Origin of the sequence: Methanosarcina sp. DH2, from assembly GCF_020804225.1 — an archaeon.
In the GTDB taxonomy this organism is placed as follows: domain Archaea; phylum Halobacteriota; class Methanosarcinia; order Methanosarcinales; family Methanosarcinaceae; genus Methanosarcina.
In genome coordinates this window covers 19375-59770 of sequence record NZ_WJBI01000012.1, presented here as the reverse complement: position 1 = coordinate 59770, position 40396 = coordinate 19375, and the positions used below count along the sequence as shown (strand labels likewise).

Genomic DNA, 40396 nt, shown 5'->3' with positions numbered 1-40396 from the left:
AAACCAAGCTGAGGGAGTTGGATAACAGGGTATCGTATACCTGAAGGGATTGGGAACATTAAGCCGGAGAAAACCGGAAGCTCTAAGCATCTCAAGTAATCTCACGATTATATATTCTATTTCACCTGTGGTACGCGGGGTAGAGCCTGTATGACTAGTCCTCAGTAGAGGGAAGGATGACTCAGGAAGCCGGTGAATCTTTAGTTTAGCGATAGTTCACTATAAGAACCAAACCATTGGGTAGTCCAGCAATACGTGGTTTTATTTTCTTTAGAACAATAATACGCTAATCAGACAGACAATACCAGAAGCTATTTCAAAACCAGGCGTTTTTTACTTTCTTTTTCAGAAGCGTTTAGGTTTTGATTTTGCTCAGATATTTGTTCAACATTTATTGCCATATTTCAACTGGTAGATTCATTTTGAGTATTATCCATGGCTAAATGCGTTTTGTTCTCAGTCGAAGGCTGTGTTTCAGTCCCATTTACTGTCTTACCCGTTATTACAAAAGGAGGAAAATCCTGGGTTTTTGCTGTGAAATACATGTACTTGTTATCTTCCCCTAATTGGGTGGTTGAAACTGATCCCATTTTTTTGTCACTGAACTGTCACTGAACCTGATTAGAACGATTGAAGACTCATTGATCTTTTTATCCTGTATCCAGCTCTTTTAACCTTGAAGTATACAACCGGGTTTTCGACATTATTTGGAGTTGCAAAACCACTGTTTCCAGCCCAAAGATTGAAGTACTTGTGGACCTCAGTCGAATTCAGCTCTGAAACCAGAGTTGATTTTCCATTGAGCTGTTCTGCAATGGTTATGGTCTTGTCTACGGTCTTCTTTGCATCGAAAGTCACATAAACAACGCAGGTGGCATTCTTTTACGAATTTTGTTATTTCATTGGCTGCGGTTTCACAACTGACAAAAAAAGGTTTTTGCATAATTTTGACGGTAATAACTGATTTCCCATCCCAATATTCTTAATATTTTTAAGACTTTACTCTGAAAAGATTAGTTTTTTAAATAGAAGAATAATTTCAACTTGCTTGGAAAATACTAATGAATTTAGTACAGTTTTTGGAAATAAAGGTGAATATAATAGTGTTGAGATTCAAAGGACTAATAAATCTATTCAATTCTTTGAATAACTTAAAAAATTCACTCACCTTAAATATCTAAATTTTCTTATAATTTCTGAAATTGTTTACTGAAAGCATAAGATGATTGTGTATACGGAGCAAATTGTTATGGGTGTTCTCACCTGAATAATTAATGTGCAGGTTATAATACACTTGAACAGGATGTTCTGAAAAGATTAAAGTGTGAACTTTGTATTGAAGAAATGGATTTTGATAAATTTAGAATAATATCAATCGACTACTGTGGACTATCACTGTGGTAGCTAGGAAATAATTTGAATTATGGTTTATTTTTGTCACGTGCATAATCCTCAAACAGTAGACTAAATATGTCCTTCAATATGCAAGGATTGTCCAGCCAGGTCAAAGGCAATCGACTGAGGATACATTTAAGAAGGTATCCGTGGGTTCGAATCTCAACCCTGGCATTAAACTTAGAGATATAGGTAACTCAAAAAAAGTGTGCGCTTTTGTAGAGATAATGCACAACTTTTTTTCCGAAGTTGCCATAACAAAAAGCCTGATTATTTTTTACAAAGTTTGTTTGATAAAAAGTCTAATATTTATGGGGACAATTTCTTGTAAAGTTTAATTTTTGGAGATGAGTTTTGATTCAAACTAAACGTTAACTTTTATTTTTACACATGGGTAGTATCTTTAAACCATATAGTGAACTCTGTTCCATTGTCCCTTTTAAGCTCAATACACCCATCTATCTGTTCAACAAGAATGGTTACAATCTGAAGTCCAAGGGAATCTGCTTTTTTGAAGTCAATTTCATCTGGCAAGCCGATTCCATTGTCTTTTATAACAAGAACGAACTGTAGATCTTCCATACCTTGACATTGAGAATCTGCCCTGAAACCCCCTGAATTTTCTATATAATGTTTGTAATTCTCTTTTTTGCAAAGAAGAATGCTGACTTCTCCTTTACTTTTGCTCGGGAATGCATACTTCAGGGCATTAGAAATAAGTTCAGTGGCAATATTTCCAAGAGGGATTGCAGTATCCATGCCCAAGTTAATCTGGTCAAATTTTAACTTCAAGGAAATGGCATCATTTTTCACATTGTATGAGTCAAAAATGTATGCCGTCAGATTCTTTAAGTATGCCGAAAAATCAAGACCGACATATCCTGTGCTTGTAGAGCTATAAAGTTCTTCATGAATCAAAGCCATCGAAGCTATACGGTTCTGGCTATCCTTAAAGGCTTCAAGAACTTTTGGAGTGTCACATACATTACTGCCAGCTAACGTTTGAGCTTGCAAATCGAGAAGCGATGAAATTATTTGCAGGTTATTTTTTACTCTGTGGTGAATTTCTCTTTTTTGAGCTTCTTCAATCTTCATCCTTCTTTCTTCAGCTTGTTTCTGTTCATTGATGTCATAGATGAAACTTCGGAAGGCAGCTTGATATTCCTTGTTTTCAGGAAGAACATGTATAATCTCCCTGAGCCATCTAATTTCTCCATCTTTCATTCGTATCCTATATTCAAGTTCTGCATAAGTGTTAGGATTCGACTTTACCCACTCTATGTGTTTAAGAACCAAAAACTGATCCTCAGGTATAACCAGTTCAATCCACTTAAGATTTATAGAGCGAAAATCTTCCCTATCATAACCAGTAATTTCTTTAACAGATCCATCTATAAAGGTTGGAACAAGATTTTCATCAAGCCAGAGCCCTATGGATTTTCTTACATCTTGCAAGAACAGGCGATAACTTTCTGAGTTCTTCTGTAGATCTTCTTTCGAAATTTCGCTTCTACCAGGGTCATTCTCCAGTAATTCTTTTGAAGATACGTCTGGGTTTACTCCAACCTTCCCATATATGTGTCCCTTTTCATCTCTAAGAAAAAGGGAAGTCAATGTTGAAGCATTACCCCCCCCCCTCTTCAGAAATTTTATTACTCTGTTTATCGATATTTGGTTTAATATTTGGTTTATCTTGTTCTTCCTTTATCCTCGATAGGTTGTCATATATTCTTAACGCATCTTTAGCGATCCCCTCAAAACCCATTTTCAACAACTTATCATGTAGTTCTAAGACATCATCAAGAGTTTCATCAACCTCTCTATGTTCTTCGGAAACATCCCCTTTTTTCTTTTCTATATTCACAAATTACTACCCCAAAAACAATTTGAATACAATACTAAATAATATAACAATGAATGAGTTTGAAATATAAATCAATAACTGACTAGCAATACAATTTATATCTATTTGGTTTTAAGATTTTTTACAGCATTTCCTTAAGCTGTTTTACTATTTTACTTATAAAATTTACATTTTATATTTTACAGTAAAATTTACATTTTTACATTTTACAGTAAAAGTATACATATTTTTACTTTTGGCTTAAAACCAGAGCTTCCCACTTATTCACACTTTCCAGAACATGGCTGTTAAGAGTAAACGGTTTATCTGACTTTGCGTTTTGTTTCATGTAATACAAAGTCCCCTTCGAAAACTCTAATTTTCTCCAATCAGACCAAGAAAATACTTAGAATCTTTTGCCTTATTTCATGGGAATCAACCCTGAAAACCTCAATTTACTTGTTACTTCTCGCCGGGCACAGGGTATGGTCAGTAAACCAGAGATAATTCTTACATGCGGAGCACCTGTTTAAAGGCTCGCTGTTCACCACATGATTGGCAAACTCAGGGTCAGCTAACATGCCCCTGCCAATGGCAACAAAATCCGCATAATCGTTTTCAATTAAAAATCGAACCTGTTCTTCCGTGCGGATTTCATTGACCTCAATAACGGGAATGTTTACTTCTTTTTTAATCTTACATCCGCTATAGGTAATAGGGCTGCATATGAAACCTTCCGGAACCGGGTGTGTTGGAGGCTGCATGCCAGATGAAATGTGCAGTAAATCAATGCCGGCTTTTTCAAAGGTTTTAGCCACTTCAACGCCAGCCTTGCTTTCTGGAAGATATTCACCCATGCGCACGCCGAAAATGAAATTTTCATGAGTATTGTTCCGAACCTCTGGCAGAATTTCTGTTAGAATTCTTGTCCTGTTTATAGCAATTCCCACGAATTACCAGTTCGTCTGTTACCTTAGCCATTTTATTCCCTCGCTAACTTCCTTTTGCAGGGTTGATGAATTTTCTTGAATTTCTCCTATATTGGTTTTTGCCGCAAAAATTCGGATAATGAAAAAAAAGGTCGCATTTTTGCTGAATTCCCGATTTATATATCTACCGATCTCGATTAGAGGTATTGATGCCAGGAACAAAACGTACCGGAGACGAATTCAAAGATGAATTCATTAAGAAAAAAAGGTCTCCTACGGAGTAATACGAATGTCAGGAACAGAACTTACTGAAAATGAACTTATCGAAGAAAGAATCGACCTATCACGGGCTACATGCCCAAACAGAGAACAGAGGGCAAACGGTATAAATGTCTGGTATGGAAAGGCAAGCGACCTTGCAAAAGAAGCCCGTTCAGGCTGCCTGAGACAGAGAGAAAGGAATTTCCAGCAGTCAAGTGGTTGTGTTCTGAACTTCTATCTTTCAGTAAGGATCGGAACAATCCGTGACGCTGTAGCCATATATCACGCACCTGTAGGCTGCTCGTCTGCAGCACTCGGCTATCGTGAACTCTATCGGCATGTGCCTGTTGAACTTGGCCGTCCTGCTAATTATGACCTGCACTGGGTTACAACAAACATGGGAGAAAAAGATGTGGTCTACGGTGCAGGCGAGAAGCTTGGTGCAGCAATACTGGAAGTTCAGAAGCGGTACAATCCGAAAGCGATCTTTATACTTACATCCTGTACTTCGGGAATCATTGGAGAGGACATAGAAGGGGTTGTTGCGGAATATCAGCCGCAGGTAAAAGCAACAATAGTCCCTGTCCATTGTGAAGGCTCACGCTCAAAGCTTGTCCAGACAGGCTATGATGCATTCTGGCATGCGGTCTTAAAGTACCTTGTTAAAAAGCCGGAAAAGAAGCAGAAAGATCTCGTAAATGTAGCAAGTATGCTCTCGTACACCTGGCAGGACAGACTGGAGATAAAACGCCTGCTGGAAAAGGTTGGGCTGAGAGTTAATTTCGTGCCTGAATTTGCATCTGTGGAGCAGTTTGAACAGCTCTCCGAAGCTGCAGTGACTGCTCCTCTCTGCCCGACTTACACGGACTATCTCGCACGTGGGCTTGAGCAGGAATATGGAGTTCCTTAATTCCTCTATCCATCTCCAATGGGAATCGCCAATACGGATGAGTGGCTTAGGCAAATCGGGAAATTTACTGAAAGGAACAGGAAGTAGAAGCCCTGATTGAAGAAGAGCACAAAAAGTGGCTTCCAAAACTGAAAGCGATTAGACATGAATTTGAAAATTTCAAAGGCAACGGAGAAAAAGTAGAAGTGCTTGGCGCACTCGGGCAGGGAAGGCTTCTGGCTCAGGTCCCGTACTTTGATGAACTCGGCCTTAAATCTTCAGCTGCAATGTGCCAGGACTTTGACAATCTCATACTCAAGGATCTGGAGAAATTGCTCGCCCAGACCGGGGATTTTGACATTCTCGTAAATACGTTCCAGGCTGCAGAACAGACGCATATTACCAACAGGAGAAATCCAGATATCGCAATGACCTGCCCTTTCCAGGGAGGTGCATTCAAGCGAGACAAAGGGGTCACAAGGGTGCATGCATTAAGGTCCGACCCGCACCCCTGGAGTGCCCAGAGCGGCTATACGGGAGCTATTGCATTTGGAAATTTCCTTTTGCAGTCATTAAAAAGCCATTCATATCAAAGAACCATGCTCCAAAAGACCAGGAGCACATACAAAGACTGGTGGTACAAACAGCCGAATTCGCTATATTATCTTGAATCAGAGGACTAAGGAATAAACAGAGGATTGAATCAGGTATAGAATTAGGTATAGAATCAGGTATAGAATCAGGTATAGAATTAGGTATAGAATCAGGTATAGAATCAGGTATAGAATCAGGTATAGAATCAGGTATAGAATCAGGTGTAATCATGGTAATTGATGAATCTTTACAGACAACTAATATTATTTCAGGCGCCATTGAAGCGCCGCGCTACTCCTGTGCACTCGGAGGAGCGTATTCAACTGCAGTTGGCATATTTGGAGTAGTTCCCATACTTCATTCCGGGGCAGGGTGTGGAATCGGACAGCTTTTCGGCCAATTTTACGCAGGCGGCCAGAATGCCGGAGGCCCTTACGGAGGGACAAGCACACCCTGCTCCTCTTTAGTTGAAGAGCACGTGATTTTCGGCGGCGAAAGGAAGCTCGAAAAGCTTATCGAATCAACGGCAGAACTTGTAAATGGGGAACTATTAGCAGTCATCTCTGGCTGTGTCCCTTCCCTTATAGGAGACGATGTTGGATCGGTTATCAGAGCATTTAAGGAAAAGCACCCCGAAGTCCCGATCATACATGTGAATACCTCAGGGTTTGCAGGAACCTCATACGACGGTTATGAGTATTTCTTTGATGCCGTAATTGACCAGCTGCTCGAACCGACTCCGAAAGAAAAAGGGCTGGTAAATGTATTCGGGATAGTTCCTTCCCAGCATATATTCTGGAAAGGGGAAGCAAGAGAGATAAAAGAGCTTCTTGAAAGCATAGGCTTGAGACCGAATCTGATAGTAGGAGAGTTTGACTCCCTTGAAAACCTGAAAAAAATCCCGGCTGCTGAATATAATATTGTCCTCTCAAGCTGGATCGGGCATAAAACTGCAGAGAAGCTGGAAGAAAAGTTCGATACTCCCCACATCTCCTTCCCCGGGGTACCTATAGGGCCAAAGCAAACCTCAGAGTTTTTGAGAGTTATCGGAGAAAGGTTAGGAGTTTCAGCAGACCTTATTGAAAATCTGATTGCCAGAGAGGAAAGGCGGGCGTACAGATTTGCAGAGTATATTGGTGACATACTTTTGATCGCCAGACCGCATCCTTATTTTGCGGTGGTTGCTGACAGCAATTCGGCTGTAAGCATTACAAAATACCTTGCAAATGAAATGGGTTATCTGCCTGATATTGTCCAGATAACTGATAATCCTCCTGAGGAAGCCCGCGAATTAATAAACGAAGAACTGACAGCAGGTCTTGAGACTCCTGCCTGGCCGGAAATAATCTATGAAGTAGATGCGTACAGGATTAGAGAGAATTTGAAAGACAGAAGTTTCATGTTCTTGCTTGCAAGTTCCCTTGAAACTTTTATAGCCAGTTCTCAATTCAATGCCATACATCTGACGGTTTCATTTCCGTCATACGACCGCGTAATACTCGAGCACAATTACGCAGGGTTTAGTGGAGGGCTTACTTTAATGGAAGACGTTATGAGTAAGTATGCAGGGCCTCTGTGATTGTACCTGAATGAGTGATTACCTATGTAAGTGATTACATGAGTGATTACCTATGTAAGTGATTACCTATGTAAGTGGTTACCTATGTAAGTGGTTACCTATGTAAGTGGTTACCTATGTGAGTGTACTTTGCCTCAATTTTTTCACTCACTTTCAAATTCGGGAATTTTATCCTTCGCCCATTCCCTTTATCCTTTACTTTTTAAAGCTGGAAAGAACTGGAATTAGAATTGGGAAAAATAAGCCAGCGGAAATTTTGCAGGCAAAATTTATGGAGCACTGATGGAGGAGCACTGAATATGAAAATCAGAGAAAGCGGTATGCCGCCTGAAAGCCTGTGGAAAGACTTTTTTGAGCCGGAAAAGATCCTGGAGATCATGGGATTTGATAATAACATAGTAAATGCAGTTGACTTTGGATGTGGTTACGGAACTTTTACTATACCTGCGTCAAAAATGATAAAAGGAGAAATATACGCAATTGATATTGAAAAAGAAATGGTAAAAAGAGTAACCGAAAGAGCAAGTAATGAGAATTTAAAAAACATAAAAACAGCACTCTGTGACGTTATCCATAAAGGTTCCGGGCTAAAAGATCAGAGTATGGACTATGTAATGCTTTTTAATATCCTGCATGCAGAAAAACCGGAAGAACTTCTTAAAGAAGCTTGCCGTATCCTGGCTCCAGAAGGCAAATTAGGCATTATGCACTGGAACTACGATCCGGAAACTCCGCGAGGTCCGCCAATGGCTATAAGGCCAGAACCCGAACAGTGCATCAAATGGGCTACTGATCTGGGATTTAAGTTGGAAAACAGGCATGACCTGAAGCCATATCATTATGGACTTGTCTTTTCAAAGCCTGAAAAGGAATGAACCGAAGGGAATGAACTGAGTACTTCGATGTGATAAAAATGAAATTGTTAATGTTTGACACAGACGATTTCTGGTATAAAACATTCAGCAAAACCGTGGACTCTGCTGAAACATATGATGTAGAAAAAGCCACAGCAGACTCCCTGGTCATTTTCATTAACGTTGAGAAAGAAGATGAGGACCAGAAGGACAGGGTTGTTAAAAAGGCTGTAAATAATATCAGCTGGCTGGCTAAAAAAACAGGTAGAAACAAGGTAGTCCTGCATTCTTTCGGACACCTATCTGAAAGTAAGTCGAGTATTGAATTTGCAGAAGATGCGATTAAAACAATCAGGGACAAACTAACTGCAAAGGGATTTGAAACTTCGATGACGCCTTTTGGATATTTATTCGAATTTAAAATTCATGTGAAGGGAGAATCACTGGCTAAAGTATGGAAATCAATATGATTCTTAATTAAGAATTGTTGAACAAATAGCCTGTTTATTCCAGTAATGATGCTTTTTCTTTGCAGCTCTATACAGGGTGGATAAAATAATGTTAGGAGTCTTGCAATAATATTTCGAGCTTCTGAATTCTGTCAAGTTGCTTGAACAGGTAACGATTATAATCCATGTCTGAGTCTATTTTTACTTTGACTTCTTCCCTTGAAGGGTGCATGATCCAGTTCCTGAATTTATCAAGGCCTCCAAATTGTTCAACATCTCTTATTGACAAACCGTGTTTTTGCTTAAAAACATCATAATTTTTCAGGGCTACAAGGTAATCGTAAAAGCTACACTCTTCAAAAACAGAGAGTTCATACATCTTTTCTTGTAACCTGCATTTTGGTTTTGCAAGCTCTATAAATTTAGTTTCGGACATTCTTTCCTTGAAATACATTTTCATCTGATTCTCCAGCCTGTAAAGTAGTAAATAGAAGAACATCCTCACAGCCCCTTTTCTTAAATCTGCAACAGTAACTATTCCTACAATCTCAGCATGGATCACAAAGAAAAAGGAGTTTTTATCCAGCATTTTGATTAAAGACATTATATCCAGGCTTTTTGAAACCATCTTATCCGGCAATATATAGTGTTCTCTGGAACCCTTACTATCAAAATACTTAATGATTGACCCGTCTTCATTTTCAATAGGAAAAACAGTTATTTCTTTATGAAATTTTGAATCTTGAGGATGAAAATAAAACTCTTCTTTTGGGGTCATTATTTGTTCCACGGTCAAACTTTTGTGGATTTGTTCAAAAATTTCATCATTCAATTAAATCACCCAATAACTTAATGGCAAGGGTTTTGAACTCGCTTCCATATCCCATTTTCTTATCCTTGTCTCTAGATATTCTCATCTTTATCTTTCGATTCTCATACTCTCCATTTTTTCATCCTTATCTCTCAATATGGCTACCGTCACAGAAAGGCTTGTTCTTCGATTTTCCGCACCTGCAAAGAGTGACCCGATTCCTGATTTCGTACTTTTTACCATCTGCGGATTCTATGGGGATGCCACCGCGTACCCAGAGCGGACCGTGTTCGTCGCGAGGGGGATATTCAACAACAACTATGGACTTCTCGAGTTCAGGCTCAATCGCCTTTTCGGTGGCATTATCCAGGATTACCAGCCTGCCGGAAGGGCAGTTGCATGCTTCTTCAATGGCTGTATCCCTGGCCTCAGGGTCATAGGACTGTCTCACAAGCTTCCATATTCCACCTGCTCGTAAGCAGAATTCAGCATGGACACATAGATGTTTATTGTCGGTTAGAGTTAGCACAGGGCCGGAAATAATGTTCACGCCTTCAGTATAGGGCTTATAGTCTCCGGTCTCGGTTCCGTCAAAGTGAACCTTTGTATGTGTCCCGTCACAGAAAGGTTTGTTCTCTGAATGACCGCAACGGCATAGAGCATACCGTTCCTTCAAAGGGTATCTTTTGACTTCCCGCCAGTCTCTGCAGTAGCCCTCTTCGTCATTGCAAATCTCCGAGACAATAAGTGGAACTTTACCGGTCACGATATACGGGCCATTCCTGCTCACAGTGATCTTCATAGAGTTTTCCGGAATTTTTGATTTTTTTTTCAGTTCCTTTCTTCATAGTTATATTACATTCTCTTTTGTGGGACTATATCTTTGTGGGATTATAATGTAAGGAACTATGTTTGGATTTCTACAATTATCCACCTGGCAAGCAACCTTACTTTCAAAAATTGATAAAGAATCTTTCTAGCTTATGTTATCCTCTTTGCTTAAAAACTTAAAAATCAAAAAGAGCCGGGATGAGCTATTGCTCATCAAAAAATAAAAAAGGTTTGCGTTTCTTATGTTGTGCTGTCTGGATTTGTACAGATTCTGTACAGATGTGTGCAGTTATACTTTTTCAAGAGCCTGCTCGAGGTCTGAGATTATATCCTCTATATCTTCAATGCCCACGGATAGGCGGATGTAATCCGGCGTGACGCCTGTAGCTTCCTGCTCGGCAGGGGTTAGCTGCTGGTGAGTGGTGGTTGCGGGATGGATGACAAGGCTCTTGGAATCGCCTATATTCGCAACATGTGAAAACAGTTTTAGAGAATTAATAAACTGTTTTCCTGCTTCTGCACCACCTTTTACGCCAAAACCCAGAAGTGCACCATAACCGCCTTTGAGATACCTGGTTGCAAGCTCGTGGCTTGGATGGTCCGGTAAGCCGGGGTAATTGACCCATGAGACTTTCGGGTGCTCTGACAGGTATTTTGCCACCTTAAGGGCATTTTCGGCGTGCCTCTCTATCCTCAGGTGCAGGGTCTCAAGTCCCTGAAGCAGCAGGAATGAGTTGAAAGGCGAAATAGCAGCACCTGTGTCCCTGAGAAGCTGCAACCTTACTTTAAAGACAAATGCAACATTACCAAGCTCAGGGAAGTCTGAAAAAGTGTCCCAGTATTTCAGGCCGTGGTAGCTAGGGTCAGGATCTGTGAATTCCGAGAATTTGCCGTTGTTCCATGCGAACTTTCCGGAATCGACTATTGAGCCGCCGATCGAATTCCCATGCCCGCCTATGAATTTGGTTGCGGAATGCACGACTATATCGGCTCCGTAGTCAATGGGGCGGACAAGCCCTACAGCACTTGTATTGTCGACAACAAGCGGGACTCCTGCTTCATGGGCAATTTTTGCAATCGCCTCAAAATCCGGAACGTCAAGCTTCGGGTTGCCTACCGATTCGATATAAACAGCCCGGGTCTTTTCCGTGATAGCCTGGCGATATGCTTCTAGATCGGCTGAATCTACGAATGTAACTTTCCTTCCCAGTTTGGGGAAAGTATAGTTAAAAAGTTCATAGGTCCCGCCATACAGGTTATTGCCGGATACGATTTCATCCCCTATGCGGGTAATCGCTAACAGGGCATAAGTTATTGCTGCCGAACCGGATGCAACTCCAAGGGCTCCGGTCCCTCCCTCAATGGCAGCTATGCGTTGCTCGAACACATCAGTGGTAGGGTTCATCAGACGGGTATAGATATTGCCAAGCTCTTTGAGGCCAAATAGGTTGGCTGCATGCTCCGTGTCGCGGAAAACGTATGATGTTGTCTGGTATATCGGTACTGTACGTGATCCTGTAGTCGGATCAGGGCTCTGTCCAGCATGAAGGGCAAGTGTTCCTAATTTGTAATTATTTGCCGCCATCAATATGATTCTCCTTTTTTCCTGATGATTTTTTACCTGTGATTCATTTTTATCGACGTTTTTTTATTGTCCCACCTGCCTTTTCTACAGCCAGGAACTATGTATAACGAGCTAGAAATGAAACTATTGCGAAATCTCCTTTATTCATAGGAGTAGACACCGTTGCCTGAATATCGCACCTTGTACCTCACCGGGCACTGCGCGAGCAACACCCATGTTAACGAAGTTGAGAAGTTGTTCCTGAAACGGGGCAATAAGTAGACTGTCTATTTTATCAGTCTGAAAGGTTTGTGGCAGGTATCAGAGGTTGAATAGCTGCCCCCATATGTTTTCTCTGCATTATGTCAACAAATTACCCCTAAGCTGAGACCCGGAATCGAACCGGGGTATAATGGATTTGCAGTCCATCGCGTAGCCATTCTGCCATCTCAGCACTCGCAGTGTTCACAATTGTGAACTGGCAACAGATCATACCTCTTGTTAATATTTAAACCTATATTTTAAGGCAAAAAATACCTGAAAATAGATCAATTACTGAAAAATAAGTATAAAAAAGAAAAAAAGAAAAGAAGAAAAAAAGAAAAGAAGAAAAAAAGAAAAATAGGATTAAGTCACGATTTTGTGCAAAATCTTCAGGGCTGAATACTTTTTATTCTCTAAAGTTACACTGTAGTAAGGTACCAGTTTAGGGGAAAAAGCCATAATAAAGTCTGCAAATCTGGGAACATTTCCTGCCATAACGTTCATGTATTCAAAATCTCTGGACTGCAGGTCAAGAAACTCATTATAATAAAGAAGAGCATTCGTTCCCCTCAGGTTAAAAGACGGGTCTCGGGCAGAAGACCAGGAAATCGTACTTTTCTTTCCGTAAAGGGTTAAATGTGCTGCGACTGCTTCTCCTTCTGGAGTTTCGGAAACAAGCATGTAACCAATGTCTTTTTTCCTGATCAGGTCAAAGACCTTTTCGAAAAAATCCCTGGGTAATGGTATTTTCAGGTTCTGTCTCTCGTATACTTTGGAAAGCAGGCCATAATATGTTTCAGGATCGCTCCATCTCCTTGTCTCGAGTCCTGCCTCAGATGCGGATTTAAGGTCTTTCCGGATCGTCCTTGAAATATTATTATCCACATTTTCTTTCAGGTCAAGGTGATGGGTATAGTGAACCTTTGAGTCCCATCCGTTCCAGGTGAATGGTCTGATATCCTCAAATCCCGGGGAGAACTTAAGGTGAATACTGTCAAAGCCCTGCATGCAGAGGAACTCCCTGAGGGAGTTAAGAATTGCGTGGCTTTCCTGTACTTTTTTACTTGCTTTGGAGCTTGAGCTCTCACTTATAAGGGGTCCGCAGTAATCAGTCATACTGCATATCGAAGACGCCACTTTGAGGATTCCTTTGATATTTTTAACAAAAAGGGGGCATCCTCCAACGAGGTCATCGTTTCTAAAACAGCCATAAATCCTGATGTCTCTTAATAGGACATCCCTGTAGATTTCCAGCCAATCGCTTGTGTGAAATGGTGTACCGGGTTGGGTTTTTTCTACAAGCTGATCCCATTCTTCAAACTCGGATGGCATTAATTCTCTAACTTCAATTTCATTCATTTTAAGCCCAGCATAAATAAATGGTTGTTCGTACATGCAATGAGTCAGGACTTACGCAGTTGAGCTGAAAATCAATAGCAATAAACTTTCGACTACCCTGTTTTGTCTTTGGGCAGTAAGTCTATTGCGTTTGATTAATCCGTTTCGCGTGATTATGATTCAACTGCCTAAGGCTTAATATGGAAATTTCGTTTCCCTTAACGGCTCTTAATTAATCTCCACGGTTTTTTCGTGGGCAATTACCACATCATCGAGTTTCATGACAATATTCCCGTCCGAAACCGTGTAAGGGATACTTTCCTTAGGGAATGACACACATCCTCCTCCAATGCCTGCTCCTGTTGCAGTATCAAAGACAGTGCCGCAGGAATCACACACAAGAGTGTCTTTCTCAAGGGTAAACCCTATTGAATTGCATGGAGGGCATACATTGGACCTGACAAAAATCTCATCATTAAACTTGTATGCCATGACCGCAATTTCCCCGCTGTCGGAGTTTACTTTAAAGTGAACATTTGTGTTCTCTTCTACGGAACTGAGTGGAATGGATACCTGATCTGCACTGACTTCAGCATTAATCCAGGTAGCTTTTACAGAGCTTGCATTAGCTTTACCCGAGGACCCGATATCCGTACATCCCGCTACCATAAGGGATACTGCAATTGCTAACAAAACCATACCGATTAATTTTATGTTCATTTTTTTCACTCCGCTACATTTCCATCTTTTAAGTATACAATGCGGTCCGAATATTCTGCAAGCTCACTGTTGTGAGTGACCATTATGACAGTCATATCTCCTGCCAGTGATTTTAGTAAAGAGATTATCATGGAACCTGTAGTTGCATCAAGAGCCCCTGTGGGCTCATCTGCAAGCAAAATTTTCGGTTTCATAACAACAGCCCTGGCAATTGCAACTCTCTGCTGTTCTCCCCCGCTAAGCTCTACCGGCTTATGGTGCATCCTGTGAGCCAGCCCGACTCTTTCAAGAGCACTTTCAACTGCACTATTATCCTTGTCCCCGGAAAATACAAGGGGCAGAGCGACGTTTTCATAGGCTGTTAGAGAGGGGATGAGATGGAACTGCTGGAACACAAACCCAACAGTCCTTCGCCTGAAATCGACAAGTTCTTTCTGGGATTTTTTCGTGATATCGATATCTTTGATAAGGATGCTTCCTTCAGTCGGTCTGTCCAGCATCCCGATAATGTTCATTAAAGTGGTTTTTCCGGAACCCGATTGACCCATTATGGATACGAATTCTCCGGCTTTGACTTCCAAATTAATACCATGCAGGACTTCTACCTCGTTATTACCAAGCCTGTACTTTTTTGTCACGTCTTTGACCTGAATCAGGTTTGCAAGCAGGTTTTCTGAAAGGTTCTCAGGATTATTGGATGTTTCAAGAGTTTCAAGATAATCAGACACTTCTTAGCACCTCCGCAGGGTCAACTCCGAGAGCTCTTTTTGCAGGGATAATAGAAGCTACCATTCCGGTAACTATGCAAATTCCGACAACAGCGGGCAGGATCTCCCACATTGGCGAAGGCGACACCGAGACCAGCATAGGCGCAGCAATCGACGAGGCTGCTGTTCCGATGGCAAAACCGATACCTCCGCCGATTATTCCGATAATTGCTCCTTCAAAGAACAGCATGGAAACGACCTGCCTGTTACTTGCTCCGACTGCGCGCATAATTCCTATTTCTTTTAGCTTTTCATTTACGGATGCGAGCATTGTGGATGCAACTGTTAATGTGCTTACGAGGAGGGTAATTATTGATACTGCCATTGCCGAAGACTCGGTATGTTCCACAACTGCCATTTCGGTTTCTACAATCTGGCTCATGGATCTGGCTTCAAGTCCTGGGAACACTTCTTCTATTTGCCTGCTTATTTCTTCGACAGGACAGTCATTACACAGTGCCCGGACTTCTAAACTGCTGACTTTCCCTTCTTTGGAAAGCAGGTACTGGGATGTCGCAAGAGGAAGAATCACATACCCATCTTCATTGCCGCCTGTGCTCTCTATTACGCCGGCAACCTGAGCATCAATTGAAATATTCCCCTGGCTGAGGGTTATTGGAGATCCTTCTTTGAGCCCAAGGGGACCGGCTATATCCGAGCCGACCATTACTTCGGTTTTCTCAGGGGTTTTTGCAGCCATCCAGTGCCCCTGGATTTTCCACCAGGGCTTGAGGGTTTTTTCCTTTTCAGGGTCCACACCCATTATAACGACAGAAGAATCATCAAGTTCTGCAACCCCGTACAATCTGGGAGCTACAACTGCCAGGTTACTGTTATTCTGGATAGTATGAATTCTGGGAATTTCCGATTCCTCAATGTAGTTCTCTCCCGTAGACAAAGAACCAATAGAGGTTGAACCCGCAACGAGCGGAATGGTTGTTACTTCGGGTCTGACGATGATGTTTGCTCCGAATTTATTTGATTCTTCATAGAGACCGTCAGTTGCTGCGGAAAATGTGGTGACTACAGCTACTATTGCTGCAGCAGCTATTACCACACTCAACACTGCCAGCCCGAGTTTTGTTTTCCTGCGGGATATGTCTTTTAAGACTAACGAATGTAAACGCATTTTTAATCCTCAATATATGTTACCGATTCACCTTTCAATGGCTTACCTTTCAATTTTTACATTGGATCAAATATCAAATAAAATCGGATACAACTGAATCGAATATTACATTGAATAGAATTTACTATACATCTGATGTAAATGCCTGACTTTACGTTGAGTGTAAACGTACTTTAACTTTACGCCAGATGTAAACTGCCTGAGACAAAAAGGATAAACTAGCCGAGGTTAAACATGTCAGGACTGAAAAACAGTGACCTTAGAACTCATCACAAGGCTTATATTTGTTTACAGCAGTTGTAAAGCCATGGTTAAGTTAGACCGAATAAATCTTTCCAATGAGGGTTTAACCAAATTTTTCAGTCCCATTGAAGCCCAGATTATGCATGTTTTGTGGACAAACCAGGAGTCAACAACGCCGGAAATTACCGAAAAAACAGGTATCCCTTTATCCAGCGTAGCAGGGACACTTGACAGACTTGTAAAAGCCGGTTATGCAAAAAGAACTATAGATAAAAGCGGCCACAGAGTCCGGTATCTGTACTCTGCAACCGAGTCTATGGACAATACAGCAAACACCATCACAAAGAAAGTACTGGACAGTCTTGTAGATACCTTCGGCAAGGTAGCTATTGAAAACTTTCATACTTACAAAAATAATAAGTAAATCCTTGAAACAAGTATATTCCGGTTGATTTTGAGTAGTAGACATGTTCTCCATAACACAGGAAATTGACTGTTATATTACATGCATCACCGGCTCCGACCTTTTGCCATTAATAGGGATACAGGCATTCCTGGCTTTTCTGCTTTTCACGTTTTATCTTAGAGCCAGAAAACCGGTTCTCAGGATTTCTTCGTTCATTGCTGCACAGCTATTCATGGTCTCTGTTATAGGCACGATTGTTTCCGCTATGCAGTGCAGTCAAATGCTGACAATTAAAATCTATACCGCCTACGTCATTCTTTCAACTGTAATTATTATACTCCTGCCAAGAGTTTATTACAAAATCCTGATCCGAAGATATGGCGCCCAGCCAATTACAGATATCATGGACTGGCCTCAGGCATTTGTGAATAGTCTAACTGACAGAGCAAAGGTGTATTATTATGATTCAGCAGTACCCGGGGCATTTGCTTCGGGAAAAAGCATTTTCTTATCAATGGGAATGCTTGAACTGATGGACGACTCGGAATTAAAAGCCGTAATTGCTCACGAAGTATGGCACATTCGCCATAATAACAAAACTCCTGTATTGAGGCAGCTGTCGCTCATGACTTTCACAAAAAACCATTCTGAGGACGAACTTGAGCTTCTTGCTGACGTTTTTGCCGGAAAAGTTGTTAGTGAAAGTTCAGTAGAGTCCGCAAGGGCAAAACTGAAATGAAACCCGAGTTGCGCTTCGGGATCACAGGAAATCAGATATTTTCTGGGAGTTGCACTGCAAGTGCAACAGCACGCGGTCCTTTTCGCTCCACTTCGTTTCGCTCAAGAGGACTAATTTATGGTTTATAGTGAGCTTTACTTAAGAGGGCTGAATTAAAAATATCCATAACCGGTACAACCTTTTTCGTTATACCGGGTCGTTTCTGTCACGTTCGACACAGGAGAGCGGTTTTTCCCAAAAGCCAAAAGAGAAAAAAGAAGAGAAAAAAGCAACAAATAGAAACGACTGAGGAACCAGTAAAAAAACCTGAAAATAAAGTAAAGTAAAGAGTTTGTGGGAATGCGGTCAAAACAGAATGTTAAGTTGTACCTGAAAAATACTCTTTTTACATTTGCTTTATTGATTTTTATTACTTTTTGATCGTCCACGGTCAAGAAGTTGATATTTTGACACTATATTTTTCCCAGTGCAGTTGAAGATTGACCTTAATTTGATTAAAGTCGATCGACCATGCCGCGCACGATGTCGTAAAGAAAGGTTGAAAGATGCCATTAAGAAAGATGCCATTAAGGCTGCCCTGTAGTAATATCAACCGATTAACTATGGACCACCTGCTTCAAACATTTTATCCTTCCTTCTTTTATCTTTTTCCTGCATTTGTCTTTTTTGAAAGAACCGCCAGCTTGCCTGGCTGAGGTGCTTATATTTATTTGTGAATTGAAATCCGCCTTTCAGGGTCAAAGGAAGTATTTCTCAGGCAAGGAACGTATTTCTGTATTCAGATTCTCTGAGTAATGCAAATTTACCTGTAATTATTTCCTGGTGTGACTGGCAAATGGCTTCAGCCCTGCAAGGTTTAGAAGAAAAAGAAATTATCAAAAAAGAAGTCTAAAAAATTATCAAGGAGTTATTAAACTCCTGGTTAATGGAAAGGATAACTTTTAGAAAACTACTAATAATTTAAAGAAGCTTAAAAAAAAGGAGCTTTAAATATGCCTTTTCATGTGATGCTAATCCCTACCCTGGGCTGTCCTGCTAACTGCAATTATTGCTGGAGTTCTGAGGAAAAATCCCCGATAATGAGCATTGAAACCATAAAAGAAGTGGTTGAATGGCTGAAAATCTTCAGGCAGGACTCGGTTACTTTTACTTTCCATGGTGGAGAACCTCTCCTTGCAGGGGAAGAATTTTACAGAGAAGCCTTACCCCTGCTGGTTGAGGGTTTGAGTTCCAGAAAAATTGCTTTTGCCATACAGACAAACCTCTGGAAACTTACTCCGGAAATAGCCGAGATTTTTGCCAGATACAATATTCCGATCGGCTCCAGCCTGGACGGTCCGCAGGAGCTTAATGACCTGCAGAGGGGAAAGGGATACTATGAAAAGACAATGAGAGGCTACGAGATTGCAAAAGCCCATGGGCTGAATGTGAGGTTCATTACTACTTTTACTTCCCACTCTGTGAAGTTCAAAGAGGATATTTTTAATTTTTACCTGGAAAAAGGCCTGACACTTAAACTGCATCCCTGCCTGCCGTCTTTGAAGGGTGACAACCCCGAGAAATGGGCACTTGACCCTGAAGAGTACGGAGAACTCTTAATTTACCTTCTTGACAAATATCTCGAAAACATGGGCAGAATTGAGGTTATGAATATTGACCACCTGTGCAAATGTGTGTTCACAGGCAGGGGCACTGTCTGCACCTTCGTGGACTGCATGGGAGATACCTTTGCAGTTGGTCCGGACGGAGGAATATATCCCTGCTACCGCTTCGTAGGGATGCCTGAATATGTAATGGGAAACGTCTATGACCGCCCGACAATGGCAGACCTCGCTCAATCCGATGCCTGGAAGCTCATGCACAAATTTAAGGAGTTTGTAGACACTGCATGCGGCAAATGCGCCCATATCAAGTACTGCAGAGGCGGATGCCCTTACAATGCTTTAGTACCCACTGAGGGGGAAGTAAAAGCTGTCGACCCGCATTGCGTCGCCTATAAGATGATATTCGATGAAATAACCAGCCGGGTCAACGAGGAAATGTTCGGATCCTCTGGCATGATGGATATGTTCCAGCCTCAATCTATGAAGCCTTCCAGGTCGGGCATAATGTCCCTTATGCTTAAAAAGATCTGAAAACAATGCTTTGTAGAAGATTATTTAAATTGTCTGCAAAAGGCCAAAAAATAGACATATAAAAAACATATCAGGCCATTCAGTTGAAATTGAAAAATTTATTTAGAAAACTTATGATCCCATAAGTTTTCTACAAAAGCGGAGTTCACTAAATTAAAACCTGCAATTTATTTTAAAGACGGGTTCGTTTATGTTTATGATCTCATTCCAAAACCTATTTTATTCTCAAATCAGTAAAGTTTGAGAACTATTTTTCATGATTATAACCTCAATTGATCATTCAGAATATGAGATCCGGAGGGGCAATTTTGAGTTTTGGGACCAGCTCGTTAATTATTACTCAAAAAATCCATGAAATTTTCTCCAGGCACATGTAATTTTAACTACTTATGTAGTAGTCTATTTATACGTTTTAACTACATGAACAGTAATATGAAGCAATACAAAACTATCAGACTTTCTAAAAGTGTATTATCAGACCTGAAAGCTTTGCAGAAAGCTGGTGAATCGATTCCGGATACCGTCAGAAGACTGAATAATGATTACTCGGATTGTGCTGAAGAAATTCAGTACAGATATTCAAGGGATATAATGACTGACGGGTCATTTACTCAGTACATTTCTATCACTGCGCGTAATAATAGCAGGTATGGTTTACGATATACTGAAAATTTCATGACGATAGGAGAAGATCTGAACGACATTGTCAGGTTTCCAAAAGACGTTCTCGATGAAATCAGCTGGATGCCACAACACCCGGACGAGATATTCAATACTACTATGTTCACTTTAATATCCATTGAAAAGGCTTTAATGGAATGGAATAGAGAAGACAAAAAATAAAACTAATATAAAAAATAAAACTAATATAAAAAATAAAACTAATATTCCACTTCTCTTTGTTAAAATTCCTATAACCGTTTTGTTTACTGACTCACAACCCAACCCACTATTCTATTTTCTAATCCTTCAATGTAGTAGCCAGGAAATAATTTGAATCTTGGCTTTTTTTAAGAGCCTGTCTTAAAATTCAAACAATTTCTACAGTCGGATAATGGGTGACGTTAACTTAAAATTCAGAAAGAAAATTCTTCCGAAATTTAGTTACACATTGACCTAAGGATAGTACTTTGTCCCGTAGGACTTACTTACTTGAGATCCAAAATCAAGCATAATAGATACCGTGGTTTAAGTATACATTTATAGACATTTAACGATTCTATTTTTTAAACTGGATAACTAATCTTCTGAATATGTAATGCAATAAGAAGCCCAGATACGGGTTTTCTTTAAGCTTGAAGCCTTTGTAATCAAATTTCTCGAGTCTCGTTCTATAGGGGGCTTGTAGTAGGGGTTATGGTAGGTTTTGTTTGACAGGACTTCGAATGGATATAAAGACCATGAAGCCTTGGACAAGCGCATGATGTCTGTATTTTGCCAGCACTTCCAACAATACCCTCCTTTTTTCAATTACTTATTCCAAAATCTCTCTGAAATCCTCATGATTCTTGAATTCAATATATACCAAGATTAAATTATATTTTTATTATCTATATATCATAGAAAATATTATATAGAAAGGAAAGCATCTAATATCTAAAATCTTTGTTACCGATTAAAAGACATTATTTGAGATATTTTAGAGTGTGGGATTCTAGCAAAGATTTTTTGAATCTATTGTGGGGGAGGAGTCAATATTCAGAGAAGAAGCAGGACTGATATTGCAGTAGATATTTTAAAAATTGCAAATAATGGAGCAAAGAAAACCCATATTGTTTATGAGGTAAATCTTAACTTCAACATCGCTCGGAAATATCTGGAAATGTTAAAAGAAAAAGAGCTTATCAGGCATGAAAACGGGCTTTTCATCACTACAGATAAAGGAAAGATTTTCCAAGAACTGGCTACGAAAATCAAGCTTTAAACTGCTTTCCATTTGCTTTTTTAATTTTTTATTAAATTTTTTCTTTTTTCTAGTTTACTGGTTTTAGATCATGGTAGGTCTTGTCTGATAGATTTACAGATAGTTATGTGAATGCAACAAGCAGGTTGGTTAATTATGTTTATTTTTTGTTCTAATATGAATGGTATCACGTTCCTGAGAACTATCTGCGGTAAGAGAATCAACATTCCTTTCATTCTATTTACGGGAGTCGGAGAAGAACTTATGCACTAGGCAATAGAAAATGGTGCAAATCCTTTCATTCTGAAAACGAGTGATCCAAAAACTCAGAATTCAGAGTTATCAAAACGAATCTTGCAGATTATAAACAGCAGTGCAGACCTTAATCGGGTTCCTGGTAACCTTTTTCTTAACTTTTCTATCCACATGTTTTTAGAATTAACACTCCTCTCTTTTTACTGCCTCATGCAAGTGGGAAGGAGTTATTCTGGATATCAAAGGACGAAATGAGACCATCTTAAGACATTTCAAGCTTTTGACAACAAGTACTTAGCTTTCTATCAATGTAGCTTCACATCTCTAAAAGCACACTAATTTGTCTTATTGATCTTATTGATCTTATTGATCTTATTGATCTTATTGATCTTATTGATCTTATTGGTAGGTCCAATAGATAAAGGTTCAACTGATAAGGGTCGACTGATAAGAATTAAACTTATACGGGACTTGAAGTGAAGAAAATCTGTATCTTTTCACACTCTTTCTTTTTTAGATAGCTTATTTAACATGATTAAGAAACTGGATACGAATATTATAGTTATCAATATCATATTTATGGGGCTGCTTATACCTGTACTGACAAAAGGGCTGGTAATAGAATAAGCCGCGTTGCGCAGCCCGTAGTAAGCCGATTCCAGAATCAATGCTAAAAGAGATATCAAACCAGCTATCAGAAAACTGCGTATTATAGTGTCAAGTTTCATTGTCTATCATCTTTTAGAACATTCTGGAATATAAATAAGTTTATTTCGATTGGGTGTTCGTAAATTTTCCTCGATAGATGAAAACACCCGTGAACCGCAGCACGATCATACGATATTTCTCGTCTCGTGTTTGTGAGTGGGTCGGCACATCTCATGGGAAATAAAGGTGTAAAGATTGGACGCCTTTATAATTGATTTTTGAGCATAAAGGAAAACTGATTGGCTCTATATGCAGAATCCTGAACTTTGAACTATGTACCGTTATTAGCTATATGAAACCCTTCCTGTCACGCTCGACGCAGTAGAGCGGCTTACCCAAAAAAGAAGAGAAAGCTGATAAAATCAACATAAAAAATTACTGAAAAAGTCAAAAATGAAAAAAACCAAAATCCCATCAAGGAGCAAATAAAAAGCTAAAACTATCTGAAAAATACCTCTTTCCAACATTTATTTTTCAGTTTCAATTTTCTTTCTTTTTTAAGGACCGCCAGACGAGCTGGCGGAGGCGTTTATATCTAGCTGTAAATTAAAATGCTGTTTCCGGGCTCGAGAGATATATTTCTCGGACTAGGTAGTGAGTTTCTTTACAGTTTTTCTATAGGATTCTCTAGCATTCTCGTAAACAGCATCAACCGACTAATCAAGAATCACCCATTTTTCCATGTTACAGATGAATAGAAAACTCTAAACGTTCATGTCTCAAAGTTAAACTGATTATCTATGAAAATCCACGTTCTCCAGCACTCCGCTCTTAACACCCTTGGTACAATTGAAGAATACGCCAGAACTAAAAACCACCTCCTTGATTCAACCCGTTTTTACAAAATTACAAATCCACCTTCGTTTGACTCTTTTGACCTTCTAATTATTATGGGCGGTCCTATGGGAATTTACGATTATGACGAAAATCCCTGGTTGAGAGACGAAAAAGCCTTTATCAAACAGGCAATCGAAGCAGGAAAACCAGTTCTTGGGATCTGCCTCGGCGCTCAGTTGCTTGCCGATGTGCTCGGCGCCCGCGTCTATGAAAACGGGCATAGGGAAATGGGCTGGTTCCCTATAAAGGCGGTAGCAGTAGAAAATAAACCTGAATTTGTCAAAGGGCTACCGGAAGAGATCACTGTTTTTCACTGGCATTCCAGGACCTTTGATCTGCCCGAGGGAGCTGTGCACCTTTATGAAAGTGAGGGATGCAGGCACCAGGCTTTCATATATGACAACCAAGTTTTGGCTCTGCAGTTCCATCCTGAAGTGCATGAAGGGAGGGTCAAGTCCATGATAGGGCGGTTCGGAAATGAGATGGGGAACGGGCCGTTTATTCAGAAAAAGGAAGAGATGGTGGGGAAGGAGAAACATCTGGCTGGAACGAAGGAATTTATGTTTATGGTGCTGGATAAGTTCGAAAAAATTACGCATTCTTAAAAGAGATCTTTCATCCCTGAGATCAGGGCTGCAATATCTTTCAGAGCAAGGCTCTTCTTAAACCCTGTAGGGAGAGCAATGTACTTCGGGCTCCAGATTGGATTGAATTTTTCTTTATATGCCCTCAGACCTTTATAGTTATAAATATAGTCGCCGTTGGCAAAGATTAAAGACCCGACTTTATGCCAGAGGGGGGCAAACTGCCTCTTTTCAAGGCCTGAAAGCGGAGCCATTCCTAGGGAGAAGCGTTTGTATCCGTTCTCTTTTCCCCAGAGTATGAGTTTGACAAAAAGGTAATCCATTGCCGGAGCACTGGATTTGTAACGCATCAGGTCAATACTGAATTCTTCTGCGCCTGCTCCTGTCCAGATATTTGTAAAGGCAACGATTTCTTCTTCGTTTCTGACAATCGCAAGAGGAAAATTACTTAGATATTTTTCGTCAAAAAATCCTACTGAGAATCCCTTTTCTTTTCCGGTTTTCATTTCCAGCCAGGCATCCGAGACCTGTTTAAGTTCAGGGATGAGGGCAATTACGTCTTCTGGCCGGATAATTTCAAACCAGTACCCTTTCTTTTCTACATTTTTCACTGCATAACGGAAATCTTTGCCTGCACTTCCTTCCAGTGTAAAGGACTCTAAGGGGACTTTTGCTTCTTCCCCTATTTTGATCAGGGTCAGGCCAAGGTCAAGGTAAATCGGGATATGTTTTTCACTTATTTCGTAAAAGACGGCTCTTCCCTGATGCAGCTTACTCATTTCATAAAAGTCCCAGATCAGCTCTTTTATTCTGTCGCTCTGCCCTACAGGGTCTCCCATAGCAATCCAGCTCTTTCCTGAGACTCCGTACATCAAAAAAGCCTTTTTTTTGTCATCAAAAAGCAGATATTTGTCACCTGTAAACGCCAGGTTCCCCAGGGGTTCCTTACTTTCCCTCACGATCGTTTTTGCGAGCTCCAGCTCTTCAGCTCCCGGGAGGTGGATATCCTTTGAAAAGGGGCTCAGCATTTTCATGACCCCGAGGACCAGTAAAAGGAAGAAGACTCCTACTACGGCTCTTAAAAAACTCGATGCCTGGGAATTTACCCCGAACTGCCACCAGAGTTCGTTTGAGTATTCCACATTCCGGTATGAAAAAAATCCGAGCCAGACAAAGCTTACAAGCACCAGAGTTATTGCAATTATATTTTCCCTGCTAAAAGACTGGTGCAAAAGTGAAGACTTCCTGTAAAAATGCTTCCTCGAGGGAAACAGGAGGACAGACATAGTAAAAAGCACTGCAGCTTCGTGATAATCAAAGTCCTTCAGAAGGGCAAAGCCACCTCCCAGTAAAAGGACTATAAGGGAGAGCACATAAGCCCCGTCGATCCTCTTCCATAGCCCGTTTGCCAGAAGTAAGAGTAATACACCTATTATACTTCCAAAGAGCCTGGAAGCTTCAATCAGAGGAAGAGGGACCATGTAAGTAATTTCATGCAGATACCTGGGGTTTGAAGGCAGGGCTCCAGAGAAGAGGAGGGAAATGCCCCCAAAAAAGATCACGATCGAAAAGACCTGGGGTGTTATTTCCGACAGGCTGGAATAGGTGAGCTTTCCGGCTTTTTTCAGAAACTCTTTTTTCTCTTCAAATTCGTGAAATATAAGAGCCAGAAAACCGAGCAGGAATGGGACAAAATAATAGATAAGCCTGAAGAGTACAAGAGGCCTCAGGATATCGACCGTGCCGAAATAAGGTTCCAGCATAAACAGCATGGCAGTCTCAAAAACAACGAGCCCACCAGGGACAGTGCTTATCAACCCTATCAGCTGCGCCAGCATGAAGAATACGAGCACATGTAGCAGAGTAAGCTGCGGGTTTGAGGGCAGGAGGAGATATATGATACTACCTGGAATCAGGTAGTCCCCGGAGGATAAGGCGAGCTGCAGGAGAGCAATTTTCGGCTCAGGGATCCTTATCTTATACCCCCTTACCTCAAGGTCCCGTCTTCGGAATGAGAGATAAAAATAAGCAGCAACAAGCAGCAGTAACAGGATTCCTACGACATTTAAAGGAATAGGGATCGCAGGTGTATAATTCGACAGTTTTACAGGATAAAATGTGAAAAGCAAGCCTGCAATAAAACAAAATCCGACCCAGAAGGTAGAGACACTAAAAACTATGATTTCCCATACCTGGCTCAAGCTCAACCCATATCCTGAGTATAGCCTGTAGCGGAGAGAACTTCCTGTCAGAAAATTAAAGCCCGCAGTGTGACTGATAGACTTGCTGATAAAAGAGGTCGTTGCAGCCTGTTTATAAGGCAGGGCCTGGTTGATATGGCGGGCTGCAAGATAATCGTAACCCGTCAACACGGCATAACTTAAAAAAGTTAAACCGATAGCGATCCCTATATGGCTTAGAGGAATACCGGCAATACTTTCCAGAACATAGCTCAGACGCAGATGGTGCATCTGTTTATCCAGAGTCCATAAAGCCAGGGCAAATATGATAGCCGGTAAGAGATAACTGACAAACCTTTTTACTTTAAGGGCTTTTTCCTGTGTACTATCGTTTTGTTTCATCAGGGTCGAGTATCCTTTTTGAATTATAGGCTCAGAATTTAGTATGAGAGTTAAAATCTGATTTGAGTCAAGGATCTGACTACAGTTAAGAATTGTATTATAATTAAGAATCGAAGCTCACAATTAAAAATTTATAATGTTGCACTTACTATGTTAAAGTAAATATATTTTTTGTAAGTTCTCAGCCGGAGGTTATTACAATTGAGACATCTGGAGTTCTTTTACTCAGGAATAAATGCGCCTAACTGTAAAATTTTTACTGGTAAGATATAATAAGGAACTGGAACTTTGAAGAACCGCTAGACAGGATGGCGGAGGTGCTTATATTTACCTGTAGATTAAAACCATTTTCGGAGTCAAGAGGAGTATTTCTTAGTACATGGGTACTTTTCAATATATTCAGGTTCCTTTTTAATTAAAGTTGAAAGAGTCCCCGAGGGCAATTAGGAAAACGAGTATTCCTGCTACTAGAAAAACTATCTCCTTAGCTGTGAGGGGTTTTTCTGAAAGTTCAGGAGATTTTTCATGCCAGTAAACATTCAGGGAATTTAAAACCGGAATGAATGACAGAAAAGAGAGATGAGCAAGCAGCCAAACTGGCTCTTTCCATATAGTTGTTGTGTTTATCCACATCCAGAAAAGTATGAGAAATGATGTTGGATAGTTGACATGATGACCTTCTTTTTTCAACATATCAGAAAACCTGTAGAATAATGAAGACATGAAAAAGGGCATCAAAAACGTTCTCCAGAAAGGAGAGACATTAAGGTTATCTTTTTCCTTGAAAAATTTCCATCCTTTATAATTCCAGTATATTTGATAAATCCCTAAAGATGCTACAGAGAAAAGTGCAAATTTCCAGACAGAAAGTACCCTGGAATATTCTATTGTTGCCTTGCAATAATTCTGTTCGTTATCAGGCATAGATAACCCTCATTTCATTTCCCTTATTGTATCCTGTCTTACTTATCGTATTCAGAAAAGGCCCTTAGCCCTTAGAAAGTTCGGACTCTTCTAACTCTGTAAATAATATGCTTCAGAGTATACAGAGGGCTCAGACTATATAAATTTTTGTTTTAAGTTATAAAAAAGACCTGTTTCCGCCACTTCATCGAATAAAATATGAAAAGCAAGTCTGCAGCGCAGCAAAAGTAAATCCAGGTAAAAAGTCCGGATAAAAAGTTCAGGTAAAAAAGTCTGGATAAAAAGTCCGGATAGAAAGATCAGTAAACTCCCGGTTTGCGTATAACCTACCGATTTAATTTATGGTGGGTAAGGGGCATTCTACCCCTTCTCAAAACCGCAACCATATGAAATAAAACATTAAGGGTTTGATTCACGAGGTTTCTGCATTTTCAGCATGTCTGAGAGTAATAAAACCTGTACTCTCCTCACTCCCTGCTTTTACACTGTTTCTGGAAACCGATGTTACATGTTTCGTCTCTGCTGGCTGCTGCTTGATCTCTGCATTTCCGTTGTTCCTGAGGAACCTGAATTCCTTTGCAAGCATAACTGTCACCACTGCCATCATAATATATTCCGTAGTCGGCGGTGCAGACCAGACTCCGTCCAGGCCGAAAAATTGAGGCAGAATGAACAGCAAGGGAAAGAGGAAAATAAAGATCTTTCCAAGATGGATGAAAAGTGCTGCCCTCACTCTGTTAATCGACTGATAATAAATGGCAGTAAGCAGCACGATGCCTTCAACGAGCAGAGAGAACATGAAAATGTTCATTCCTCTAAGTGTAACTTCCAGAAGTTCGAAGTCATTCTGGCTGAAGATCTGTACCAGGCTTTCCGGGAAGAGGTAGACCAGTGCAAATCCCAGAACTCCGATGAGGGTACACGAGAGCATTGTCAGTTTGAGAGTCTTTAAAACCCTTCCATAGTTGCCAGCTCCGTAATTAAAACCTATAATCGGCTGCACACCAAGGGCTATCCCTTCAAAGAGCATGTAGAAAACTGAAAATACATACCCTATAATGCCATAGGCTGAGACCGCAAGCTCGGAACCGTATCTGAGCAGCATGTAATTCTGCACAAAGAGTACGAGAGCAAACGACATCTGCATCACAAAAGATGGGACACCTGCTTTAAGGATCTGCACCGAGGTAGTGGTTTTAATTCTCATTGCTTTAAGCCTGAGTTTCAACTTAGCCTCGCTGCCGAAAAGGTAGCTCGTAAGCAGTACTGCCGGCAGGGCAAAGGAAATCATTGTTGCAGTGGCTGCACCTGACATGCCCATTCCCATGCGCATGACAAAAAGGTAGTCAAGTACGACGTTTGCGACCACGCCTGCAACCATGATGCTCATGCAGAGTTTCGGCTTCCCGTCATTCCTTACCAGGGGCTCGAGGGCAATAGTAAGAATCATAAAAACCGAACCCGCAAAAATTACCTGGAGGTATTCACGGGCAAAGGAGAGGGCAGGCCCGCTGGTCCCGAGTAAGTTAATAGAGGTTTCGCAAAAGATCAGCCCGCCTGCAGTAAGAATGGCTCCTGCAAGGAGACTTAAGGGAAAAGCATTGTTCACAATCTCCAGGGCTTCCCTGGTATTTCCCTCTCCGAGTTTCAGGGCTGTAAGACTGGAAGAGCCGATTCCGATAATTATACCTGCTCCGATTATAGCCAGATAAGGGGGATAAGCAAGGGTAATACCTGCAAGTCCCTGGCTTCCAACTGCGTTCCCTATAAAGAAACCGTCGATTATTCCCTGGATTCCGGCAATGACGACTCCCACAACTGCCGGGAAGGCAAATTTCCAGAACAAATTCAAAATATTCCCGGATCTCATTTCTTCATCGCTTATCATACCCTGGTCTCCTGGAGTTTCAAAGCTATGTTTTCTGGAGTTTGTAGCCTGATTTCCAGCCCTCTCAGATAGGGAAAGGCCAGGGCTTTTCTCACGAAGGACCTGTTCAAAGAGAGGTCAGTGACATTAGACTTTTTCGGGGTTTTGTATACTTTTAAAAAATTGAGACAACGTCGATCAACTTTTTTGAATTGTTGCTATAAAGACATTTTTCGTTCCGGATGAAGCTTCGGAAAATATGCTAATCAAAGGTGTGGTTGCTTTATCGCAGAATTAATTTTTCTGCATGTACTGAGCCAATAATTGCATATATTCTAAGGATATTATTCCTGGGCTGGTTATTTTCCGGATTGTTTTGCATTACATCTCTGCAATGCTCTTCAATTTTTTACAAAGCTTCATCATATTTTAACCGGTAAAAGCAGATTCAATCATAATAGTGAATTCTGAAGAAAGATTTCTAAATAGAAATTCCTGATAGGAAAATCCTGAGTAAAAATCCCTGATAAGAATTCTAAATAGAGTTTCTATGATATTATAAATAAAGCAAATTATCCAATACTCAGATTGTTCGTCTAATCAGCTAATATTTAATTACTAATAAATATCTATGCCATATTTATACATTCACAGTCTCTCCTGTTTTACCAGGTTACTTTCCTAAGACCAAAAACGCACGCATTGGCCTCGATCTGGAGACATCCTTCATGACGCGGAGGCATCTCCCATTAAGCTGAGCTTTAAGTTTGCTATCAAAAAGCCATACGAAACGATTTTCAGGCAAGGGGTAAAGAGGGTCAGCTTTTGCCTCTTGATTGTAATGTCCTGCCCGGGCATCATTAGTCTCGTATTTTATGAATTTCACGTACCTGCTACCATCCCTCCTAAAGGAATCTTTGCAGGAGCTGTTTCTAAACCTGATATGAATTTATTAGTTCAGGTTAATTTAATTGTCCCAAATATATATAAATTCTCTGTTATAAGTATTGAATATTCTTTGAAAGTCTGGAGATAAATTCATAAAACTCAAAAAACACTGTATTATGAACTCCAGTTTAGAAATTGGCAGTGATTTTCTAATAAGGAAAAAATTCAATGAGAGTTGAAAATTTATTACAGGTCCGGATTCTGGACAGGAGCTTTCTTTTCAGGATCAGGGTAGAATGAGGGACTGGCCTGATGATTGTTCAGGAAACACAAAGATAATTCTGATGTGAGATACTTCCTCGTTGTTTCCAAACTATCTCCAGATATGGAAATCGGAGCAGGAACATTTATGCTTAGAGGCTGCGTTTAACCAAAGGCAATGAGTCTTAAAAGCCTATTATCTTTGGAAAACTCGTTTATTCTGAAGAACCCACTTATTCTGAAGAACCCACTTATTCTGAAGAACCCACTTATTCTGAAAAACCCATTTATTCTGAAGAATTCGATCATTCTGAAGAATCCATTTACTCTGAAGAACTTGTTTGCTCTGAATACTCTGAAGAGTCCGTTTATCAGGAAGAACCCGTTTATCCTGACGAGCCTTCTCTTTCTGGTGTTATTTCTTATATTTATTGCAGGCTCAGGGTGTACAGGTGCTCAACAAAAAGACTCAGCTAAGCAATTAATGGCTTCAAACTTTTCCCTCGACTCTTCCCCTGTAAATTATGTTTCTGTTAACGGAGTCGAACTCGGATACCGTGAATTTGGGTCAGGAGAGCCACTTTTATTGATAATGGGATTTGGGGGAACCATGGATACATGGAACGAAACTTTTGTATGGGAGCTGGCTCAGGACTACCAGGTTATCACATTCGATAACAGAGGAGTAGGTTACTCTTCGGATAACGGGGAAAATTACTCCCTTGAACTGTTTGCCAGTGATACTGCAGGTCTGCTTGAAGCGCTTGAAATTCCGGAAACCAGTATATTCGGGACATCAATGGGTGCATCAATTGCCCAGGAGCTGGCTCTTAATTATCCTGAAAAAGTTGATAAGTTAATTTTCTCGTCTGCGGTTTACAGTGTTAATGCCCCTGAAGCCGGACTTCTCAAAAGTATGTTTCAATCCTTTGCAGACAATTCTGAAATAAGCCCGACAATCCGGAAACAGGCAGATGCAAACCTGGAATGGAACGGCACCTACGAACGCCTGCCTGAAATCAGGAGCAAAACCCTGCTTATTGTTGGTACGGAAGACGAGTACACGCCCCCCGGAATTACTCTAGCAATGGCAGAGAAGCTTCCGGAGGTACAGGTTATTATCTTTGAGAACACAAAGCACTCCGGAGAACGCTATTTCCCTGATAAATATTCAGAGGCAATTCTTGACTTCCTTAATAAAGAAGAGCCTGCAGATAATTAAATTTGCTTCTTTATTGAAATTTGTTCCTTTATTGAAACCTACTTCTTTATTGAAATCGCTCCTGCTTCTAATAGAATTAAGGTTTTGTTAAGGGCGTGTTAAGGATTTTTTAAGGGCTTGCTAAGGGTTTTTTAAGGGCTTGCTGAGAGTTTTTTAAGGGGTTTAGTAGTCTGCTTTTAAATTTTCCATCCTCAACCCCATGCAGGACGTTCAGAAGGATTTCCCTGTTTATGTTTCCTTTCTGCATAACACACGAAACATTTCTGTTGAGCAGCTCCTTTTCTTCAAAGCTAAGATCCTTGGCAGTACATACGATGATAGGGATGTCTATAGTCTCCGGATTTTCTTTAAGAGCCTTGATGACATCAAAACCCGTAAATTTCGGCATCATGAGGTCAAGGAGGATCGCATCAGGGTGACATGTTTTGGTTTTCTCGATTGCTTCCCTGCCGCTGTATGCGCAGACCGGTTCGTATCCTTCCTGCTCTATAATGGAACTGAGGAGTTCGATTATAGCCGGTTCATCGTCTACGATTAGAATCTGAGGAGATAAGTTTGCAGCTGTTCTTCCTTTTATTTTCTGCAGACTGGAAAGGAGATGTTCTTTTTCTACAGGCTTGATCAAATGGTCAAACGCACCCCATAGGATGCTGCAGTTTTTGTCATCATCCATGGAAATAACCAGGATAGGGATACCGGCTGTAGCAGAATCCTTTTTAAGATTTCTCAGAATATCCCAGCCGCTAACCCCTGGCAGCATAATGTCAAGAGTAATCACAGAAGGCTTCAATTTACGCGCCAGCAAAAGAGCTTCTTTCCCGCTGGAAACTGAAGCAACCCTGTATCCTGCCTCAGAAAGTGTGATAATTAGAAGTTCCCTTGCCATTTCATCGTCTTCAACAACAAGTACAAGGTTCTCATCCCCTGTGGTTCCGTAAGGCTCTATAATTACGGGGGTCATTACCTGAGTCCCGGTTTTATCATCTCTTTCTGGCTCTAAGGTTTCTTCTTTTTCTTCTTTTTCCTCCTTTTCTTCTTTTTCTTCCTTTTTGGCTATCAGCGGGACAGCTTTTTCGGAAATACCCGGACCGCTTACGTATTTTTCGGAAGGTTTCCTGTATTTCAAAGGCAATTCGAATGTAAAAATCGAACCTTTTCCAGTTTCGCTTTCGACCCAGACCCTGCCTCCGTGGAGGTCTACAAACTTCCTGACAAGAGCCAGCCCGAGGCCTGTACCTTCATACTGGCGATTAATACTGGAATCTATCTGCCTGAATGGCTGGAAAAGGAGTTTCTGGTTTTCCTCTGAGATTCCTATCCCTGTATCCGAAACACTGACCCTGACAGAGTCTCCTGCTTTTGTGGCTGAAACTGCTACTGACCCGCCTTTTGATGTGAATTTTATGGCATTACTTATAAGGTTGTAAATAATCTGCTTAAAACGCACCCTATCAGCATAGACCGAAAGCTCGGGCTCCACACTATATTTCATTGAGATATCTTTTTTCAGAGCAAGAGCTGAGGTTATAGCTCTGGTATCGTTAAATACCTCGGATACTGAACACGTTTCCGGCTCCAGTTCCATCTTGCCTGCTTCAATTTTGGAAAGGTCAAGAATATTATTTATTAGAGTGAGAAGATGTTTTCCGCTGTTAGCTATATTGTTGAGAAACTTTCTATTCTGCTCATTGAATTCTCCGCTCATTCCGCCAAGCATCACGTCCGAAAATCCGATGATTGCGGTAAGAGGGGTCCGAAGTTCATGGCTCATGTTTGTCAGGAACTCGCTCTTGGCCCTATTGGCACTTTCAGCAGCAAGCTTTGCCTGCAACAGCTCTTCTTCGGCTTTTTTGCGTTCTGAGAGGTCGATGAAGCTCTCTATCAGGTACTCTCTATCTCCTATTTTTACAGGCACCACACTTTTCAGGACAGGTAAATGTTCGTCTTTTCCATTTCTGAGTAGTATTCTTTCAGACCTGTCGACAGTCCTCCCCAGGTCAGTTATCGGACACCTGTTTCTCTCAGCAGGACAGATGAATTTATGGCAAACATGTCCGATTAGATTTTCCCTCGAAAGCCCTATTGCTTCTTCAGCTGCCTGATTTACTTCCACTATTTCGTGTGTAGTGGCATCTACCAGCAAAATACCGCAGAGAGCGTTGTCAATTAGCTTTTTCAACCTCTCATGGCTTTCCCTCTCGAGTTTTTCAGCTTTTTTACGTGACGTTATGTCTCTGACAACAAACTGGACTTCTCTGTTTTCAAGGCTCAAGAAAGAAGAGCTAACCTCCACATCAATAAGAGCCCCGTCATGTTTCTGAATTTTCATTTCAAAACGTGCATCCCCGTTTTCAAGGGTAGTTTTCAGGGCTTCCCTGACTGTTGGCAAATATTCTCCGGGCACCAGTGATTCCAATGAGACGTTCTCAAGCTCCCCATCGCCCAGCCCGAGGGCTACCCGGCCTTTTTTATTAAGATCCAGGACTTTTTCCTCGTTCAGAATCACGATTGCATCATTTGACTGTTCAAACAGAGCCCTGTATCTTTTATCTTTCTCCCTGAGGCTCTCTTCTGCCTGCTCCTGGAGTACCAGGACATTTTCAAGTTCCATCCAGCGCCTCAGAGAGAAAATTCCGAGAGCAAAGGTGAGATAGACAGAAAGAGTAAGCAGCCCTCCGAGCTTCCGGGAATTGTATTCTTCAACGAATAAAACAATGGATTCAAAAAGGCCAAAGTAGGAGGCAAAGAATGTAAAAAAAAGTCCTGCAACTAAAATAATCAATAACTCATCCGATTTTTTCCCAAATATATTTCTGAAAAAACCTGGCATTATATAGTTTCCATAAAACAAAAATAATACCCCTGCTCTCTGTTTTCACTTCATGCGATGAATTCTGCTATAATCGATTTGAATCTATGGATATCGATAGGCTTGGAAACATAACCGCTACATCCTGCTTTCAGAAACTTTTCCTCATCACCGCGCATAGCATGGGCTGTAAGGGCAATAACCGGGATCTCCCGTGTGGCAGGATCTTCTTTCAATATTTTTAATACTTCAGTCCCGTCAATCCCGGGCAACTGTATATCTAATAATATAAGGTTTAGTTTACTTTTTTTGCATAGTTCTATAGCTATAGATCCATCCACAGCCTCTATTGGCTCGTATCCAAATGAAACCAGTAGAGTCCTGACAAGTTCCATAATTAAAGGATTGTCTTCCACGACAAGTATACTTTTCATAGGCAACAACCACGAAATTACTTTATTCAATTTCATTTTTTTTCTTTAAATTCATAGCTTCATTTGAATGTGATAAGCATTCTCCAGAAATAAAGAATGTTCCAATAATACTAATGTTTGTTAGGATATTAGACTTATTTATTTAAATAAGTTTCAGTATATATCTAAATTAATAAATTAATAAAGTTCAGATGAACCTCAAAACCATCAAATCAAAGACACATCAATATAACAGGTTAAGGAGCAATAAGAGCGGTTAAGAGACAAAAAAGACAATAAAAAAGGTTAAAGAGCAATAAGGAAGGTTAAAAGACCAAAAATAATTTAAAATAATTTAAAGGGAATAAAAGCGGGTAAGAAATGCGGGTCTACTTTGTAGACATTCCGGACCTTACCATCCATTTTTTATGCGAGAAGCACCTTTACGTTTTAAACCGGCTCTAAAATGATTTGCATAAGCCCTTTTTCTTTACAGTTACCACAGCTTTTCAGCTACCGAAATTTTCCATTCACCAGAAGTTACAGTTATCTGAATAAAATATCCCCTGATCTGATATGTCTGACAAAAATTTTTCCTGCAATCCTCCTGAAATCCTTTCCCCGGTCGGCGATAACGAAGCCCTGCTCGGCGCAATCAAGGGAGGAGCCGATGCCGTCTACCTCGGGGTCGGCGAATTCAATGCCCGCCAGGGAGCCAAAAACTTCACAGCTGATGACCTGGAAGCTGCCGTTGACCTGGCTCACTCATACGGAGTCCTTGTTTACCTTGCCCTGAACATTCCTATCAAACAAAAAGAACTGCAGCAAGCCCTTGATATAGTGGACCGCGCATACGCAGCCGGAATCGATGCAATTATTCTGCAGGACCTCGGGCTTCTCAGGCTTTTAAAGGAGATCTATCCGGACCTGGACCTTCACGCAAGCACGCAGATGACTATCCACAATAAAGAGGGAGCGGATTTTGCAGCACGCCTGGGAGCAAAAAGGGTGATCGTTTCCAGGGAACTTACTACTGACGAAGTAAAGGATATTGTGGACCACTCTAACGTGGGTATTGAAGTCTTCGTTCATGGAGCCCTCTGCTATTCTTATTCAGGCAAATGCCTCTTCAGCAGTTTCCTGCACGACAGAAGCGCAAACAGGGGAGCCTGTGCCCAGCCCTGCAGGCGCAGATACAGTTTCCTTGTAAACGGCAGGGAAATTGATGAAAGGCATATAGGGGGCAGTTACCCCATAAGCTGTGCCGAGCTCTCAACTCTCACAGGGCTTGAGGAAATAGTAAAAACAGGGGTCGTAAGCCTTAAAATCGAAGGCAGGATGAAAAAGCCCGAATACGTGACTGCAAGTGCAGCTGCCTATAAAGCTGCAGTTGAAAGCATATGCAGTCCCGGAGAAAACCCGACCCGAGAGGAACTCGAAACAAGAGAAGCCGAGCTTGCAAAACTCTTTTACAGAGGCTTTACCAGGGGTTTCATACTCGGGGAAAAAGGTGTGTCCCACCCCAGATACAGCTCAAACTACGGTGCATTCCTCGGGAAAGTCCTGGACATCTCCCGTTCAAAAGGGAACACAAAACTTACAGTCCGGCTGGAAGAAGACATCCAGGTAAAAGACGGCATAAGCATCTTTACGCGGGAAAGGATGCTCGGCTCTGCAGTAACAGGCATTATTACAATTACTGGCGAGCGCGTAAAAAACGCAAAGAAAGGCGAAAAGGTAGGGCTTGAAATCAGCTCGAAAACAGGCAGAGCCGTCCAGAGGGGAGATGAAATTTACCTTACAACAGATACTCAGCTCCTTGATACCCTCCAGAAAACAAAACTGAAAGCTCTCCCCGTAAGCCTGAAGGCAATAGCCAGGAAAGGGGAGCGGTTTAAGGTTGAGATAAGAGAAGAAAACGTCAGAAAGGAATACAGCGGAAAGAGGGAAGAAAACGGAAGGGGCAGCAGAAAAGAAGAATCCGCGTATGCAGAGTTTGCGGATGACTATATCGTCCAGGAAGCCGAGAAAGTCCCAACAACTGAAGAGCAGATAAGAAAGGCAATGGAAAGCCTTGGGGACACTCCTTTTGAAGCCGCCTCTATTGAGATAGAAGCTGACGAAAATATCTTTATCCCGGTCGGCGTGCTTAAGAATACGAGGAGAAAAGCCGCAGAACTCCTTCTGGAAAAAACCCTTACGGCAAAGAAAAAAGAGCAAAAACACCCTGATCTGGCAGATTTCAACCGACTATGCACTGTAGAAGATGGTACAGAAAATCAAGACGAAGAAATTAAGAATGAAATCGGTAAAAATGAAGTCGGTAAGAATGAAATCGGTAAAAATGAAATCAGCATAAACAGGGCCAGGGTAAAAGGCACAGCTTCAAAGAAACTCCTCCTGAGCGTTGAAGTACAGGAGATTTCCTCTCTCTTACGGGCAGCCATAGCTGGAGCAGATATTGCTTATATTCCGGCATCACTGTTTGAAGAATTGATGTCTCCCAAAAATGCGGAGAAACTTGAGGATTTGAAAGCAGAAAGAACCGAGCTCGTTTTCAGGATCCCCAGAATTACACACGACAGTGAACTGAATGAATTAAAACCCGTGCTGGAAAAAATAAGGGATGCCGGTTTCAGTGTGGCATGTTCCAGCCTCGGAGCCGCTCAGCTTGCAAAAGAGCTTTTCATACCCTTTGTCGCCCAGAAGGACTTCAATATCTTCAATGCTTTTACTGCCAGCACCTTGTATCAGGCAGGCGCTTACAGGGCAACCCTTTCAAGTGAACTGAACCTGAGCGAAATAAAACATGTCTGTGAAACGCTCCATACATGTGGGATTTCAGGCCAGACCGAAATTTTAGTTTACGGCAGGGAACTGATGCTTATTACGGAGAATGACCTCTTAAAGCCCCTAGTTGACCGAAAAATCGTAAGAAAAGAAAGCGAAGTGCTCCTTGTTGATCAGAGCGGCTCTGAGTTTCCAGTCCAGCGCCTGGGCACCCGGACCCTTATCTATAATTCTAAGATCCTTGATATGCTGAAGTATATTAAGAATATTAAAGGGTATGGCGTGGACGTGATCAGGCTTGACCTTTCTTTCAATACTCCTGCCGAGGTAAAAGAGATTACAGAAGTGTATAAACAGGCTATTGCAGGAAAAGAGGTAAAATTGAAACCTGCAAGAGGGGTTGAATATACTACCGGGCATTATTTTAAAGGAGTTTGAACGCCTGAATTTCGCTTCGGCACCCGAGTTTCGCTCGGGAGCACGAGGTCCTTTTCACTATCTTCGCTCGCTCAAGGACAGGAAATTGAGAGAAATCGCTGATAGAAAAAGCCTGTAAGAATTGCGGAAAGACCTTCTTTACTAAGAACTCGAAAAAAGAAATCTGTTCTGCTAGTTGCAGGACAACTATCTCAAGGAAATAAAGTCTTGAAAAAAATAATCAGGAAAAACTCTTCATTCAAACAGAGGGGAAAAAGTTATTTAATCCAAATAGCAGCCCGATGAAGATAATCATCTGTCTTTCGGAAGTCTCTAACATCACAACAAAGCTTATGTTTCAATGTGAGTTTCATAATAGCACTTTTTTCTTTAAAGTGTTTGGAGGAGTCCCGTATACTCCTCCGAATTAAACACTTTAACATGTGATATCTTTTCAAGTATTTAAAATTTGGTCTGAAAAAAGAGGGTAAAAAGAACTCATTTTTTTATTTAAAGGTTTTTTAATCCTCCGTCACAGTTATATAGTCATAGTCATGAAATGTCTATGCTTATATAATTATAACTATGCCGGTTCAGCAAAATATTAATTAAAAGAGGCTTTTTTCAATTTAGAGGCGTTATAAACCCTCTTTAAAGATATACGTTTTTTTCGATTTAAAGGCTTAGCATACCTCTGTTAAAAAACACAAAATTTCTGAACCTGTATAAATGTAACTATGGTGTGTTTAACATAATCCGGCAAACATACTTTTAAAAAAGAATTAAATTGAAGATAATGTCGCAACTTTAGTAATTTTAACAGTCTGCTTTAAACCTACTTTTCTAAACTCATTCATTCAGGAGACTATAGGAATACTGGAGTTTCCGCCGATTAAGCCGTTCTAAAATGAAAAATTACCTCGGATAGATTCCCTAGGACAAATTCCAATCAATTTTTCTGAATTTCTCAGTATATGTACAAAACACGCATAGTATGAAAATATAAAATGAGAAGTAACACGTTAATCTAATGGATGAATTCTTTTTTGCACCATTATATTAAAACGATTATAAATTAAGAACGAGAAATTTATTGGATCTTGTTGACTCAATGAATAAAACCGATGTCGGCTAAATGCAGCTATGTGTTTTAGTAAATATCTACTCCATAGACTTTAGACATAATTCTAAAATCGTTATCATTTGACTTAATATTGGAAATTCATACATTTACCTTCGATTACTCACTATCAAATGCAAAAAAATTATCTGATACACATAGTCTCTTTTTTATACTGTTCTTGATATCGAAAAACAGTCGTAGTTTTGGATTTTATAACAATCGTTAATATTAACTTAGTGACTGCTCCCCTCATTAAAATGAGGGGCATCTATCGGTTTTACGAACAGACTGTAATCCCAGTCTGAGAATGTTAATAGAAGCATTAAGATCACGGTTGATAGATAGACCGCAGAAAGGACAATTATGAGTTCTTTCTGACAGGTCTTTTTCTACCAGCATACCACAACTTGAACACATCTTAGAGGTATTCTTAGGATTTACAAGAACTAGTTTTCTACCAGCGTTTTCAGCTTTGTAGGAAGTATAAGTTACAAGTTTACTCCAGGCAGCATCAAGAATGTGTTTAGCCAGATTGTGATTTTTTGACATATTCTTAATGTTAAGATCTTCAAAACAGATTATACCATAATTATCAACAAGACTTTTACTGAGTTTTTGAGTAAAGTCTTCTCTTTTGTTAGAAATTCGTTCGTAGACTCTACATAATGTTTTAAGGCATTTCTTTCTTTCAGGAGTTCCTTTTTCTGCTTTAGATAACTTCCTGTTAGCTCTTGCCAGTGCCTTTTCTTCTTGTATGTAAAATCTAGTACTTCGATTCCAAAGTATGTTCACAAACCTAGACTTTTGAGTTTGCCTATATATCACGAACCTACTACAAAATAAAGGATTTATTTTGGAATCGATTCACTAGGATTGGGAACATACGTTCCATTTGATAATGTAGCAAAGGAAAGAATTCCAACATCAACACCTACTGACTTATCAGATTTTTTAAGTGGTTGATAAGTTTCAACATCAGTAAGTATTGATACAAACCATTTTCTGGTTGAAGTTCTCCGTATAATTAAGCGTTTAATGTTTCCTTCAAATGGTTTATGCAGTTTGTTTTTTAT

General features: G+C 40.6%; 32 protein-coding genes, 1 tRNA gene and 1 pseudogene. 13 read left to right on the top strand and 21 right to left on the bottom strand.

Annotated elements, in window-relative coordinates; all coding sequences use genetic code 11:
- Positions 1-404 precede the first annotated feature (404 nt).
- The 5 genes from FXV91_RS19825 to FXV91_RS13075 form a co-directional block, all read right to left on the bottom strand.
- A complete protein-coding gene (locus tag FXV91_RS19825; RefSeq protein WP_255680450.1) occupies positions 405-590 on the bottom strand; it encodes a PGF-pre-PGF domain-containing protein in 186 nt (61 codons plus the stop codon).
- Between the two features lie 31 nt (positions 591-621).
- Complete coding sequence (locus tag FXV91_RS19820; protein ID WP_345945518.1) at positions 622-858, bottom strand: PGF-pre-PGF domain-containing protein; 237 nt, start codon at positions 856-858, stop codon at positions 622-624.
- 921 nt (positions 859-1779) lie between these two features.
- A complete protein-coding gene (locus tag FXV91_RS13085; protein WP_229391044.1) occupies positions 1780-3009 on the bottom strand; it encodes a histidine kinase dimerization/phosphoacceptor domain -containing protein in 1230 nt (409 codons plus the stop codon).
- 10 nt (positions 3010-3019) lie between these two features.
- The gene (locus tag FXV91_RS13080; protein WP_229391042.1) at positions 3020-3259 is read right to left on the bottom strand and encodes a hypothetical protein; all 240 of its coding nucleotides are present in this window, start codon (positions 3257-3259) and stop codon (positions 3020-3022) included.
- 434 nt (positions 3260-3693) lie between these two features.
- Entirely contained in the window at positions 3694-4146 is a 453-nt protein-coding gene (locus FXV91_RS13075) for a tRNA-dihydrouridine synthase (RefSeq protein WP_229391251.1), read from the bottom strand.
- A 310-nt stretch (positions 4147-4456) separates the two neighbouring features.
- Here FXV91_RS13075 and FXV91_RS13070 point away from each other — a divergent pair, with 310 nt between their 5' ends.
- From FXV91_RS13070 to FXV91_RS13050, 5 genes are all read left to right on the top strand, one after another.
- On the top strand, positions 4457-5338 hold the full coding sequence (locus FXV91_RS13070) for a nitrogenase component 1 (RefSeq protein ID WP_229391040.1): 882 nt from the start codon (positions 4457-4459) through the stop codon (positions 5336-5338).
- A gap of 185 nt (positions 5339-5523) precedes the next feature.
- Entirely contained in the window at positions 5524-6000 is a 477-nt protein-coding gene (locus tag FXV91_RS13065; RefSeq protein WP_229391039.1) for a hypothetical protein, read from the top strand.
- A gap of 140 nt (positions 6001-6140) precedes the next feature.
- Positions 6141-7490, top strand: coding sequence for a nitrogenase component 1 (locus tag FXV91_RS13060; protein WP_229391037.1), 1350 nt, complete (start codon positions 6141-6143; stop codon positions 7488-7490).
- 299 nt (positions 7491-7789) lie between these two features.
- The gene (locus FXV91_RS13055; protein ID WP_229391035.1) at positions 7790-8365 is read left to right on the top strand and encodes a class I SAM-dependent methyltransferase; all 576 of its coding nucleotides are present in this window, start codon (positions 7790-7792) and stop codon (positions 8363-8365) included.
- Between the two features lie 38 nt (positions 8366-8403).
- A complete protein-coding gene (locus FXV91_RS13050; protein WP_229391248.1) occupies positions 8404-8814 on the top strand; it encodes a threonyl-tRNA synthetase editing domain-containing protein in 411 nt (136 codons plus the stop codon).
- 91 nt (positions 8815-8905) lie between these two features.
- On the opposite strand, the gene FXV91_RS13045 is transcribed toward FXV91_RS13050, so the two are convergent.
- From FXV91_RS13045 to FXV91_RS13010, 8 genes are all read right to left on the bottom strand, one after another.
- Positions 8906-9625, bottom strand: coding sequence for a hypothetical protein (locus FXV91_RS13045; RefSeq protein ID WP_229391033.1), 720 nt, complete (start codon positions 9623-9625; stop codon positions 8906-8908).
- Between the two features lie 124 nt (positions 9626-9749).
- On the bottom strand, positions 9750-10406 hold the full coding sequence (locus FXV91_RS13040) for a CDGSH iron-sulfur domain-containing protein (RefSeq protein ID WP_229391031.1): 657 nt from the start codon (positions 10404-10406) through the stop codon (positions 9750-9752).
- 318 nt (positions 10407-10724) lie between these two features.
- Positions 10725-12020 carry an O-acetylhomoserine aminocarboxypropyltransferase/cysteine synthase family protein gene (locus FXV91_RS13035; RefSeq protein ID WP_229391030.1) on the bottom strand — a complete coding sequence of 432 codons (1296 nt, stop codon included), beginning with the start codon at positions 12018-12020 and terminating at the stop codon, positions 10725-10727.
- 361 nt (positions 12021-12381) lie between these two features.
- Positions 12382-12453, bottom strand: a tRNA-Cys gene (locus FXV91_RS13030).
- Between the two features lie 173 nt (positions 12454-12626).
- Positions 12627-13622 carry a GNAT family N-acetyltransferase gene (locus FXV91_RS13025; RefSeq protein WP_229391029.1) on the bottom strand — a complete coding sequence of 332 codons (996 nt, stop codon included), beginning with the start codon at positions 13620-13622 and terminating at the stop codon, positions 12627-12629.
- Positions 13623-13829: 207 nt separating this feature from the next.
- On the bottom strand, positions 13830-14321 hold the full coding sequence (locus FXV91_RS13020; RefSeq protein ID WP_229391028.1) for a Fe-S-containing protein: 492 nt from the start codon (positions 14319-14321) through the stop codon (positions 13830-13832).
- Between the two features lie 5 nt (positions 14322-14326).
- A complete protein-coding gene (locus tag FXV91_RS13015) occupies positions 14327-15049 on the bottom strand; it encodes an ABC transporter ATP-binding protein (protein ID WP_345945517.1) in 723 nt (240 codons plus the stop codon).
- Positions 15042-16217 (bottom strand): FtsX-like permease family protein, encoded by a 1176-nt coding sequence (locus tag FXV91_RS13010; protein WP_229391027.1) that lies wholly within the window; start codon positions 16215-16217, stop codon positions 15042-15044. The genes FXV91_RS13015 and FXV91_RS13010 overlap by 8 nt, the downstream gene beginning before the upstream one ends.
- Positions 16218-16524: 307 nt before the next feature.
- On the opposite strand from FXV91_RS13010, the gene FXV91_RS13005 reads away from it, so the two are divergent.
- The 6 genes from FXV91_RS13005 to FXV91_RS12980 all read left to right on the top strand — a co-directional run bounded on the left by FXV91_RS13005 (position 16525) and on the right by FXV91_RS12980 (position 24048).
- Positions 16525-16884: a BlaI/MecI/CopY family transcriptional regulator gene (locus tag FXV91_RS13005; protein WP_229391026.1), complete on the top strand. Its 360-nt coding sequence runs from the start codon at positions 16525-16527 to the stop codon at positions 16882-16884.
- Between the two features lie 43 nt (positions 16885-16927).
- Entirely contained in the window at positions 16928-17605 is a 678-nt protein-coding gene (locus tag FXV91_RS13000; protein ID WP_229391024.1) for a M48 family metalloprotease, read from the top strand.
- A 992-nt stretch (positions 17606-18597) separates the two neighbouring features.
- Complete coding sequence (locus tag FXV91_RS12995) at positions 18598-19740, top strand: TIGR04083 family peptide-modifying radical SAM enzyme (RefSeq protein WP_229391021.1); 1143 nt, start codon at positions 18598-18600, stop codon at positions 19738-19740.
- Between the two features lie 432 nt (positions 19741-20172).
- A complete protein-coding gene (locus FXV91_RS12990) occupies positions 20173-20583 on the top strand; it encodes a hypothetical protein (protein ID WP_229391020.1) in 411 nt (136 codons plus the stop codon).
- 829 nt (positions 20584-21412) lie between these two features.
- Positions 21413-21664, top strand: coding sequence for a winged helix-turn-helix domain-containing protein (locus FXV91_RS20260; RefSeq protein WP_345945520.1), 252 nt, complete (start codon positions 21413-21415; stop codon positions 21662-21664).
- Positions 21665-23346: 1682 nt separating this feature from the next.
- Complete coding sequence (locus tag FXV91_RS12980) at positions 23347-24048, top strand: type 1 glutamine amidotransferase (protein WP_229391019.1); 702 nt, start codon at positions 23347-23349, stop codon at positions 24046-24048.
- On the opposite strand, the gene mprF is transcribed toward FXV91_RS12980, so the two are convergent.
- The 4 genes from mprF to FXV91_RS12960 all read right to left on the bottom strand — a co-directional run bounded on the left by mprF (position 24045) and on the right by FXV91_RS12960 (position 30286).
- Complete coding sequence (gene mprF, locus FXV91_RS12975; RefSeq protein WP_229391018.1) at positions 24045-26609, bottom strand: bifunctional lysylphosphatidylglycerol flippase/synthetase MprF; 2565 nt, start codon at positions 26607-26609, stop codon at positions 24045-24047. The two genes, FXV91_RS12980 and mprF, sit on opposite strands and share 4 nt — an antisense overlap.
- Before the next feature lie 411 nt (positions 26610-27020).
- On the bottom strand, positions 27021-27533 hold the full coding sequence (locus FXV91_RS12970) for a hypothetical protein (RefSeq protein ID WP_229391017.1): 513 nt from the start codon (positions 27531-27533) through the stop codon (positions 27021-27023).
- Between the two features lie 412 nt (positions 27534-27945).
- Positions 27946-29421 carry an MATE family efflux transporter gene (locus FXV91_RS12965; protein WP_229391016.1) on the bottom strand — a complete coding sequence of 492 codons (1476 nt, stop codon included), beginning with the start codon at positions 29419-29421 and terminating at the stop codon, positions 27946-27948.
- Positions 29422-30073: 652 nt separating this feature from the next.
- Entirely contained in the window at positions 30074-30286 is a 213-nt protein-coding gene (locus tag FXV91_RS12960; RefSeq protein ID WP_229391015.1) for a hypothetical protein, read from the bottom strand.
- Positions 30287-31033: 747 nt separating this feature from the next.
- Between FXV91_RS12960 and FXV91_RS12955 the strand changes: the two genes are divergently transcribed.
- Entirely contained in the window at positions 31034-31771 is a 738-nt protein-coding gene (locus FXV91_RS12955) for an alpha/beta hydrolase (protein WP_229391014.1), read from the top strand.
- 109 nt (positions 31772-31880) lie between these two features.
- Here FXV91_RS12955 and FXV91_RS12950 read toward each other — a convergent pair whose 3' ends face one another.
- On the bottom strand, positions 31881-34622 hold the full coding sequence (locus FXV91_RS12950) for a PAS domain-containing hybrid sensor histidine kinase/response regulator (protein ID WP_229391013.1): 2742 nt from the start codon (positions 34620-34622) through the stop codon (positions 31881-31883).
- 29 nt (positions 34623-34651) lie between these two features.
- The gene (locus FXV91_RS12945) at positions 34652-35014 is read right to left on the bottom strand and encodes a response regulator (RefSeq protein ID WP_229391012.1); all 363 of its coding nucleotides are present in this window, start codon (positions 35012-35014) and stop codon (positions 34652-34654) included.
- Positions 35015-35569: 555 nt separating this feature from the next.
- Between FXV91_RS12945 and FXV91_RS12940 the strand changes: the two genes are divergently transcribed.
- A complete protein-coding gene (locus FXV91_RS12940) occupies positions 35570-38221 on the top strand; it encodes a U32 family peptidase (RefSeq protein WP_229391011.1) in 2652 nt (883 codons plus the stop codon).
- Between the two features lie 1354 nt (positions 38222-39575).
- Here FXV91_RS12940 and FXV91_RS12935 read toward each other — a convergent pair.
- The gene (locus FXV91_RS12935) at positions 39576-40115 is read right to left on the bottom strand and encodes a transposase (protein ID WP_345945516.1); all 540 of its coding nucleotides are present in this window, start codon (positions 40113-40115) and stop codon (positions 39576-39578) included.
- A 56-nt stretch (positions 40116-40171) separates the two neighbouring features.
- Positions 40172-40396 (bottom strand): annotated as a pseudogene (locus FXV91_RS12930) (RNA-guided endonuclease TnpB family protein); the annotation flags it as partial.

Excerpts from the sequence above, each read along its gene's own strand:
- FXV91_RS19825 (WP_255680450.1), bottom strand. The coding sequence starts at position 590 with ATGGGATCAGTTTCAACCACCCAATTAGGGGAAGATAACAAGTACATG.
- FXV91_RS13070 (WP_229391040.1), top strand. The coding sequence starts at position 4,457 with ATGTCAGGAACAGAACTTACTGAAAATGAACTTATCGAAGAAAGAATC.
- FXV91_RS13060 (WP_229391037.1), top strand. The coding sequence starts at position 6,141 with ATGGTAATTGATGAATCTTTACAGACAACTAATATTATTTCAGGCGCC.
- FXV91_RS13055 (WP_229391035.1), top strand. The coding sequence starts at position 7,790 with ATGAAAATCAGAGAAAGCGGTATGCCGCCTGAAAGCCTGTGGAAAGAC.
- FXV91_RS13050 (WP_229391248.1), top strand. The coding sequence starts at position 8,404 with ATGAAATTGTTAATGTTTGACACAGACGATTTCTGGTATAAAACATTC.
- FXV91_RS13040 (WP_229391031.1), bottom strand. The coding sequence starts at position 10,406 with ATGAAGATCACTGTGAGCAGGAATGGCCCGTATATCGTGACCGGTAAA.
- FXV91_RS13035 (WP_229391030.1), bottom strand. The coding sequence starts at position 12,020 with ATGGCGGCAAATAATTACAAATTAGGAACACTTGCCCTTCATGCTGGA.
- FXV91_RS13025 (WP_229391029.1), bottom strand. The coding sequence starts at position 13,622 with ATGAATGAAATTGAAGTTAGAGAATTAATGCCATCCGAGTTTGAAGAA.
- FXV91_RS13020 (WP_229391028.1), bottom strand. The coding sequence starts at position 14,321 with ATGAACATAAAATTAATCGGTATGGTTTTGTTAGCAATTGCAGTATCC.
- FXV91_RS13010 (WP_229391027.1), bottom strand. The coding sequence starts at position 16,217 with ATGCGTTTACATTCGTTAGTCTTAAAAGACATATCCCGCAGGAAAACA.
- FXV91_RS13005 (WP_229391026.1), top strand. The coding sequence starts at position 16,525 with ATGGTTAAGTTAGACCGAATAAATCTTTCCAATGAGGGTTTAACCAAA.
- FXV91_RS13000 (WP_229391024.1), top strand. The coding sequence starts at position 16,928 with ATGTTCTCCATAACACAGGAAATTGACTGTTATATTACATGCATCACC.
- FXV91_RS12995 (WP_229391021.1), top strand. The coding sequence starts at position 18,598 with ATGCCTTTTCATGTGATGCTAATCCCTACCCTGGGCTGTCCTGCTAAC.
- FXV91_RS12990 (WP_229391020.1), top strand. The coding sequence starts at position 20,173 with ATGAAGCAATACAAAACTATCAGACTTTCTAAAAGTGTATTATCAGAC.
- FXV91_RS12980 (WP_229391019.1), top strand. The coding sequence starts at position 23,347 with ATGAAAATCCACGTTCTCCAGCACTCCGCTCTTAACACCCTTGGTACA.
- mprF (WP_229391018.1), bottom strand. The coding sequence starts at position 26,609 with ATGAAACAAAACGATAGTACACAGGAAAAAGCCCTTAAAGTAAAAAGG.
- FXV91_RS12970 (WP_229391017.1), bottom strand. The coding sequence starts at position 27,533 with ATGCCTGATAACGAACAGAATTATTGCAAGGCAACAATAGAATATTCC.
- FXV91_RS12965 (WP_229391016.1), bottom strand. The coding sequence starts at position 29,421 with ATGATAAGCGATGAAGAAATGAGATCCGGGAATATTTTGAATTTGTTC.
- FXV91_RS12955 (WP_229391014.1), top strand. The coding sequence starts at position 31,034 with ATGGCTTCAAACTTTTCCCTCGACTCTTCCCCTGTAAATTATGTTTCT.
- FXV91_RS12945 (WP_229391012.1), bottom strand. The coding sequence starts at position 35,014 with ATGAAAAGTATACTTGTCGTGGAAGACAATCCTTTAATTATGGAACTT.
- FXV91_RS12940 (WP_229391011.1), top strand. The coding sequence starts at position 35,570 with ATGTCTGACAAAAATTTTTCCTGCAATCCTCCTGAAATCCTTTCCCCG.